The sequence below is a fragment of the Chitinophagales bacterium genome, assembly GCA_020635995.1.
Taxonomy (GTDB): domain Bacteria; phylum Bacteroidota; class Bacteroidia; order Chitinophagales; family UBA8649; genus JAFMKE01.
On record JACJYS010000002.1, the window covers coordinates 346,029 to 403,699 of the forward strand.

Here is a 57,671-nt window from a genome sequence, read left to right on the forward strand (position 1 = left end):
ATGAATGCCGCCATTGACCAACAATGTGAAAAATATATTAAGGAACATCAACTTGAAAAAGACGTAGAGAAAAAACTAAAAGAATTATATAATGATAAAGGTATTGCACGCCCTCAATATCAAGGCGATTTGCCGGAAGGCAATGACGGCTTAGGTTTAATGCTATTGGGAATAACGGGCGACCAAGTTTTGCCAAAAGACGTTTACAATAAAATTAAAGCCAAAACCTTAAACACCGTAAGAGGTACAGTACAAGCAGATATATTAAAAGAAGACCAAGCACAAAATACCTGTATTTTCTCTACAGAGTTTGCTTTGCGTTTAATGGGCGATGTGCAAGAATCTTTCATTAATCATAATGTACGCAATTTTTATTCGGTTTCTATTTCGGGTTATCATATAGCAGAGGCAGGAGCTAATCCTATAACGCAACTTGCTTTTACCTTGGCTAACGGCTTTACTTATGTAGAGTATTACTTAAGTAGAGGAATGGATATTAATGATTTTGGACCTAATTTATCTTTCTTTTTCTCAAATGGTATAGACCCCGAATATGCCGTTATAGGACGTGTGGCACGAAAAATATGGGCAAAAGCTATGGCTAAAAAATACGGAGCCAATGCCAGAGCTCAAATGCTGAAATACCACATACAAACCAGCGGACGCAGCCTGCACGCACAAGAAATAGACTTTAACGATATTCGTACTACCTTGCAGGCACTTTATGCCATTTACGATAATTGTAACAGCTTGCACACCAACGCCTATGACGAAGCCATAACCACACCTACCGAAGAAAGTGTGCGTAGAGCCATGGCTATACAGTTAATTATAAATAGAGAATTAGGCTTGGCTAAAAATGAAAACCCTTTGCAAGGTTCATTTATTATAGAAGAGCTAACCGATTTAGTAGAAGAAGCCGTTTTAGCAGAGTTTGACAGAATTACAGAGCGTGGCGGTGTGCTCGGTGCTATGGAAACCATGTATCAGCGTGGCAAGATACAGGAAGAAAGTTTGTATTACGAAACCTTAAAACATACAGGCGAATATCCAATAATTGGTGTAAATACTTTTTTAAGCAGCAAAGGTTCGCCAACTATTATTCCGGGGGAAGTAATACGAAGCACCGAAGAAGAAAAAGAATATCAAATAACCATGCTTAAAAATTTATATAAAGTAAATGAAAGCAAGGCTGTTAGTTTGCTAAACGACCTACAACAAACCGCCATAAAAAACGAAAATTTGTTTAATGAGTTGCTTGAAGTTTGTAAATACTGCTCCCTTGGGCAAATAACCAATGCTTTGTTTGAAGTGGGTGGGCAGTATAGAAGAAATATGTAGGGATTTTATAGACTTTTAGATATTGAGATGTTAGACCGCAAAATCTTAGCAACTCGTGTAGCGACTACTCGTGCCACGACTTGGAGTCGTGGCACGAGTCAATACCTACAAAACAGTGAAAAAGAGTGTATATTTGAACAACAGATAAACCACAATACATGCCAAAACTCAGTAAAGAAATAAAAGAACAAATAGATAAACTTAGCTGTAAGGACTTAAAAGACATTGTTGTTAAAACTGCCGCTAAAGAAAAATCTGTTTACGATTATCTTTTAATAAATTACTTAGACAAGGAATATGGCGAAAATGACTTGTTTGATGAAACAAAAAACGATTTAGAAGTTATTTTTAGAAAAAGATATAAAGGGTTTAGTCAAGAATTACAGTTGGCTAATATGCTGGCTGCGTGCATTAAAAGAATTAATGAGTTTTCAAAACATACTAAAAATAAAGTGTATGAAGCAGATTTGTTGCTCTTTGTTTTAGAAGTGCCATTTTCATTAACCACTAATTTATTAGGTACATGTTTTACCCAATATGATACAAAAGTGGCTATGATATTAAAACGGCTGATAAATGTAGTAGAAAAAAAATTGCATGAGGATTATAAGGTGGATTATAAAACTCCAATAAATGACTATCTAAAAATTTTACACAAAACATCCGATCATATTAATACCGTTTATAATTTGCCATTAGCTATTTAATAATAAGATTAAATACAAAAAACTATTACTCATTAGGGTTCGTTTCTTCCAATACTTTTCCGTGCTGTCAGAAGTTTCCTTCTGACATTATTAAACACAAAACATCAAAAATATTACTTACATTTGGTTTGTGAGACTTCAAGTCGTACCACGAGTTTCCACTCCCAAAACCACTTTTTAACAATTATTTTTAAATTTTTTGTTTAACACTATTGTCAAATTTAAAAAAGCGTTTTACATTTGCACAAAATTGTTTAACAATTATGTCAAACTTAAGCAAAGAACAAACAGAAGAGCATATAAAAGAGACCGCAAAAAACATCTTTTTTGTGCAGGGAAGGTTTAATGCTACTACACAGCAGATAGCCGAAGAAGCCGGAGTAAACAGAACGCTAATCAACTATTATTTTCGTTCAAGAAACAAATTGATAGAAATAATTTTTGAAGAAGCTGTTAGTTTAGAAAGAAATAAATCGCAGTCGCTTTTAAATAAAGGTTTGTCCTTTAAAGAGAATATTGCCCACTTTATAGAAGCTAATTTAGAGAGCAACTTAAAGTATCCTTATTTACAAACTTTTATTGTTTCGCAGCTTAATAAAAAAGAATTTACCTTTAAAAAAAGAGCCCACGACCAAAAAATAGCGGATTATTTCTATAAAATATACGAAGCAGAAATAAAAGCGGGCAACATTGAAAACATTGAAGCCAATCAATTTCTTTTTAATTTAATATCCCTGCTTTCTTTCCCCAATGCCGTGCGTCCTTTACTTAGAACTAATATGGGCATTTCAGAAAAAGAATACGACCGATTGATTTCGGAAAGAAAAGAAATTATACTCAACTTATTATTTAAAAAATAAAATGGAAATTATGAATATTAAACGTTTTGCTACTAAACGTATTTGGATTTTACTGGTAGCAATATTATTTACACTAAATGTCTCTTCAGTTAAGGCACAAGAAGTGATAACGCTACAAGAAGCCATAACGCAGGCCCTAAAAAATAAGGCTGATGCTCAAAAAGCTAAATTGGAGATTGACAGAGCTTCTGCAAGAGTTAATGAAGCCAAAGCAAGTGGTTTGCCACAAATAAATGTCAATCCTCAGGTAACGTACAATCCTTTAATTCAACAATCTGTTATTGATTTTAACGGACAGCAAACTGTTATTAAAATGGGACAACCTTGGACATCTAATGTAGCGGCTTCTTTACAGCAAACTATTTTTGACCAGCGTGTTTTTTCCGGCTTAAAAGCGGCTAAATCTTCTCGTGAGTTTTATATGATTAATGCTGAATTAACCAATGAACAAATTATAGAAAATGTAGCGTTAGCCTATTACAATGTTTTTGTACAAGAAGAAAACCTAAAAACAGCCAACGAAAGCTATATAAACATTGAAAAAATGAGAAATGTTATAAGTAGTTTGGTTGATAATGGCTTGGCAAAACCTATTGATTTAGATAGAACAAATGTGCAACTAAATAATGTGGCTGCCACACAGCAAACGCTAATAAATGCCGTAGAACTTACCAAAAATGCCTTAAAATTTTACATGGGTATTCCTATGGAAACAAACATTGTGCTGTATGACGAAAAAATAGAGCCTAATCCGCAATTAATTTTAGGTGAAATGGATGTAAATAACCGTTTGGAAATGAAAGTGTTAAACAAAAGAAAAGAGTTGTTGGAACTTAATAAAAAAGTTACCAAAGCATCTCTATATCCTTCAGCTTATTTGCAAGGAATTTATGGTTGGTACGGAACAGGAGAAAAATTCCCTTGGACTAACGGAAAAAACAACAGCGTTAATTGGAGTGATTTTGCCAATATTAGCTTAAACATTAACATTCCCATTTTTGCAGGAGGAGCCAACAGAGCCAGAATACAGCAAGCTAAATTAGATATTTTAAGTACCGATTTAGATATAAAAGACACAGGTCTTGCCTTAGAAATGGATTATAAAAATGCCGTTTCTAATCTTGAAAATGCTTTAATCAATCTTGAAAATATGGAAGAAAATGTGGCTTTAGCAGAAAAAGTGCAAAACAACACACAATCTAATTATCAATACGGATTGGCTAATCTTACTGATGTGCTTGATTCTGACAATGCCTTAACCCAAGCCAAGCAAAACTATGCCAATGCCCTTTTAAACTATAAGAGTTCAGAAATTAAACTTATAAAAGCTAAAGGCGAATTAAATCAACTAACAGAAACAACAAATTAATTAAATAAAAACAGCTAAAAAATTTAAAAATAAAAGAAGATGAAAAAGACATTAATATACCTTGTAATTGCAGCTATTGTTATTGGCTTAGGAGCTTGGAAAATTTCTGACAACAAAAAGAAACAAAATGCCGAAGTGGAAGAAGTAGGCAAGCAAATAGATAAAATTAACGTAAATATTGCTACGCTTAAAAGAGAAAATATCAATACAGATTATACTGCCAACGGGACGTTTATTCCTAAGCAAGAGCTTTCTTTTCCTTCGGAAATTATGGGAAGAGTAACCAAAGTTTTGGTAGATGAAGGTTCAAGCGTAAAAGTGGGTCAAGTGCTGGCGGTTATTAAAAAAGATGCCATTGAAGTAGATATGACACAGGCTCAAAACAATCTTCAAAATGCTATTGACAATAACCAACGTTTTGAAAACGCTTATTTATCGGGGGGAGTTACTAAGCAACAGTTAGATAACTCCAGACTACAACTAAAAAATGCCGAAGCGGCTGTTAAAGCACAAAGCATTAGAGTAAATGATACCGATGTAAAAGCCACCATTAGCGGTATTGTAAACAAAAGAATGATAGAGCCGGGTTCGGTAGTTTCTCCGGGTACGCCTTTGTTTGAAATTGTAAATATCAATTCGCTTAAACTTTCTGTTTTGGTAGATGAAAGCCAAGTGGGCAGAATAAGTCTTGGGCAAAATGTAGCCATTAATGTAAATGTACTACCGGACGAAAGCTACACAGGTAAAATAACATTTATAGCACCTAAAAGCGATGCTTCGCTAAATTTCCCTGTAGAAATAGAAATACCAAACAATGGAAAACTAAAAGCAGGTATGTATGGTACGGCTGTGTTTGAAACCAATCATGGTGCAGAAACCCAAAACATGCTTACCGCTCCTGCCACGGCATTTGTTAACGGTGTTAATTCCGGTCAGTTGTTTATAAATGATAATGGCGTAGCCAAACTTACCACTGTAGGTGTAGGAAAAGTTTATGGCGATAAAGTTCAAATTTTAAACGGATTAAAAGAAGGCGACCAAGTAATAACCAGCGGACAAATTAACTTAGATAACGGTTCAAAAATCAATATAATAAAGTAGTAAAACATGAAATTAGCAGAAATATCCATAAAAAGACCAACCTTAGTTATTGTACTTTTTACAATACTTTCTTTAGGTGGTTTGCTTAGTTATTCCTTAATGGGATACGAGCTTGTTCCAAAATTTGAAGTAAATGTAATTACTATTTCTACGGTATATCCGGGTGCTTCTCCCAGCGAGGTGGAAACATCTATAACCCGAAAAATAGAAGATGCGGTAGGTTCTTTAGAAAATGTAAAAAAAGTAGAGGCTTCTTCTTACGAAAATCTTTCTATCATAATGATTCAGTTAAATGACGGAGCCGATGTAGATTACTCACTCAACGATGCACAACGTAAAGTAAACGCCATTTTATCCGATTTGCCGGACGATGCCGATGTGCCTTCGCTTAATAAGTTTTCATTAGATGATATGCCTATTTTAACAATGAGTGTTACCAGCGAAGACCTAAACGATAAAGCCTTATACGATTTATTAGACAAAAAAATTCAGCCTATATTTTCGCGTGTTGCGGGTGTGGCTCAAATAGATATTGTAGGTGGACAAGAAAGAGAAATTCAAGTAAATATAGACGAGAAAAAACTGGAAGGTTACGGACTCTCTATTGGTCAAGTACAGCAAATGATTCTTTCTTCTAATCTTGATTTCCCTACGGGAAACATTAAAACAAGAACTACAAAATCTACTATCCGATTATCGGGAAAATATAAATCGGTAGAAGAATTAAACAACTTAATCATTAATACAGGTACGGGAGCACAAATTCGTTTATCGGATATAGCCGTAGTGTTAGATGCTCAAAAAGATGTAGAAAAATTGGCTCGGTACAACCAAGTGCCCACTATGTTGCTGCAAGTAAAAAAACAATCGGATGCCAATGCGGTGGCGGTATCGGAAAATGTAAGAGAAACCATTAAAGAAGTAGAAAAAAATTATGAGCAAGAGGGCTTAAAACTTTCTGTAGTAGATGACACCACCGATTTTACTTTAGAAGCAGCCAACCACGTTATTTTTGACTTGTTTTTGGCTATTATTTTAGTGGCATTGGTTATGTTATTATTCCTTCACAATGTAAGAAACGCTTTTATTGTTATGGTGTCTATTCCGGCATCACTTATTGCCACATTTATAGGTATGTATTTAATGGGTTACACCCTTAACTTAATGAGTTTATTGGCACTTTCATTGGTGGTAGGTATTTTAGTAGATGATGCCATTGTGGTATTAGAAAACATATATCGCCACATGGAAATGGGCAAAAGCAGAATAAGAGCCGCTTATGACGGAGCTTCGGAAATTGGATTTACCGTTATGTCTATTACCTTGGTAATTGTGGTAGTGTTTTTACCTATTGCTATGAGTAGTGGCATGGTTGCCAATATTTTAGGTCAATTCTGTGTTACGGTAGTTATAGCCACTTTAATTTCATTATTGGCTTCATTTACCATTATTCCTTGGTTGTCTTCTCGTTTTGGTAAATTAGAACATTTAACCGGCAAAAACTTTTTTGAAAAATTCATACTTGGGTTTGAAAGTTTAATAGAACGCTTTACGCATTGGGTTACAGCCATATTAGAGTGGTGTCTTAAAACACGCATCCGAAAAGTGGGAACAGTAGTAGTTACTTTTTTGGTGTTAATTTCTTCATTCATGTTAGTTGCCTATGGTTTTATTGGTGGTGAGTTTTTCCCTGCTATGGACAGAGGGCAGTTTTTAGTACAAATGGAACTACCTAAAGATGCCACTATAGAAAAAACAAACCAACTGACTTTAGATGTAGAAAAATGGCTAAGAGAAGATAAAGACGTAGTAGATATGATTACCATGGTGGGTCAGCAATCAACCGGTTTTGGTGGAGCACAATCTACGGCTTATCAATCGGAAATACAGGTTATTTTAACCGATAAATCGGAGCGAGAAGAAAGTACCGATATTAAAGCCGCAAGAATAAAAAGAGCTTTAGAAGAAAAATACACAGGGGTAAAATTTAAAACTGCACCAATGGGATTAATGGGAGCCGATAATGCACCTATTGAAATGGTGGTAACGGCTCAAGATAATGAAACGGCAAATAAAGAAGCTACCCGTATTATGGAATTGCTTAAAAATGTGCCGGGAGCTGTAGATGCAGAATTATCTACCGATGAAGGAAACCCCGAAGTGCGTGTTAATATAGACAGAGATAAAATGGCTACATTGGGTCTTACACTTGCCGGTGTGGGACAAACTATGCAAGTGGCTTTTAACGGAAATACCGATGGCAAATTTAGAACAGGCGAATATGAGTATGACATTAACATACGTTTTGCCGAAAATGACAGAAAAACAATAGATGATGTAAGAAACCTTATGTTTACCAATAACATGGGGCAGCAAGTACGTTTAAGTCAGTTTGCAGAAGTAGATATGAGTTCCGGACCAAGTTTACTGCAACGTAGAGATAAAACACCTTCTGTAAAAGTATTGGCTAAAGTAGTAGGGCGTCCTGTGGGCGATGTAGCCAATGAATGGACAGCCCAATTTATGGACAGCAAAGACAAACCTGCGGGCGTAAATTATATATGGGGTGGCGATATGGAAAACCAAGAAGAAGGATTTGGTACTTTGGGTATAGCCCTTATAGCCGCCATTGTATTGGTTTATCTAATTATGGTATCTCTTTACGATAGTTTTGTATATCCGTTTGTGGTATTGTTTTCTATTCCTTTAGCATTAATAGGCGTTATGCTTATACTGGCATTAACCAATAATTCCTTAAACATATTTACCATACTCGGTATGATAATGCTTATTGGTTTGGTGGCTAAAAACGCCATATTAATTGTAGATTTTGCCAATATGCGAAAAGCAGCAGGAGCCAGCACCCACGATGCTTTGATACAAGCCAATCATGCACGTCTTCGTCCTATATTAATGACCACCATAGCCATGGTATTTGGTATGTTGCCTATAGCCTTAGCCACAGGTTCGGCATCAGAGATGAACCAAGGTTTAGCGTGGGTAATCATAGGCGGACTTACCTCTTCATTATTCCTTACGCTTATTATAGTTCCGGTAGTATATTCTATTTTTGATTCACTTATATACCGTTTTGGCAAAGGAGAAACCATAGACTATGAAGCCGAAATGAAAGCCGAATACGACCATGTAGAGCTAAGCGAAGACGGCTACACACCTAAACACGTTTGATAAGAAAACAGTTTTTATAAAGCACTCATGCCACCACTCCAAGTGGTGGTACGAGTGTACACACCTGTACGTCATTACGATGAGTGCAGTGAAACGGAACGAAGAAGTAATCTTTTATTGGAATAAGATTGCCGCAAAAATTACTCCTTCGTAATAATTTTTTCGCAAAGACGACCCAATTTATTAAATTTCCAAAACAGCTATTCAGCTACTGCGTCTTAACGACTTTGCGAGAAAAAAAAGAAAAGAGTATCTCAAAATGCTTTAGTTGTAGTAGTTAGTATTTCCCTAAAAAACTTCACATTACATTGTGGATATATAGGCTTTTACAATCTAAATAAGCCTTTTATATTTGTATATTACTAAACGTATGGAAGAACAAGAAAGAGAAGAAAGTAAGCAAGGCGAAGTAATTAAGGTAGATGGTATGTATAAAGACTGGTTTTTAGACTATGCCAGTTACGTTATATTAGAACGTGCCGTGCCACTAATAGATGATGGTATGAAACCCGTGCAGCGTAGAATACTCCACGCCATGAAAGAAATGGACGATGGGCGGTTTCATAAAGTAGCTAACATTATAGGGCAAACCATGCAATATCATCCCCATGGAGATGCCGCCATAGGTGATGCCTTGGTAAAACTGGGACAAAAAAACCTACTAATAGACACACAAGGGAACTGGGGCGATGTAAGAACAGGAGATAGTGCTGCCGCACCACGATATATTGAAGCCCGATTAACAAAATTTGCCTTAGATGTACTTTTTAACAAAGAAACTACAGAATGGCAACTTTCTTACGATGGTAGAAAAAATGAACCCGTAGCACTTCCTGCTAAATTTCCTTTGCTACTTTCGCAAGGTGTAGAAGGTATAGCCGTAGGCTTAAGCACTAAAATTTTACCTCATAATTTCAACGAGCTTATAAAAGCTTCAATAGATATTTTAAAAGAGAAAAAAGTAAAAATTTATCCCGATTTTGATACGGGAGGATATATAGACGTAGCCGATTATAATGGCGGAGAAAGAGGTGGAAAAGTAAAAGTGCGTGCTAAAATAGAGTCGGCAGATAAAAAATCTTTAAGAATTACAGAAATTCCTTTTGGCACCACCACTTCTTCTTTAATTGATTCTATTTTAAAAGCCAATGATAAAGGCAAAATTAAAATAAAGAAAATTATAGATAACACGGCTAAAAATGTTGAAATAGACATAGAACTGCCACCCGGAGTTTCGCCAGATGTAACCATTGATGCTTTATATGCTTTTACACTATGCGAGCAAAGTATTTCCCCTAATGCTTGTGTTATTATAAATGATAAACCTCACTTTTTAACTGTAGAAGAAATTTTAAGAATTTCTACTCAAAATACTAAAGAACTTTTAAAACGTGAGTTAGAAATAAAGCAAGCTGCTCTTAATGAAAAATGGCATTTATCATCTCTTGAAAAAATATTTATAGAAAATAAAATATACCGAGATATTGAAGAAGCCGAAACGTGGGAGCAAGTAATGGAATTTATATACGCAGGCTTGTTTAAATACGTAAGTACGCCTTCTAAACCCAATAAAAATGCTATAGCTTTATACAGAGATATTACCGATGAAGATGTAGTAAAACTTACCGAAATTAAAATAAAACGTATTTCTAAATACGATGCTTTTAAAGCTGATGAATACATTAAAAGCTTAGAAGAAGAGCAAAAAGAAGTAGCACACCATTTGGCACATTTAACAGAGTATGCCATTGCTTATTTTGAAGAATTGTATAAAAAATATAGCAAAGGTCAGGAACGTAAAACAGAAATAAGAAATTTTGAAGACATAGCCATAACACAAGTGGCTGCCAATAACACAAAACTTTATGCTAATTATAAAGAAGGATTTATAGGTTCGGGGCTTAAAAAAGATGAATTTATAGCCGACTGTAGCGATATAGACGATATAATAGTATTTAGAAGAGATGGAGTAATGGTGGTTTCAAGAATAGAGGATAAAAAGTTTGTAGGCAAAGACATTATTTATGTATCGGTATGGAAAAAGAATGATGAAAGAATGACTTACCACATGATTTATGCCGACCTAAAAAGCGGTAAAAATTATGTAAAACGCTTTCCTGTTACCTCTATAACCAGAGATAAAGAATACCAACTTACAAAATCAGACAAAGCAAAAGTTATCTATTTTTCTGCCCACCCTAATAGCGAAGAAGAAAAAGTGCAAGTATCGTTAAGTGCTAATTCTAAAGCCAGAATTAAGAAATTTGACTACGATTTTGCAGATTTGGCCATAAAAGGAAGAAACGCCAATGGAAATGTTATTTCTAAATATCCAATTAGAAAAGTAGAACAAATAGGTATAGGCGAATCAACCCTTGGCGGCATAGAAATTTGGATAGATACATCTGTAGGTAGGCTAAATAAAGATGAAAGAGGGAAACTGCTGGGTAAGTTTAATACCGGAAACAAAATTTTAGTTATTTATACCAATGGCGAATACGAGCTAACAGATTTTGAGCTTACCAACCGCTACGAGATGAAAGACATAGCTTTAATAGAAAAATATAATGAAAACAAAGTTATATCGGTAGTATATTTTGATGGCGAAAATAAAGAACATTATGTAAAACGTTTTCAAATAGAAACTAAAACGGACAATCAAAAATTTGGTTTTATAAGCGAGCATAAAAAATCGGTAGTTGAATATGTAACTACTGCTAGCGGAAAAACAGTTTATTTTAAAGTATTAAAAGGAAAAAATAAAGAACGAGTAGAAGAACAAGTTTCGGTAGATGAATTTATAGATATAAAAGGATGGAAAGCACAAGGTAACAAACTGAGTGCTAACACAATAACAGGAAAAATACGAGAACTGGAAGAAGAAGAAAAGCCTGAAGTGGAAGAAGATATTTCTGAAGAAAAAACCGAGAATAAGCAAGAAGAACAAAAGGATGATAAAGACAAGTATAAGCCGGGAGATACTTTAGAATTTGATTTTTAAAAATAATTTAAAATAAATTGCGTACCTTTTCGCCATGTCTTTTTTAGAGTGGATAGGAATTTTAGCAATAGTATATACAGGCTTATGTGCTATTGTTTATTTCACTCAAGAATTTTTTTTATTTCATCCCGAAAAATTAGATTTAGATTTTAAATATCAATTTGAATATCCTTTTTACGAAATTTTTTTAGATGCCGATGACGGAGCTATTATAAATGGTTTGCATTTTAAACTACCTAAAGCCAAAGGGGTAATTTTTTACTTTAAAGGCAATACAAGAAGCATAAAAGGCTGGGGGAAATACGCAAGAGATTTTTTAAGCAAAGGCTATGATTTTTTTGTGATTGACTACAGAGGTTTTGGCAAAAGCACAGGAAAAAGAACGGAAGATAATATTAAAGCCGATACTCAAATTGCCTACAATTATTTAAAACGGTTTTATGTTGAAAAAGAAATAGTTATTTACGGTAGGAGTATAGGTTCCGGATTCGCGGCATATTTAGCTTCTCATAACAATCCTAAAACTTTGGTTTTAGATTCTCCATATTATAGTTTGTATAAATTGGCTAAAGGATACCTGCCTTTTTTGCCTATTGCATCTTTACTCAAATACCATATAAGAACAGATGTTTACATTAAAAATGTACAATGCCAAATTTTTATTATTCACGGAAGTGCCGATAGACTTATACCTTATAGTCATTCTATAAAATTAAGCCAACTAAACGATAAAGTGCAGTTAATTAAAATAACAGGAGGCAAGCACAATAACTTACCGGATTATGCCCAGTACCATCATACTATTTACGATATTTTAAACGATACCTTTATTTATACCAGCGTATTTGAAGAAATATATTAGGCAGGAATAGCTGATGCAAATTTTTAGCTCGCATCAATAGTATTTTGTTATACTGTATCTATAGTTTCTTTAAAAAAACCCTTAAAACTTATGTACAAACAAACCACTACGTAGCTTTGGTTCAAACCAAGTGCTTTTTGGTGGCATTACGTTTCCGCTGTCGGCTACTTTCATTAGTTGTTCCATAGTAACAGGCGGTATGGCAAAAGCTAATCTCATTTCTCCGCTATCTACTCTTTTTTCCAGTTCGGCTAAACCTCTTATTCCACCCACAAAATCTATGCGGTCATCGGTGCGTTGGTCTTCTATGCCTAATAAGGGATTGATAACATAATTACTTAAAATACTAATATCCAGTTTTTCTACGGGATCGTTGGTGCTGTATAAACTTTTATCGGCTATTAATCTATACCATTGTTTATCTATATACAAACCAAACTCTCCGGGAACAGAAGGTCTTACCTGCTCTTTTTCCGGTTTTACGGTAAAATTTGCCAATAAAGCCGTTAAAAACTCCTCTGTAGAAATATCTGGCAATAAATCTTTAACTACTCTGTTGTAGTCAATTATCATAAGCTGGTCGGCAGGAAACAAAACCGAAAGGAAGTAATTAAAATCTTCATGTCCAGTAAAACTTCCTTTTTCTTCTCTAAGTTTCTTGCCTACTTTAGCAGAAGCTGCCGAGCGGTGATGCCCATCTGCTACATAAGTATAAGGCACTTGCCCTTCAAAAATAGAAACTATCTGTTTTATAGTCATTTCATCATCTATTACCCACGTTCTATGCGATATACCGTCTGTACTGGTAAAATCGTTTTCAGTTTCATGCTTTTCTATCCAGTTATTAATCATTTCATCTAACTGTTTTATAGGTTTATAAGCTAAAAAAACAGGACCCAAATGAGCTTTAGCCGTGTACATGTGCTCTATTCTATCGTTTTCTTTTACAGGGCGGGTATATTCATGTTTTTTAATTACATCGTTAAAATAATCATCTATTGAACTACACGCCACCAAGCCATTTTGCACGTGCTTGCCCATTTGCTGCTGATAGATATACAACATTGGCTTTTCGTCTTGCTGCAACCATTTTTTTTCAATAAAAGCCTCTAAATTTTCCTTGCCTTTTTCGTAAACTTCCTTAGCGTAATGGTCTGTTTCTATAGGTAAATCTATCTCAGGCTTATTAATTCTTAAAAAAGAATATTCATTATCTTTAGCTAATGTTCTTGCTTCATCACTATTTAATACGTCATAAGGAAAAGATGCTAATTTATCTGCTATTCCTTTTTGTGGTCTGTACGCTTTAAATGGTTTTATTATTGCCATAATTTGTTTTATTTTAGCAAAGCTACTTAATTAAAAAGTAAACAGCTCAACTATTCTTATGAAAAAAATATTACTAACCGGACACACAGGATTTATAGGTAAAAATGTAAAAAAGCATTTAGGAAAAAAGCACGAAATAATAGGTTTAAGCAGAAATGCTACTAACAACCCAAAAGATATAATACTAAACTTAGCAACAGATTTTAATACCGAAAAAGCAATAAACAATAAAATAGATGCTATTATTCATTTGGCCGCACAAAGCAATGTAAATGAATGTGAAACAAACAAAACTGAAACACACCGTATAAATGTTGATGCTTCGGTAAAATTAGCAACTTATGCTTTTGCTAATAATATTCCTTTTGTTTTTGCATCAAGCGATCAAGTTTATTGTGGCACTAAGGCAATTTATACTGAAAATGAAATGGCTCAACCACTTAATGTTTATGGCAAACAAAAACTACAAGCCGAAAAAGAAATTTTATCTATTTACCCTAAAGCTGTCATCTTACGTTTTGCATTAGTAATAGGCGAAAATGGAGGATATGAAAAAGCTTTAGTAAATAATTTAAACGAAAAGAAAACACAAACACTATTTACAGACGAAATACGCAGTGTAATAGCGGTAGAAGATTTATGCCTTGCCGTAGAAAAAGCTTTGCAATGGAATGGCGGTATTTATAATTTAGGCGGAAACATAGCTTTAAGTAGATTTGAATTAGGTGTAGCTATTGCTCAAAAACATCATTTAGATGTTTCTCTGCTGAAAAAAGGATGGCAAAGCGATGTAAAAATGCTGGCTAAACGCCCAAAAAATGTAATTTTAAACTCTGATAAAGCTATAGAAAATGGTTTTGTAAATGCAACTTTTAAAACAAAATATCTTTTATGAAATTTCAAATATTACTGACGTTTAGTTTTTTAGCCTATTTAGTAAAAGCTCAAGAGATAAGCATAAAAACATATTTAGACAATGAAGTAAACGAAACTTCTGGATTACTTAACTTAAATGGGAAAATATACACCTTAAATGATTCCGGAGGGGAAGCAATAGTTTATGAATTAGATACCATAAATGGCTCTGTTTTAAGCAGAAAATATATAACCAATGCCACTAATATAGATTGGGAGGCATTAACAGCAGATAATAATTTTGTCTATATCGCAGATTTTGGAAACAATAATGGCTCACGTACAAATTTGAGAATATACAAAGTGTCTATTTCTAATTTTGTTCAAACAGACTCGTTAGTTGCCGACACCATACAGTTTTCTTATGAAAATCAAACCGATTTCACACCCTCTAATTCACACAATTTTGATGCGGAAGCTATAGTAGCTTTAGATGATTCACTTTATATTTTTACTAAAAACTGGGGCAATTTTAAAACTTATATTTATTCTTTATCTAAAAATGAAGGCATCAGTACCGCTTATTTAAAAGACAGTGTTTCCACTGAAGGGTTAACAACTGATGCCGTATATAATGAAGCTAAGCAACAAATGGTTTTGTTAGGATATTCCTTCCTTTGCATCTTAAATGAAGTAAACAGCACATTTGATTCTTTTAGCTCTTTTGAGATTGAAAATATTATACTTCCGCCCAACTCGTCTTTTCAAACTGAGGGAATTTGTAATAGTCAAAATGCTTATTTTATTTCGGCAGAGAGCTTTAATGGGAACACACAGGTGTTATACCAATATAAAAATACACCCACGGCTATTAACACTGTAGAAAATAAAAACATTAGCATATATCCTAATCCTGCAAATGGCTATATTAATATTGAACATACAGGAAAGGATTTATTATATAGTGAAGTATATAATATTGGTGGAGAAAAAATATTGACTACGGCAAAAACTCATTTAAGTTTAACCGGGCTTAGTAAAGGCACTTATTTAATAAAGATTTATACAAATAACGCTTTAATAAAAACGGAAAAATTTATTATAAAGTAAGCCTCAGCAAAATGCTGAGGCTTACTCATATTAGTATAGTTATGGGATAAACTACTAATATTGGTCAACTAAAAATTTAAGTAAATCAGTAGTGGTAACAATACCTACTAATTTTTTGCCGTCTAAAACAGGTAATGCATGAAAATGACTGTGGGCTAATATATTAGCTACATCTACAATTAAATCTTCCTGCTGTACGGTTTTTATATTTTTTGTCATAACTTGCTCTATAGTTAGTGCATCAAATATTGATAAATTTGATTTATCATCGGCTGACATATAGCTTATCTTATCAAAATCAGAATCGGTAAGCAATCCTATTATTTCATCTCCTTTTACTACGGGTACATGATTAATATTTTTTTCTTTAATTAAATTATAAACTTCTCTTAAAGAGTTTGTTACATTAACAGAAGTTACATTACTTGTCATAATTTTTGAAACGGGAGTTCTTTTTTTCATTTTTTATAGTTTTTGTTTATTTAATAGTATAAAGTTACTACCATTATTAGCTAATTCAGATGATTTTTAACTTAGTTTAGTATGATAATTGTCATAATACAAAAGAGGCTTCAACAATGTTGAAGCCTCTTTTGTTATTTATCTTTAGAAATAAGGTTTATTCTACAATAAATTTACCTTTCATAACACTATAATGACCAGGGAAACTACACATAAAATCGTAAGTTCCGGCTTCTGGAGCTTCAAAAGTAACTGTAGCACTTTCGCCACCACCTATAGTTTTGGTATGTGCTATTACATCTCCTACTCTATCTGCGGGTATATAATCATTATCTTTAGCTGTCATAGCCGCAGTAGCAAAATCTGCCATATCAACACCTTGTTTTAGTATTACCACATTGTGTCCCATAACATTAATAGCCATAGTACCAGTGTGGTGTAGTGTTAGTTCTACTGTAGAACCTGCCGGCACTCTCAACTCGTCCCTATCATATTTCATTTGGTCGTTTGAGTTAATTTCTATTTTAACAGTTTCAGCAGTAGCTTCTTCGGCCGCTGGTGTTTCTTCCACTACTACTTCTTCTGTAGTAGCTGTTTCTTCTGTAGCTGGAGCTTCGTTTCCTGAATTACAAGCTGTAAAAAAGAAACCAAAAGAAGCCGTAGCCAACAATAATAAATTTAATTTTTTCATGTCTTTTTGTTTTTAAGGTGCAAAGGTACTTGTTTATTTTTCAATTATACAAAGTTTTTTGTGATATAAATCGCACTTTACTCATACATTTGTACAATGCTTGTGCATGAAGAAGGAATAATACTCAATGCTTTAAAATTTAAAGAAAGTAGCTTAATTGTTAAAGTTTTTACGCCAAAATATGGGGTACTTACTTTCTTAGAAAAAGGAGTGCGTAGTGCTAAGGCTAAGGGAAAAGCCGGATGGTTTCAACCCGGAATTATACTACAGTTTATCATGAACTACCAAGAGCATAAAAGTATGCATTATTTTAGGGAGTATAAATTGGGCTATATTTATGAAAGCAATTTGTACGATATAAAAAAATCTTCTGTATTGCAGTTTGCTATAGAACTTTTAAGTAAGTGCTTGCACGACCACCAAGATGATGAACAACTATATGAAATGGTTAAAAAGCAATTAATAGCATTAGATAAAAACCCGTTTAATTCAAATTTTCATATAGAATTTGTAGTAGAACTAATGAAATTTTTGGGAGTTTATCCCAGTTGTAATTACTCAAAAAATGAAGCGTATTTCAACATGAAAGATGGTAGCTTTGAAAGCTACGAAAATAAAAATTATACCCTAAATAAAGAGGATTCATTGCTTTTAAGTCAAGTTTTAAGCAATAAAACAGCCTTAAAAAATGGCAAAGAACGAGCAAAAGTATTGGAAATTTTACTTCAATACTTACAATTTCATATTGAGAACTTTAAAGGTGTAAAAAGTTTAGATGTTTTAAAGGTAATATTGGGATAATTTGTTTTAAACAATTTTTTGAAAAACTATAAAAACAGGGTAGTACTGTTTATTTTCTGTGCTTGCAAGCCTCTTTTTTGCTAAGCGGTGCTAAATTAGTGGTATCTACAAAACGGTAAGTGGCATCGGTATCTGTTTTAGCATATTCTCTTAAAGCCCAGCCTATGGCTTTTTGAACAAAAAACTCTTTGCTGTCTTTAAAATGTGTACATATTTTAAAAAGTAAATCGGCATCTGTTTTGTCTTTATATTTTAACTGAAATAAGATACAACTTCTGTACAACCAAATATTGCTACTCGCTTTATACTCTTTCAGAAATTTCGGAATCATTTCAGGATAATTTAGTAGATAATTGCCCAATAAATTAGGAGCAATACTATCTACACTATCCCACCAAGAACGCGTTACTATTAAAGTAGAAATGTAATCTAAATCAATAATATTACTGTACTTTTTCTGGCATTTAATAGCCAAATCTATACCGCAGTAGTTCATTTCTCTTTTGGGGTGTTGCATCATTTTTAAAACAACAAATTTATATTCTTCAGCAGAAGGTAACTCGTAGTTTTTCATTACTTGCTTAAAAACATTTTTACGTACTGGCGACCGTACACCATAAAACTTAAAATTGTTTTTCATGTATTTTTCCATCGGCAATTTATCTGCTTCAACGGCTGTCTTATTTAACTCTCGGTTAAAAACTCTTAGTAATTTCATTTAGCAAAATTTATGACTATCCGTTATTACACCAATAATTTATGCTTTAAGAAGCATCTTGGAGCGTTTAAGTAATTTGAATTACAGTTTGTGGTCTTTCACTTTTGTCTTGATACAAAAGTAACAAAAAATCAAGACTGTAATCAAAAACACTAAAATGCTATAAAACAGACGAGGACAAATTAATGTATGCTCAACTTCATTTTTCCTAAAGTATTTTCACTTTTAGGAGCATACTAATTTGTCTGTTTACTGTTTTATAATTTCATTCATTTTGGATGTCTGTTTTACATCATTTCTTAACGTATTTTTGATTAAGGTCAGGTAAAAAGTGCACCTTAAGTTTGCAAGCGGGACACCCATTAACCGAAAACTCCGTAAAAAATTAAACTGTTTGAAGAACGGAGTGATGAGTTTTTAATTTTTAGGAGTTGAGGTTATAATGGGTCGCTGAAAACTTAGTGCGATTCTTTTGTAACTTTTCTTCTAAAGAAAAGTTAATGTAAAATACTTCATAGGTATCTTTACGAATTGTCGCAAAATTATAATTTTCGCTTTTAAATAAAGATATAGACGGGCTTATTGTCTATATTAATATCCACTTCACAGCTGTTTTTGGAAAGCCTTATAGCTTATTGTTAAATTTTGTATGGCGTAGCACTTAAATTAGCACTTTGTAATATGCTATAAAAGCATCAATTTAAAAAACAATATGTTAAAAATAGGCGTTTTAGGAGCAGGGCATTTGGGCAAAATTCATATTAGGCTAATTAAAGAAATAGAAACTTTAGAATTAGTTGGTTTTTACGACCCAAACGATACTAATGCCTTTAAAACTGAAGAAAAATACGAAGTAAAACGCTTTACCGATATTGAAGAACTTATAGCCGCCTGCGATGCTATTGATATAGTTACCACCACCATTTCTCATTTTGAATGTGCTAAAATGGCAATAAGAAAAGGGAAACATATTTTTATAGAAAAACCTATGACTTCTACTTTAGAAGAAGCATACAGCTTAGTAGAACTTATAAAAGAAGCAGGTATAAAAGCTCAAGTAGGACATGTAGAGCGTTTTAATCCGGCATTTTTAGCCGTAAAAAATTACGATTTTAATCCCATGTTTATAGAAACGCATCGCCTGGCTCAGTTTAACCCGCGGGGTACAGATGTTTCTGTTATTCATGATTTAATGATTCATGACATAGATATTATTTTAAAACTGGTAAAAACCAATGTAAAGAAAATACATGCCAGTGGCGTACCTATTATTAGCGATTCGCCAGATATAGCCAATGCCCGTATTGAATTTGATAATGGCTGCGTAGCCAATGTTACCGCCAGCCGATTATCTATAAAAAATATGAGAAAAACTCGGGTTTTTCAAAGAGATGCTTATGTTACCATAGATTTTTTAGAAAAGAAAACAGAGATTTTTAAACTATACAACGAGCAACCCAGCGAGCATAATACATTTGAGCTTGAAATGGCAAATAACAAAAAAAAATACATCCATTTTGACACGCCTAAAATAGAGCCTACAAACGCTATAAAAATGGAGTTGGAATACTTTGCACAAAGTATTTATCAAAATAAAATTCCGGAAGTTACCGCCATGGACGGATTAAAAGCCATGGAAGTTGCTTACGGAGTTTTAGATAAAATTCAACGCTTGAATATTATTTAGTTAAATTTGTCGTTTGTTAAGCAAAAGACTGTATGAAACAAACTATTTTTTACCTTTTTTTATTACTTGTTATTTTAAATTCTTGCGAGAAATCGCCTAATGGAGGTGTGCCCAGTTATGTACAGATAGATAGTGTTATTTTAAACACAAATGCTGCTCAAGGAAGCAATCAAAACGGCATTAACACACTTTGGATAGAAAGCGAAGGAGAAGAAATAGGCACTTTTGAATTTCCTACCATAGTGCCCGCTTTAGTACAGGGAAATAGAGAAATAATAATAAATGCCGGTGTTTATGTAAATGGCGATTATTTTAACAGAGAAATTTATCCGGCATATAAACCATATACAGCCAATGTTAATTTTAAACTGAAAGACACGCTTAAAATTACACCTCAATTTGAGTATTATGAAGATGTAGGTTTTATAATAAACGAAAATTTTGAATCGGGAAATATTTTTTCTACTTCCGATAGAACTGCCACCGGAGATACCAACAATATAGACGGTAGATGCTTGCATATACATCTTGATAATACAAATAGCTCGGTGTCTTTATTATCCAGCTCGTCTTATCAACTTCCCCCTTCTGGCAGAACGTATATAGAACTACAAACAAAATATACTAACGATTTTGCTATAGGTGTAAAAGCTGTAAATAATGGAGTTGTTTCACCAGAAACGTACATACAAATTTTTACCAACACTTCAGATTGGACATATTTATACCAAGATATTACTACCTTGCTTGTTAATTTGAATGCAGACGCTTATGTTTTCTTTATTCAGTCAAGCAAATATACAGATGTTAGTAGCTCAGATGTTTATATTGATAACTTTAAAGTATTAACGTTTTAATGTTTCAAAAAAACAAAAAATATGTTTTTCTTTTCCAATTTTTTGATTGGTTTGTAGCTATTTTAGTTTGGATATTGTTTTTTTCATTTAGAAAAAAATATGTAGAAAATTTTCCTTTAGATATCTATCAAATTTTAGGCGATGATAATTTTATTTATGCCATTATAATTTTGCCTATAATGTGGGTAATATGGTATGCTTTTACAGGGCAGTATCATAAAGTTTATAGGCAGTCAAGATTAAGAGTGGTTTATAAAACATTTTGGCAATCGTTAATAGGCGTATTAGCTATTTTTTTCGTTTTATTATTAGACGACCAAGTGGGAAACTACACAAAATACTATGCTACATTTTCATTTTTATTGGTAGCACAGTTTTTTTTCACTACAGTTTGTCGGCTTATTTTATTGACATTTATAAAGCATAAAATGGCTAAAGGAGAAATTTTAACTAATGCCGTAATTGTAGGAAGTAAATATAAAGCCAAGCAATTTTTTGACGATTTTAATAGAAACCCGTTGGTTTATGGCTACGATATTAAAGGTGTGGTAGGAATAAATGGAGGCGTTATAAATGCAGAAGGACTTCCTTTTTTAGGAAATTTAGCCTCTTTAGAAGAAATTTGCATAAAATACAATATAGAAGATGTAATAATAGCTGTAGAAACAAAAGAACATTTATTTATTAATAAAATTATAATTTCTTTGTCGTCTTTAGCTGTGTTTATTAGAATTATACCCGATTTGTACGATATTTTATCGGGTTCGGTAAATATGCGAGAAGTAATAGGTGCTCCGTTAATTGATATTTTCCCCGATGCGATGCCTTTATGGCAGCAAAACATAAAGCGACTGTTAGATGTTGTAATTTCTTCTGTAGCATTAATTATTTTATTTCCATTTTTTATAATAATAGCATTAACAATTAAGGTAACAGATAAAGGTTCTATATTTTATTCTCAGCTAAGAGTGGGCAAGGGTGGTGAAATGTTTAGGATGTATAAATTTAGATCTATGAAAGAAGATGCCGAGCCTAATGGTCCTGCACTTTCTGCCGATAATGATGAAAGAATAACACCTTTGGGCAAATTTATGCGTAAGTGGCGTATAGACGAGTTGCCACAGTTTTGGAATGTACTAAAAGGCGATATGAGTTTAATAGGACCACGCCCCGAAAGAAAATATTACATAGACTTAATGAGTGAAAAAGCTCCAGAAGTGAAACACCTACAGCGTGTAAGACCAGGACTTACATCTTTAGGAATGGTTAAATTTGGCTATGCTCAAAATGTAGATGAAATGATACAGCGTTTGAAATACGATATTATTTATATAGAAAAACGCTCTTTAGGCTTAGATTTTAAAATATTTCTTTACACCTTAATTACATTAATTAGAGGAAGAGGAAAGTAAATTTTGAGGTAGAATAAAAATAGATGTGTAGAAAACCTTGAAACACAAAAGAAAGAGGCTATAGTTATAAGAGGAAAGATTATAAAACTTTTAAAAATAGCATAATTTAGTAGCAATATTAATTTTCATTAACAAACAAATAGTTCTTTTTTCTTTTAGTTATTAGCCTTACCTTTGCACTTCAATTTTAAAAAAAGAATAAAATAATGGCAACAAACAGAACTTTTACAATGATTAAACCTGATGCTACCGCAGCAGGGCACGCAGGTGCAATTTTAGACCAAATACTTAAAGGTGGATTTAAAGTTGTAGCATTAAAATATACTAAATTGACTATAGATCAAGCTAAAGCTTTTTATGCAGTACATGCTGAGCGTCCCTTTTATGGCGAGTTGGTAGAATTTATGACAGAAGGTCCTATTTATGCAGCTATATTAGAAAAAAATAATGCCGTAGCAGATTTTAGAACTTTAATAGGTGCTACTAATCCGGCAGAAGCAGCAGAAGGAACTATACGTAAAAGATTTGCAGAAAATATAGGAAGAAATGCGGTTCATGGTAGCGACAGCGATGAAAACGCAGCCATAGAAGGTAATTTCTTTTTTAGTAACTTAGAGAGATTTTAATAACTATAAATTTTACAATTATGAAAAATATTAAATTTTTATTGGTATTTATGGCAATAGCCGTAGCACTAACATCATGCAAAAAAATAGCTACAGTAGAAGTAGTTAACCAAAACAACTGCGATTATAACTTTTTTCAGGGTAGCAGTTCAAGTGGAGAGTATTTAGGTATAGTGAATGCCAACAGCACAAAATCTTTTGAAATAGAATTAGAAAAAGGCTTGTTTAGTGATTTAATAGAAAATGCCGGAGATTTTTATGCAGAACCTAACAGCTGTTTCGGATATTCAGATGAATATTTTTATGTAGAGCTAAAAAAGAAAAAAACTTCTACTATTTTAATAGATTAAAACTCTTTACTTTCCGATAAAAAATACCATTGTAAAATCCAAAATAGTTTAAACTATTTTGGGTTAGCAATTGGTATTAAGCAGGAATAGTAAATTTTATAGTAGTACCGTTGCTTTCTTGGTTTTTATCTACCCATATTTCCCCACCATGATTTTCAATTATCTTTTTGCAAATAGCTAACCCCATGCCGCTATTATTAGTATTGCCTAATTTTTTAAACATTTTGAATACTTCTTCATTTTTGCTTTCTTCTATTCCTATTCCGTTATCGCTAACTTCTATTAAATAGTTGTTTTTCTGCTTGCTACTATCTATTTTTATTTTAGGCTTTTCTACTGTGTTTTGAATTGAATTAGTAATTAAATTTTCAAAAACTGTAATCATTTGCTTTTTATTGCACTTAGCCACCGGCAGTTTAGATACAACAGCTATTTCGGCTTTGTTGTCTTCAAATATGTTTTTCAACCGCAATTTTACATTGTCTATTATTTGAGCTAAGTCTATTTCTTCATAAGAAAATTGTTCTTCATCAAGCTGAGAGTATTGAATAATACCGTCTAACATTTTATTCATATTGTTTATGCCTGTATTAATGAATTTTATATACTGCATACTCTCTTCATCAAATTTTTCGGCATGTTTTTTCTGTAAAAGTTCAGAAAAGCCACTTATGCTTCTCATTGGCTCTTTAAAATCATGCGAAAGAATATAGGCAAAACGCTCTAACTTATTATTTTTTTCAAGATACTCCTCAAGTTTATTGTTTTTTTCTACGAGTTTATTGTTACTCTCTTCTAAAGCTTTTTTGGTTTCAAAATATTCTGTTTCATTTTTTACAATTACTATTGCTTTTTCTTTATCTATAGGCGAGCAACTGTTGTTTAAGCGAAAAACTTTCCCATTTAGCTCTCTATCTATATAAAACTGAACGGTTTCTTGTTTACTAATAGCGTTTCTTAATTTTTCTAACACAATAGCGGCTTCTTTTTCAGGCAAAACATCTGTTACATGTTTTCCTACTATATCCATATTAGGTCTGTAATCTGTTGTGTTATTTCCTTTAAATACGTTCAAATAAAAGCCTTCTGTATTTACTACCAACACTATTTCCGGTATGGCATTTATTAACGCATTTTTGTATTCATAGGCTGTTTTATAAAATTTTCTTTGTCCTACCTCTGCGGTTATATCGTTGGTAAAAGTAATTATTTGCGTAGGATTGCCTTCGGCATCTCTCTTAAATACCTTTTTGCATACATTTAGCCAATACGATTTACTTTCTATGGCAGAAAAATAATTAACATCGGCATCTATTTTTTCTTCTCCATTAAGTTTAAGTGCTTTGATTTTTAACTCTTGTATGCTGGGGTTGCTACTTTCTTCTAAATCAAAAGTGTTCCACTCATCTTCATAGTAACCCAAATATTTCCTATGCTTAAAGTTTGAATAAGTTATTCTTTTTTCAATTAAATCATACACATAAATATAGCTTGAACTACTATCTAAAATTTGCTGGCTTGTAGTTTCATAAGCATGATTTGTAGTTTGTATTTCTACATTTCTTTTTTGGCTCTGAATTTTAGCAAAAGATACCGCAGGCGTGTTTTCTTTATCGCTATTTTTACTTTTAAGAATATTACTTTCTAACTCATATACAGACCCCGTATTATTTTTTAAGGTAAATGAAAACACTTCCTTTTTTAACTCTACATTTTTAGAAACTTTAAATTGTTCTTCATCTACAGTTATAGATTTATCTTCAATAGCATTAATGAAATCTATTAATCTTTCCTCTGTTTTTGCTTTTTCATCTATAATTTCCTGTACACTTGGTAAGGTATAAACGCTTTGGCAGTTTAAATAAAGGTATTTCTTGTTTCGGGGTAAAAGTTTTAAGTATTCAGTGTCATGATGATAAAAGCTAACTTCGTTAAAAAGGTGGTTAACGTTATTTTGTACTAAATAAAAGCCTCTTAGGTTTGTTTTGTTTACATTAAAATCTTGATGAATGATATACGTGCTTATACTGTTATCAGAAAGATAAGTTTTAACTTTTGACGAGATATTTATATCAAAAGTTTTAAAGAAATTTAGACCAACAAACTCATTATCATTGATTTTTAAATCATAATAATCCTCCACATCAATAATTACATTATTGTTGTCTAAATAAAAAGTACACACACACTTACACACACAAAATGGTTTACCTAATTATTAAAACTACTTAAAAAGTTATACGAACTTTTATGCTGTATAGTTACAACTTTTTTTTCAAAAATTTATAGAATATTTTGTTAAAATCTAATACAATTCAAATTTTAATAAACGTGTTTCTATTTTGCCGTTAAACAGCTTTATTTTTTGGCTTGTTTTTAAGCCTATGTGTTTTCTGGCTTCTACATTTCCGGAAATTATCCAAGCCGTCCAACCTTCAAAATTTTGTTTTAAATGATTGCCTATTTCTTTGTATAATTGTATGATGTCATCACTTTTTATTCTTTCGTCATAAGGCGGATTTAAAACCACAACTCCTTGATTTTCTTTAGGTTTATATTTAAAAAAATCTCCTTGCTCTAAATGATGAATAGGCATAAATCCGGCTCGCACCATATTTTCTTTTGCTATTTGAAATGTTTTATGGTCTATTTCTATTCCTTTCACATTTGGATATTCATTCAATATTGCTTTATTGGCATCGGCATATACTTTTTTCCATAATTTTTCATCAAAATTGGGCCAATTCATAAAACCAAAATCTGCTCTATCAATTCCCACAGGCTTGTTAGTTGCTTTAAATAAAGCTTCTATAACCAAAGTCCCAGAGCCTGTCATGCCATCAAAAAATGGCATTTTCCCGTCCCACTCCGATAAAGCAATAACGCCTGCTGCCAGCACTTCGTTTAAAGGAGCCTGCCCGCCTTCTAATTTATATCCTCTTTTAAATAAACTGTCGCCCGAAGCATCTATTGCTAATTGAATATCATTCTCTCTTATGTTTAATGAGAAAATAAAATTTGGCTTTCTCACATCTACATTTGGGCGTTTGTTGTCTTGCTTTCTAAAAAAATCGCAGATAGCATCTTTTACTCTTAATGCTGCATATTTTGAGTGCTTAAAAACCGAAGAATGTACAATGGAATCAATTTTAAAAGTGTCATCTACACTCATAAATTTTGACCAATCAAACTCGTAGCATTTTCTGTACAAATCATCTTCATTTTGGGCAGAAAAAGTATAAAATGGCTGTATTATTCTTAAACTTAATGCACTGTATAAATGTATTTTGTACAATGTTTCATCATCACATTCTAATGAAATAGCTCTGTTTAATACCTGAACATTTGAGGCGCCTAAATTGGCTAATTCTTTAGCACATACTTCTTCTAAACCAAATAATGTTTTGGCAATATATTGTTTCATAATTGTGGCAAAGATAACTATTTATCTATCCACTTTACTTTGTCTTGTATGGGTGTTATTCTACGCCCGGGTTTTATTTCTTCGTTAGGAACACCTAAGTATAAAAATCCTAAAACATCATCTTCTGCTTCAAATCCCAAATAGTTTTTCATTTCATCAGTAAAAGTCATTCCCCCACTATGAATATATGCGGCATATCCCATAGCACTAGCTGCTAATTGCATATTTTGTACTGCCATAGCTGTAGCTTCTATTTCTTCTATTTTAGGTATGTGAGCATTTGCACCTCTTTTATTTATAATGGCTATAATATGCGAAGTGCTTTTTGCTCTTTCTATTAATCCGTTGTATTTAACTTGTTTAAACTTATCGGCAGGAGCATTATTTTTATACATATCGGCATGAGCTTTACTTATAGTGTGTTTTCCCTCATCTGTAAAAACTACAAAACGCCAAGGTTCTGTATATCCATGGGTTGGAGCCCAGTTAGCACATTCTAATATTGTCCAAACATCAGCATCGGGTATTTTTTCATTACTGCATTGCTCTGGTTTAATGGTTCTTCTTTCTTTAATGTTTTGGATAACTGTTTGTGCTTTATTCATCTTATTATTTTTTTAAACTCAACACTTATTCGGCAAAAAAGGTTTACTATTACTATTTTTACACAAAATAATTTTTTATGAAAGCAGCAGTATTAACCAAATTTGGCAAAGCAGAAGAAGCTTTTGAAATACGTGAAGTAGAAATGCCTACTATTAAAAGCAATGAAGTTTTAATAAAAGTAGAAGGATTTGGCTTAAATTTTGCCGATATAATGGCACGGCAAGGCAATTATCAAGATTGTCCTCCTTTGCCGGCTATTTTAGGTTATGATGTGGTAGGCGAAGTAGTGGAAACAGGAAAAGATGTTAGTAATGTAAAAAAAGGCGACCGAGTAACCTCCATGACTCGTTTTGGTGGTTATGCAGAATATGCAGTTACAGATTATAGAGCTTGTGCCAAAATAGCTAATGATTATCCCTTAGGAAAAGCCACCGCCTTAACTACCCAGTACTGCACAGCAGATTATTGTTTTAACCAAATGATGAATTTATTTGAAGGCGATAAAGTGCTTATTCACGCTGCGGCAGGAGGTGTAGGTACGGCATTAGTGCAAATGGCGGCAAACAGAGGCTGTGAAATATTTGCAACAGCAGGCTCGGAAGAAAAAATGGAATATTTAAAAAATATGGGTGTACAGCATCCTATTAATTACAGAAAAAATGATTTTGATGTAGAAGTAGCAAAAATTTTAGGCGATGAAAAACTTGATGCTATTTTTGACCCTATTGGTGGCAGTAATGCCAAAAAAGGATATAAATTATTAGCTTCGGGTGGTAGAATATTATTATTTGGAGCTTCTTCTATGACGGGCACGTCTATTTTTGGGAAAATTGGTGTAGGATTAGGTTTTGGATTTTATCATCCTGTACAGTTTATGCTAAAAAGCCAAGCCATGATAGGCGTAAATATGCTTCGCATAGCAGATAATAGACCTTTTACCTTAAAAAGAAGTTTAGATAATGTAGTAAGAGATGTAGAAAAAGAAATTTTAAATCCTACCGTAGCAAAAATATTTTCTATAAATCAATTGGCAGAAGCACACAATTATTTAGAAAGTAGAAAAAGTATAGGAAAAGTAAGTGTTTCATGGAATTGATTTGTTTTTAATAACTTTACACAAAATTTTACAGTATGAAAAAAATATATACTTCAATTGTAATTTCATTATTTTCAATAATTCTCTTTGGTCAAAGCAACCAATATATTCACTTTGACGGGCAAAATGACTATATTTCTGTAGAAAATGGAGCACAATATATAAATGGGCTTAGTGCTTTTTCTATGACGGGCTGGTTTTATGCAGATAAGCTACAGTACGGAGCCGGCATGATGGGCATTAGAGGAGAAGGCAATGGAAGTGGACAAATTTATTTGCTTCAGTTGGGAAACGGAGGTTTAGAATGCCGAATTAATACAAGTGGTGGATTATTTCAAGTGGTAGGTGCAGATAGCACCGTAATAGCTGAGCAATGGCAACATTATGCTTTTGTATATGACGGCAGCACTTTTAAAGTATATATTGATGGCAATTTATTGGGTTCTACCAATGCCAGCGGAGTATTTCAATCTACTGACAAACCTTTTGGAATAGGTAAAAGTTTAATTTCGGGATTTAATTTTGTTTATCCCGGCAGAGCAGATGAAGTAACACTTTGGTCTAAAGCCTTAACTCTATCAGACATTACTTATATGATTAGCAATGAACCAGTAGGAAACGAAACAGGATTAGAGCTATATTTTAAATGCAACCAAGGTTATCCATTTGGCAATAATACTTCTATTACTCATCTTAAAAATGAAATAGGAAATGGAGCAAGAGATGGACTAATAAACAATATGGCTATGCAAGATAGCACTTCAAATTTTGGAGGCACATTAGAGCCTTATGTTCAAGCTATTAGTTTTCCTCAGTTAGCCAATAAAGAGGTAAATGATGCTCCTTTTGCTTTAAATGCTGTTACCACTTCCGGTCTTCCGGTTTCTTATTCTATAATTTCGGGGCCGGCTACTGTTTCGGGCAATACTTTAACTTTAACAGGTACTTCGGGTACTGTGGTTGTAGAAGCCAATCAAGCGGGTAACGGTTCTTTCTTTGCTGCCGAGCCTGTCCAATCTTCTTTTGAAGCGATTGATGCTTCAACGGTTTTTGCTTCAGTAGATATCAGAAATCCTTTAAGTGGTTATGTTTATGCCCGAACTTTGTCGCCTATTGAGTTAGCCGCTGTAATAGATATTTCTTACTCAGATATATTAAGTGTAGGAGATGTGAAATTTGAAGTTAATGGCGAAAACGTTGGAGTGAAATATTGGGATAACTTACATTACACAGGCTGGTGGACACCTCCGGCTTATGGCACGTACACTTTTGATGTAATAGCTAAAAATAACTATGGAGCCAGCTATACTGAATCTGTAACTTTTGAAGTAGTAAATCCTAATGCCGATATTAATATAGATGCTTTTAATAGTATTTTAATAAATGCAGGTGTTGGTCCACAAGAAGCAGAAGCTACACTCCCTTGCTATGTGGGTGCTTTTGATAGCATTATAGGATTATTAGATGTGGCTTGTACGCCCCAAGGTTGCGATGAATGGGATTTTCTGGCTAATGTAGAAGCACAAGGACATAATGGTGAGTGGTATCAAATAATAAGATACATAACTCCTTATGGCGTGCCCTGCAACCATCAAATAGATTTAACCGATTTTATGTCTTTACTACAAGGAAAAGTAAAATTTAGGGTAAATTATTCTACACAAGGTCTTGGTTTCCAGTATTCTTTAAATCTTGATTATAAAGAAGGAACTCCCGATTATGTGTATAGCAAAATAGATAAATTGTGGAACGACACCTACAATTTTGGCGATTATGCCGATTTGCAACCTTGTGAAACTTATAATTTTGATTATGATGCCAATACCTTAGCTTCAAAACTAAAATTAATTTCTACTGGGCATGGGTGGGATGTAAATTATAATACGGGAAATGCGGCAGAATTTCATGAAGATACACATCATATTTGGGTTAATGGAAATGAAACTTTTTCGCAACATAACTGGTATGACTGTAATCCAAATCCTGATAATTGTAGCCCTCAAAACGGAACTTGGTATTACGACCGTGCTGGCTGGTGCCCAGGGGCTATAGCACAATGGTTTGATTATAATATGACACCGTTTATAAACTCATCTCCTGTGCAGCTCAACTATATTTTTGATGAAAATTATATAGATTTATGCCATCCTAACCACCCTGATTGTGTTACCGGAGTAACCTGCAATAACTGCGACCAAGGTTTTAATCCGCATTTAATTGTGTCTTCTTATGTTATTTCTAAAAGCAATACGCCTTTTAATACAGATACAACTTATACTAATATTGCAGAAGTAATAGAAAATCCTATCAAATTTGATGTTTATCCCAATCCAAATTTTGGAAAATTTTATGTTGATGTTAATAATAGTGTTAAAAATTATACTATTGCAATATATGATGTAATGGGAAAAGCTATTTTAGAAACCCAAAAAATAAATGACACAAAGACTTTAATAGATATTAGCGGAACAGCTAAAGGTGTGTATATGGTACAAGTTAGAACTGAGCAGTATAGCCTTACTCACAAAATAATAGTAGAAAAATAGATTTTTCTATTATTTGTCTTTCAGTTGGAGTTTATTCCAAATTTCCGGAAGCATACGCATAGTAGCCATTTCTTTCCATTTTTTGCGTGCTTCTATGGCCGGAGAGCCATAGTAAATTTTGCCACCTTCTAAATTTTTATCTACATTAGAGGAAGCTAAAAGTACCGCTCCTTTTCCTATGGTAACATCTTTAGAAATACCCACTTTACCATAAAGAATAACATCATCTTCTATTATAGATTTCCCTGCTATGGCAACTTGAGCACACAATAAGCAATTTTTGCCTACCACCACTCCGTGTGCTATGTGCACTTGACTATCTATTTTAGTTCCTCTTCCAATTATGGTATTGCCCGAAACGCCACTATCTATAGTACATGAAGAACCTATTTCTACATTATCTTCTATTATTGTTCTGCCAATAGTGTGCATTTTTTCATATTCCTTGCCTTTTTTATGTAAGTAAAAAGCATCGCTACCTACGGTAGTATTAGAATGTATAATAACATTATTGCCTATTTCTGTATAATTATAAATAGTTACATTAGGATGAATAATACAATTCTTTCCTATTTTAACATGTTTGCCTACAAAAACATTAGGCTGTATTATGGTATCTTCTCCTATTTGTGCCGTAGAAGAAACACTTGACGAAGAACGCAAAAAAGGTCGGGCGTTTAACGCCAAAGTGTTGTATAGTTCAAAAGGATTTTCTATAACTAAAAGTGCTTTCCCTTTTGGGCAATCTACTTCTTTATTTATGATAATAACTTTAGCTATGCTGTTAATTACTTTATTGTAGTATTTGGGGTGGTCAACAAAAGTAATGCTATCATTTTCCAACTTATGAATTTCATTAATGCTACCTATTACGGCATTTTCATTTCCAATAAGTTTAATACGGTATTTTGTAGCTATTTCTTTAGCAGTAGTCGTTTTTGTTAGTTTCAATTTAATTATAACTTTTTTAACTATTAATTGCCAGCCAAGCCATTAAACCGATGCTGTGCTGCAAGGCATCATCATCTACATTAAAATGGCTGGTGTGTAAACCAAACGTTGTTTTTTTGTTTTCATTGCCTGTGCCTACTCTGTAAAAACAAGATGGCACTTTTTGACTGTAATACCCAAAATCTTCTGCTCCCATACGTTGTGGTATATCTATCACGTTTTCTTTGCCTAAATAATTGTTGGCTTCAAAAATTAGTTTATGGGTAAATTCTTCATTGTTTTCTACGCAAGGATAACCTACCACTATATTTACATCACAAGAAGCACCACTGGCTTTAGCTGTATTTTGGGCTATCTCTTTTATCCATTTATGAGCTTCAAAACGAAGTGTTTCGTTCATAGCACGTAGTGTACCTTCTATTTTTACTTCATCGGGCAGTACATTGGTAGCTCCTTTACCTTCTATTTTTCCAAAAGAGAGTACTATCGTGTCAAAAGGATTGGTTTTTCGGCTAACTACTTGCTGCAAATTAACTATTATTTGGCTTGCTGTTAGTACGCTGTCTATGGTTTCGTGTGGACGAGCAGCGTGTCCGCCTTTTCCTTTAATGGTCATATAAATTTCATCGGCAGAAGCCATAAATTTTCCGGCTTTAAAACCAAATGTCCCCGTTTTTAGCTCGGGAGAAACATGTTGACCTATTATGTAATCTACTTTAGGATTTTCTAAAACTCCTTCGGCTATCATGGCAGGTGCTCCACTTGGTATTTTTTCTTCAGAAGGCTGAAAAATTATTTTAAATGTTCCTTCAAATTCACTTTTTAGTTCATTTAAAATTAAAGCTGTTCCCAATAAACTGGAAGTATGAAAATCATGCCCACAAGCGTGCATAATGCCTTCATTTTTAGATTTGTAGGCAAAGGAGTTTTGCTCTATTATGGGCAAAGCATCTATATCTCCTCTTAAAGCTATACATTTTTTGTCAGCATTTGTCCCTTTTATTAATGCCACCACGCCCGTTTTAGCCATTGTGCTAAAAGAAATATGATGGTTTTTTAAAACTTGCTGAATAAATTTTGAGGTTTCAAATTCTTGAAAAGACAATTCTGGTGTTGCATGTAAATGCTGTCGCCATTTAACCACATCTTGGTGGTATTTTTTAGCTAAGTCTTTTATTTTTTTAGCTAAAGGCATTGTTTACTTTATTTTAATTTCATCTCGCACCACAAAAGCAGATTGAAATTCGCCTATTATTTCATCCATGTATTTGTAGGCTTCTAATCGGGTTTTAAAATCGCCTATTCTTAGCTTGTAGTAAGGTTGATCATACACAATATATGCTTTCACATTAGAATGTTTTTGATAAAGTTCGGTTTTTTTAGTGTAAACTTCATCTCTATTTGAGCTATTTATCAGCTGTATTCTGTAGCCGCTGTCTTTATCTCTATGTTCATTTTTATCTAAATGAGCTTCTAACATAAATGCCAAATCAAAATCTGCATCTATTTGCACTTTATCGTTTAAGTGATAAGAATATTGTGCTTTTACGACAAAAATAAAAATGATGAGAATAAATGTTCCAACTACTTTTTTCATAATTTTATATTAAGTTTAAACTACTGCTTGCTCCCAGCCTGTCTGCACCTGCTTCTACTAATGCTTCTGCTTGTTCTTTAGTTTTAATTCCTCCTGAAGCTTTAAGTTTTATGTGCTCAGGCAAATTTTTTCTTAAAAGTTCTATATCCTCTACTTTAGCTCCACTTGAAGCAAATCCTGTAGATGTTTTAACAAAATCTACACCAATTTTTGCACAAATTTCGCATGCTTTTAGTTTTTCATCTTGGGTTAATAAAGCTGTTTCTATAATTACCTTCACTTTTTTACTTCTTAAATGTGCTAAGGTTGTTATAGTTTGTATGTCATTTTCTACATAGCTGTAATCTTTATTTTTTAAAGCAGCTATGTTTATTACCATATCTATTTCATCTGCTCCTTCATCTATGGCTTTGCGTGTTTCCTCTACTTTGGCTGGCGTAGTAGAATATCCCAAAGGGAAACCAACTACTGTAACTACCAAACAATCAGATTTTTCTAACAAAGTAGTTGCTTTTTTTACAAAATAAGGAGGCACGCACACTCCGGCAAAATTATTTTCTTTAGCTTCTTGGCAAATCCTCTCTACATCTTCATTGCCGGTATCTGCTTTTAGTACCGTATGTTCTATTTTACTTACTATATCCATTTATAGTTGTTTTTAAGGTTCTATTTTTATTATTGCCCGTGGCACTGTTTATATTTTTTCCCACTTCCACATGGACAAGGGTCATTTCTACCCACTTTTGGCTCTGTTCTTACTGGCTCGGCTTTTCTTTGTTCTCTTTCTTGGTTTTCCTCATCGTCAGAACGGGAAGTTTTCATTTTATCTAAATTAGTTCTTTCCACCGCCTGATTTGTTTTTACATTTTCGGCTTTTTGCTCCGGCAAAGAACCTTTAAATAAAAACTGTACTACATCTCTATTTATTTCAGATGCCAAACCTTTAAACAATTCAAAAGCTTCTAATTTATATATTAATAACGGATCTTTTTGCTCTAAAGATGCATTTTGTACTTCCTTTTTCAAATCGTCCATTTGGCGTAAGTGGTGTTTCCACGCTTCATCTATCATGGCTAAAGAAACACTTTTTTCAAATTCTACTATTAGCTGTTTTCCTTTGTTTTTAATATTTTTTTCTAAAGGAACTAATACATTTAGCTGTTTTTTGCCATCGGTAAATGGCACTACTATGTTTTTAACGGTTTCGCCTCTATTTTTATGTATTTGCTCAAATATAGGAAGTGTATTTTTGGCTATTCGTTCTGTTTTTTCTTTGTAAACCTTACGAGCTTCTATATAAAGCATTTTAGCTACTTCATTTTGGCTCTTTTTTAAGAAATCTTCTCTACTTATTTGAGTATCTAAAGAAAAGAAGATGATAGCATTTAATTTAAAATTGTCATAATCTTCTTGTGGTCTGTTTAGTGCTACTATTTCTTCGCATAAATTATAGATAGCATCCATAATATCTAAGGACAATCTATCGCCAAACAAAGCATTTTTTCTTCTTTTGTAGATTACTTCACGTTGCATATTCATTACATCATCGTATTCAAGCAAACGTTTTCTTATACCAAAGTTGTTTTCTTCTACTTTCTTTTGGGCGGTTTCTACGTTTTTAGTAATCATAGAGTGCTGAATTACTTCGCCTTCTTTAAAACCTAATCTATCCATCCATTTAGCCATATTTTCCGAGCCAAATAAACGCATTAGTTTATCTTCTAAAGAAATGAAAAACTGCGAAGAGCCCGGGTCTCCTTGACGACCGGCACGACCACGCAACTGGCGGTCAATTCGTCTTGAATCGTGGCGTTCTGAACCCACTATTGCTAAACCTCCTGCGGCTACTACTTCTGGCGAAAGCTTAATATCCGTTCCCCTTCCTGCCATGTTGGTAGCTATGGTAACAGCTCCTGCTCTACCTGCTTCTGCCACTATATCTGCTTCTCGCTGATGCTGTTTAGCATTTAAAACTTGATGTTTTATACCTTTCATTTGTAGCAAACGGCTTATTAACTCAGAAACTTCTACACTTGTAGTACCCACTAACACAGGGCGTCCTTGCTCTGTAAGTTTTTGAATTTCATCGGCAATACCGTTAAATTTCTCTCTGGTAGTTCTGTATATTAAGTCATTTTGGTCATCACGCTGTATAGGTTTATTGGTAGGAATAACCACCACGTCTAATTTATATATATCCCAAAACTCTTGACTTTCTGTTTCGGCAGTACCTGTCATTCCACTTAGTTTGTGGTACATTCTAAAAAAGTTTTGAAGTGTAATAGTAGCCATAGTTTGAGATGCTGCTTCTACTTTTACATTTTCTTTGCTTTCTATAGCTTGGTGCAAACCGTCTGAATATCTACGACCATCCATTATACGCCCCGTATTTTCATCTACTATTTTCACTTTGCCGTCCATTACCACATATTCTACATCTTTTTCAAAAAGTGTATATGCTTTTAGCAACTGCTGAATAGTGTGTAACCTTTCTGTTTTAATGGCATAATCTTGCATGAGCTGTTCTTTAAGCTCCATTTTTTCTTCATCATTTTTATCAGATTTTTCAATATCTGCTATTTTGCCACCTACATCGGGTACTACAAAGAAATTTTTATCTTCTCCTCCAGAAGTTATTAGCTCTATACCTTGCTCTTTAAGTTCTACAGAGTTTTGTTTTTCTTCTATTACAAACAATAAGTCTTCATCTACTATTGGCATTTCCTTGTTTTGGTCTTGCATATAGTGATTTTCTGTTTTTTGCAAGATTTGTTTTACACCTTGCTCACTCAAAAACTTAATTAACGGCTTGTTTTTAGGCAGTGCACGGTAGGCTTGCAATAAAGCAAAACCGCCATCGCCCGGCTTGTAGCCTGTATTTCCGGCTTTTATTAGTTTTTTTGCGTCATTTAAGTATTGCGTAGCTTTATTTCTTTGAGCTTCCACTAATTTTGATATTCTTGGTTTTAATTCATAAAACTGCTCTTCATCGTTGGTATCTACTTGTCCGCTAATAATTAAAGGTGTACGAGCATCATCTATTAAAACAGAGTCCACCTCATCTATCATGGCATAGTGTAGTTTTCGCTGCACTAACTCACTTGCATTTCGCAACATATTATCTCTTAAATAATCAAAACCAAATTCGTTATTGGTTCCATAAGTAATATCTGCTTTGTAAGCGGCTATTCTTTCTTCAGAGTGAGGTCTGTATCTGTCTATACAATCTACTTTTATACCCAAAAAGTTAAAAATAGGGGCATTCCACTCGCAGTCCCTTGTAGCTAAGTAGTTGTTTACCGTAATAATATGTACGCCCAAACCCGGCAGTGCATTTAAGTACGCAGGAAGCGTAGAAACTAAAGTTTTACCTTCCCCTGTTTGCATTTCTGCTATTTTACCTTGGTGTAGTACAATTCCGCCTATCAACTGTACATCATAATGCACCATATTCCATGTAACTTGAGCTCCGGCTGCCATCCACGAATTTTTGTATGTAGCATTATTGCCCTCTATAGTTACAAAATCTGACGAAGCGGCTAAATCTCTATCCATATCTGTAGCGGCAGATACCATTTCAGTATTTTGAGAAAATCTTCTTGCTGTTTCTTTGACTACGGCAAATGCTTGAGGTAAAATTTGCTCTAATATTTCTTCTACTTTTTGGTCTTTTTCTAATTTTAGCTCGTCAATTTTGTCAAAAATTTCTTCTTTTTCTTCTACAGGCATTTCTAAGTTCTCAGAAACTTGCTGTTCTAAAGATTCTATTTTATCGTCTATCTCTTTAGTGTAAGCGTTTATTTTATCTCTAAAAACCTTGGTTTTGCCACGCAATTCATCATTGCTAACGTTCTTTAGCTTTTCAAATTCGCTATTTATTTCATCTACAATAGGCTGTATTGCCTTAATGTCTTTTTCGTGTTTGTTGCCAAAGATTTTACCAAAAACCTTTTCTACAAAATTTGCCATAAACTGTTTTTCTATTTAAGATGTACAAAAGTACGAGATAATATTAAAATCAAACTCAATATTCTGTCTTTCAAATAACATTCCATTAATATTAATCGGAAATAATGTCATAAACCTTATATTTTTGCAAAAAATAACACAAATGAACATTCTTATAATTGGCTCAGGAGGGAGAGAACATACTTTTGCTTGGAAACTTAAACAAAGTCCTTTAACTAACAATTTATATGTAGCTCCGGGCAATGGGGGTACTAAAAAAATAGCTACTAATATAAATATTGATGTTTGCGATTTTGAAACTCAAAAGAAATTTTGCTTAGAAAACAACATTGACATAGTTGTAGTAGGACCAGAAGTGCCATTAGTGGAAGGTATTTACGATTATTTTAAAAATGATGAAGCTTCAAAGCATATTAATGTAATAGGTCCTTCAAAAAAAGGTGCACAACTTGAAGGAAGTAAAAGTTTTGCTAAATATTTTATGCAAAGACACCATATTCCTACTGCGGCATTTAATGAGTTTACTTCAGATAATTTAGCACAAGGTTTTTTGTTTATAGAGCAAAATAAAGCTCCGTTTGTACTTAAAGCAGACGGGCTGGCAGCAGGAAAAGGTGTGGTTATAACTGAGGATAAAATGGAAGCTAAAGCTACGCTTATAGAAATGATAACCGCGGCAAAATTTGGCGAAGCCGGCAGTAAAGTAATTATAGAAGAATTTTTAAAAGGGATAGAATTTTCTGTTTTTGTACTTACAGATGGCGAAAATTATGTAATACTTCCCGAAGCAAAAGACTATAAACGCATAGGCGAAGGCGACAAAGGCTTAAACACGGGCGGAATGGGAGCAGTTTCTCCGGTGCCGTTTGTTACAGATGAATTAATGCAAAAGGTAATACAAAAAGTAGTAGAACCTACCGTAAAAGGTTTAAAAGAAGAAAATATTACCTACAAAGGTTTTATTTATGTAGGGTTAATTTTAGTAGAAAATGAGCCTTATGTAATAGAATACAACTGCCGTATGGGCGACCCGGAAACGGAAATAGTACTACCAAGATTGGAAAACGATTTAGTAGAACTGTTTAATGCCGTAAAACACCGAAATTTAGATAAAGTAGAAATAAAACACAGCAAAAAACATGGAGCTACGGTTATTTTGGCATCGGGTGGCTATCCGGAAAGTTATGAAAAAGGAAAAGAAATAAGTTTACCTAAGGCTAAAGAAGATGTAATGGTTTTTCATGCCGGCACAAAGGAACAAAATGGCAAACTGCTGACCAATGGCGGACGCGTAATAGCCGTAAGTGCTTTAGGAGAATCTTTAAAAAACGCTTTAAGCAAAGCGAATGCTGTAGCTAATGAAATTGAATTTGATAAAAAATACTATAGAAAAGATATAGGCTGGGAGTTTTGAGGAAAAAATGGATATTCAAACTATAAAGATAGATTTGATAAGGTTTTTTTAAGTATATAAATTATTTATCTTGTTAAATAAACATAATCTCTAAGTACAGTTTTTAAAAAAACACTACTACTTTTACTGCCCTGCGGAGTTTTTACATCCATAGTTTTAGCCACATAGGCACTTAATGAGTTTAGTGCTTTCATGTGCGTTTCGTTTGGAAATTTTTGGTATCTATCTAAAGTTTCTTTAACTACCAACATTTGCTCTTCAGAAAAATTTTTAGCCATATTAAAAGAAACATCATAATCCTTTATGTTTATCATTTTTAAAACATCATTGAGCTTATAACTCTGTGGATTTTGTACTTGTATAACAACCGTATTAGCTATAATATCGCCCAGCCGCTGACTTTTGTTTGTAGATAATACAGCAACTACAGCCACAATGCCGCTTGAAAAAGTAATATCAACCAAACGAAACATCCACCGGGTTAAATAGTCTATAAATTCCGGTCTTTCGCCATTAGTTTTTATTACTCTTATGCCCAATGCTCTTTTACCTAAACTCTGTCCATTCATAAAATATTCAAACAGTAAATGGTAAAACATAATTATAGGCAGTATAATTAAATAAACATATAGTTCGCTAAAATCACTATTTCTTGGGAAAAAAGATACTAATATTAAAACCAAGATGTAATAAATAACCCCAATAGCAAAACTATCAATAATAAAAGCTAAAATACGCTGCATTACTCCAGCTAAACTATAACTAATAGCTACCTGCTGAGCAGTTTCTACATCTATTGACTTCATTCATTAAACTTTAAAAATATATTTCTATTTCTGTCAAAAATACACTTTTTTTTAAGATATTTAAGCTCGCAAAACGATGAAGGAAACTAAATTTGTAAATCAGAATAAGGAAAAATGGCAAGAGTTTGAAAAACTAAGCCAAAGCAAAACAAAGAACCCCGATAGGCTTAGCGAGTTGTATGTGCAGATAACCGATGATTTATCTTATGCTAAAACTTACTACAAAAACCGAATGGTAAGAGCTTATTTGAATAATTTATCGCAAAAAGTTTATTTAAGTATTTACAAAACTAAAAAATCCCCTTTTAAAAATCTTTGGAATTTTTGGCAAGAAGAATTGCCTTACATTATTTACCAATGTAGAAAAGAGTTGTTGCTTTCTTTAGCTGTTTTTTTAATAGCAGCAGGTATTGGAGCATTTTCGGTATTGCAAGATGCTAATTATGCGGAAATAGTAACCAGCCCCAGTTATGTAGAAATGACTAAAGAAAACATAAAAAATGGCGACCCCATGTATGTTTACAAAGATGAAGACCCTTTGCCCATGTTTTTGCGTATAGCGTGGAACAACATAAGAGTATCTTTCAATGTATTTGTAATGGGCGTGCTGGCTGGTGTAGGCACTATTTTTATGCTGATACTCAATGGCACTATGTTGGGTGGTTTCCAATTTTTCTTTTACGATAAAGGTGTGTTTTGGGAGTCGGTAATAACAGTGTGGCAACACGGCACCATAGAAATACTTTGTATAATAATAGCCGGAGGTGCAGGCTTAGTATTGGGCAGAGGATTAATAGCTCCCGGGGCATATCCACGCTTACAGTCTTTTCAAATGGCTGCCCGAAAAGGATTGCTCATTATGCTTTCCATTATTCCACTCATAATAATTGCAGCTTTTATTGAAGGCTATATTACCCGATTAACCGATGCCAATATTTTTTATAGAATAGGTTTAATTATTTTGTCCTTAACTTTTATGATAGGATACTATGTTTATTACCCGTTTAAAAAATATAAACAAGGTTTTAGCCAAGAAGTAAAAGCAGAAAAAACCATAGAAAGTAAAGATTTAAGCATCAACTACAAAAAAATTAAAACAGCCGTAGAATCTTTTGCCGATAGTTTTTCATTATATGCTGCTAATTTTGGCAAGTTTGTAGGTGTGTCATTGTTCTTTGCCGGCATTTATGGCTTCATTTATTTGTTTTTCTTTAAAGAAGAAACTTTATACATTGATGTTTATGATTTTGGCAAAGTAGAAAATGTGTTTTTTGCACTAATGGAAGTTATTTTTTCAAGTTTTAATGATATTTTCAGCATGCCTCATTCTATTCCTTTTTTTAGTGCCAATACCATTTTGCTTGCCACACTTATAGGATTGAGCACTCGTTTAGTAATAAAAAATGCTCAACCATTATTAACCATAAAACCACACCGAATTATACTTAGCAGTTTAATAATAAGTTTACTTATAAATGTCATATTTTTAGTAAGCAAAGGCATAGGATATTGGACTTTTTTGTGTCTAATTCCATTTTTAGCTTATTTGAATATAGCTACGAACATAAATAAAAACTTCATGCAAGGAGTACAGCAAGGCTTTAGCTTACTGTTTGTCAATTTTATGAGTACAGTGGGTTTGTTTTTTCTTTTACTACTCATTACCACATTGGTTTCTTTAATGAATATAAGTATTATATCGCTGTGGATGGTAGATTTTATAAGTCAAAACTTTTTAATGGATGGCGAGCAATACACTAAGTTTTATACTTTTATTTCAGGATTTATTGGCGTAGGCACTTTTGCTATGATTTACCCAATTTTTTATTTAGCATTTGGCATACAGTTTTTAAGCAATGCCGAAAAACAAAATGCCACACATTTACAAGACAAAATAAATGCCCTGTTTCTTGAGTAAGATTTTTAAAAATATGGTGTTAATGGTAGTTTTTACTACTTTAATTCTGTCTGTTTTTAGCCAAAAAAATGAAGACATAAAACGGTACGATAAAGAATACTACGAAAAAGTTACAAAAGGAGTTGACTACACCGAAAACATAAAAGAAAGAGAAATTAAAGAACCAAAAATTCCAAATATCAATATGCCAAATTTAGGCAACTGGACTGTAGTGGGCGAGCTTTTAAAAGTTATAGCCATTATAACTTTAGTGCTTGTTTTGGCTTATTTTATTTATACAATTTTTGAAGAAAACTACGGAGGTGCTAATAAGGCAATTAAGAAGTATAAAAACGTTTTAATAGAAAACTTAGAGCAGCACATACATGAAGTAGATTTACACCAATTTTTAGCAGAAGCTTTAAAAAACAATGATTTTAAACTGGCGGTAAGAATTTATTATCTAATAATAATAAAACAACTAAGCGATTCAAAATTAATAAACTGGAAAAAACAAAAAACCAATGGCGAATATGTTTCTGAATTATTTGGCAGTAATTATTTCCCCGATTTTAAAGATAGCACCCTCATTTTTGAACGAATATGGTATGGCGATATAGAAATAGATAAACAACGCTACGAAAATGTAGCCGGTAAGTACAAACAGTTTTTAAACAAACTACCTAAAACTATTAACAGTGAAGCAAAGTAAAAATACAAGAACTACACTGATAGTAATAGGCGTTTTGGTGCTTTTATATGGAGCGTTTATGCTTTATCAAAAGCAATTTAGGTCAAAATATACCTGGTACACAAACTATGTTTATGACAATAAGCAACCTTATGGAGCACATATTTTATATCAACTTTTAAAAAATTACAGCAACGAAAACCTAACGCTTATAGATGAACAAAATCTTAGAGATTTTTTAAACGAGCACGATACCGTAACCAACGCCAACTATTTTGTAATAGGAAAACACTGCAATTATAATGAAGATGATATAGTTAACCTTAAACAATTTGTAAGAAGAGGAAATACTGCTTTTATAGCCTTAGAAGAATTGTCGTACGATTTGTTGTATTCTGCTGTTTCAGAATGTGCTATAGTAGAGTATGAAAACTATTATAGCCCAAGTGGCAGATTAAGCGTTAGGTTTAACGATACTTTGTCCAAAAATTATGTTTTTAAATATAAATACAACGATAAGCCAAGTAGTTATTATTGGAAATATTTTGAAACAGAACAATGTAGTATTGATGAAATAATACCATTGAGTACAATTAATAAAAGAAAATCAAATTTTATAAAAATAAACTACGGTAGAGGCAAGTTTTTGGTTCATGCAAACCCTGAATTGTTTACTAATTTATTTTTAATAAAGCCCATTTATGCCGACCATTCTGAAATGGTTTTTGCTAACCTAAGTGATGGTCCTATTTATTGGGATAGAAACAGCAAACTATGGAGTATAAGTGGAAATAATTATACCAATGGCAATGAAGGCAACACACCTTTTGATTATATTTTACGCCAGCCGGCTTTAAAATGGGCGTATTATTTAATGTGGAGTTTAGTTATTCTTTTTGTACTTTTTAATCTTTGGCGAAAACAAAAAGCCGTGCCCGTAAAATTTCCAAAGAAAAACACTACATTAGAATTTGTACACTCAATAGGCGAACTGTATTTTAAAAATAAAAACAACAAAAAACTGGCTATACAAAAAATGAATTTGTTTGTAAAAAAAGCCCGTAACAGATACAATATATCAGAAAACAATGAAGAGAGATTTATTAGTTTGTTAGCTAAAAAATCGGATGTAGAAAAACAAAAAATAGAGCAAATTTTTAAATTTTACCACATTATAGAAAAGCAAAACGAAAACATAAGCGATGAAGATTTAATTAAATTTTATTCACTTTTACAAAACTTTAATAAAACTGCTAAATAAAAAATATGGAAGAACAACAAGAAAACCAAAATGCACAGCATGAACAAGATTCTTTTATGGAAAATAAGCTTGACGTTAGTTTAGTGCAAAACACCACTTACGCCATAAAACAAGAAATAGGAAAAGTGGTAGTAGGGCAAAATAAAATGTTAGATTTATTAATTATTGCACTGCTAACCAACGGACACGTACTAATAGAAGGCGTACCGGGAATAGCTAAAACATTAACGGCAAAATTATTGGCAAAAGTTATAGATTTAGATTTTTCTCGTATTCAGTTTACACCAGATTTAATGCCTACAGATGTATTAGGAACATCGGTTTTTAACTTAAAAAACTCCGATTTTACATTTAACAAAGGACCTATTTTTTCTAATTTAATACTGATAGATGAAATAAATAGAGCTCCCGCCAAAACACAAGCAGCTTTATTTGAAGTAATGGAAGAAAAACAAGCCACCATTGACGGAACAACCTATCCTATGGCTTTGCCGTTTTTTGTTATGGCTACTCAAAACCCTATAGAACAAGAAGGAACATATAAGCTACCAGAAGCACAGCTTGACCGTTTTTTATTCAGAATAAAAATAGACTATCCAAGTGTGGAAGAAGAAGTGCAAATTTTAAACCGATTTAAAAGCAGTTTTGACCACACAAAAACTATAAATGTAGATAAAAAAGTAAGTGCTAAAGACATACAAAACTGCCTTGAAACAATAGAGCAAGTACACATAAAAGATGAACTAATTAAATACATCGCTGAAATTATAGACAACACCAGAAACAATGGCGATTTAACTTTAGGAGCATCGCCAAGAGCCTCTTTGGCTATACTAAAATGTGCTAAAGCACAAGCGGCTATAAACGGCAGAGATTTTGTAACACCAGATGACATTCAGGCAGTAGCTTTTCCTGTGCTTAACCACAGAATTATTTTAAACCCGGATAAAGAAATAGAAGGCACAAAAGAAGAAGAAATAATACAAGAAATTATTGAAAAAATAGAAGTGCCACGTTAAAATTGAAAGTACTTAATTACATAGCATCATTTTTAAAAAATACTTGGTTTACAAAGCGTTTCTTTGCTTTAGGAGCAGTAGTAGTTCTGCTTTTCGCACTGGGTTTTGTTTGGGCATTTCTTTTTTTTATAGCTAAAATTGTCTTGCTTATTTTATTGGCTACTACATTGGTAGATGTTTTTGTTTTATACAAAAATAAAAAGGCTTTTGAAGCAGAACGAATTTCACAAAAACTGCTAAGTAATGGAGATGAAAATCCCATAAAAATCAGGCTAAAAAACTTAACATCTATATTTTTTGATGTAGTTATTTATGACGAATTGCCCGAACAACTACAGCAAAGAGGATTAAAATTTGAACTATCCTTTAAGGCAGAAGAATTTAAAGAACTTAAATATACTATTCTGCCCAAAGAAAGAGGTGTGTATAGTTTTGGCTGTTTAAATGTATTTTTTTCAAGTAAAATAAACTTAGTGCAACGCAGGCAGCTAATTAATTTAGCCGAAGATAAAAAGGTATATCCGAGCATTATACAAATGAAGAAGTTTAGCTTAAAAGCATTAGAAAAAACATCTCAAATGTATGGTATGCGTAAGCTGAGAAAAATAGGGCAAAGTTTTGAGTTTGAACAAATTAGGCAATATGTAAAAGGCGATGATATACGCAAGATAAACTGGAAAGCTACCAGCAAGATGAACGAACTTATGGTTAATCAATATACCGAAGAGCGTTCTCAATCGGTGTACTGCATTATAGATAAAAGTCGGAATATGAAATTGCCTTTTTATGGCTTAACACTGTTTGATTATGCTATAAACAGCAGTTTAGTTTTGGCTAATATTTCATTGCAAAAACACGATAAAGCCGGGTTAATTACTTTTTCCGATAAAATGGACACCATTGTGCCTGCCGGAAATAAAACAGGGCAGCTAACAAAGATTTTAGAAAATTTATATCAGCAAAACGAAAACTTATTAGAGTCTAACTACGAGCTTTTATATGCTTATACTAAGAAAATAATTCCTAATAGAAGCTTGTTGTTTTTGTTTACCAATTTTGAGAGCCAGTATAATTTAGATAGAAATATAAATGTGTTAAGAAAACTGAGCAAAACTCATGTTTTAGTGGTTATATTTTTTGAAAACACAGAATTATCACATTATTTGCAGCAAGATGCAGAAAAACTAATGGATATATATCAACACACTATAGGCGAAAAAATACAGTATGAAAAAATAGGATTAATACAAAAGTTACGGCAGTTTGGCATACAAACTATTTATACTAAACCAGAAGATTTAACGGTAAGTAGCATTAATAAATATTTAGAAATAAAGGCTAAGGGATTGGTGTAGCTTACCGTTAAATTAATATATTTTCCCCTCTTTCAATAACTCTATAGTATTCCTTAATTTTTCATCATTAGGATTTTGTTGTAGAAGTCTTTCAAAAGTTTCAATGGCTTTATCTTTTTTCCCGGATTTTCTATACGTATTACCCAGCAAAATGTAGCTTGTTTTATCATTAAATCTTTCTATAGCTTTTTCCATAGTGGCGGTAGCTTCATCTACTTTTCCTAAATTAAACAAACACCGCCCTTTATATTCATAAGCATCTTTTAATTCGGGATTTTCTAATGGTTTTTTATTTATATCGTAGTTATTAATAACGGCATCAAAATCAACAATAGCGTCTGCATATTTTTTTCTTTCGTAATGAATTAAACCCAAGTAATAAAAATGTATCCATTCTTCGGGTTTAAGCTCGGTAGCCTTTTTTAAATAAGGATAAGCATTATTGGGGTCGGCTTGCAAAATATAATATACAGCAAGGTCGGAGTAAGGACCATAAAATTCAGGAAATATTTCAATAGATTTTTTGTAATGTTCAACCGCTAAAGCATTAACAGAATCTTTGTTTTCAACTAAATTATATTTCACTAAGTTTCTCAATTCTACAGCATATTGTGCATTGATAGCCGCGTTGTTTGGAGCATAAGGCAATGTTCTTAACGAAAGATCGTAATTGCTTTTCCAAGCTTTATTTCTATTATATACTTTGTAAGAAAAATAAACAAAAAGAGGAGCTAAGCAAACAGCTAATATAATTTTAATGTTTTTTTGGTCTTTTATAAAAGAGCTAAATAGCTTAAAAACACCAACAACCATTAAAACACAAAAACCCATAGAAGGCAAAAACAAAAATCTTTCTGCCAAAGTATCGGGCATTAGCCGCACAATGTTTGTATAAATAGAAATAGTTAAAAAATACCAAACCAGCGACCAAAACAATAAGTAATATTTCTTTTTGTAAAAGAAGTAAAGCAAATATAATAGTGCAAGATGCACAATAATAGAAAGATAAACTTCCCAGTTTTTCCATGTTGCAAATTTTATTTGCCATGCACCATGCTGGTGTACTAAGTGAACAGGAAAAATTAATTTTTGAAGATAGATTAACTGTATTTTTAAAATAGTTGCCGATTTTGTAGCTAAATCTGGTGCAGAAACTAATATATTATGATAGGGTTGGTTTTCAAAAACACGTTTTGTAGGGTCAGTGTTTACTTCATTTGTGCTGTTTTCATTTGTGGTTTTATGGGCTGTAAATATGTATTCAAAATCATTATTGTAATTTGATTTATGAATATGATACTCAAAAATTGTAAGCGTAGCTAAAAAAACTAAAAACAGCCAATGCAGTTTATACTTTCTCTTTAACAGTAAAAAAAGAGGGAGAAAAAGCACTACTAACGTAGTTACTTGAGGAAAATTTTTAGTAACAATTATCCACCCCAAGCTTATAATTATAGGAAGAACTGAAATAGGAAGAAGAATTTTCCAATTTAATTTTTCATCATTTTTATAATACGCAAGTATAACAAATATGCATATTAAAAACACAATGGCAATGTATGTTTTTGAAAGAAACATTAAAATACTTCCACCTATTACAAAAGCTAAAAAGAAAATATTTTTAAAATTAAAGTACTCTTTACTTAAAGAAAATAAGGTGTAAAAAATATAGAAAGGAATTAAAAATTTGTTGCCAATATAATACAAATAAGCACCTACTATAAGGGTAATAATTATTAAAACTTTAGGTGAAAAATTCTTTTTAGCATACAGCAATAATAATAACAATAATGGAAAATGAAATAAATCAAGCCACCAAGTAGTGTATTTAGTTAGGACTAAAAGAAATAAAAAACAAGTAATAGTTAAAACTTGATTTATTATAGTGATATTTTTTTCAAAGTATTGACTTATTGTATTAAAACGATTGTTACTTCTCAAAAATAAATACAATAAAATAGGTGCAACTGTTAAGGCAGATAATTTAGAAAGTAAAGCAAAAGCAAATAGCAATAATGCTACTATTAGATATTTAGTAGCTTTTTTATCGGCAAAATATAAACTCCATAAAACAAAAATAGCACTTAACAGTTCATCGCTACTTTTATTATTGGCTACTACCTCAGAATGTACCGGCAATAAAACAAAATATAAGCCTATAAATAGCAACAACCAATTATCTAAATTGGGAAAAAAATGCTTTAACACAAATAAAAATGAAAAACAACACAGAGCATATAACAAAACTGTTCCTACATGAAAAGGCAAGGGATTATCAGGAAAAAACTGCCACAAGGTAGCAAAATAAGTTTGCGGTACGGGTCTATATGTTGGTCGGTCTTGTATATAGTTTTCGGTAGTCCAAATTTCTTTTAATCCATCAAAACCTTTACTGGTTACTGAATTTAATGTTATTACTATTTGGTCGTCCCAAACAAACTCATGTTTTAAAGTATTGGCATACAATACAAACGCCACTAAAGCTACAATAATATATATCCACTTTAATTTCACTTGTTTAAACGGTTTAATATGTTCCAAATTTTTAGTTTAATGCTGTCAAGGAGTGTCAAGTTAGCATTTTTATATAAGTTGCCTAAATCTGATTTATATTTTTTTAATGCTGTTATATAATTTTTAAAAATTGGACTTTCTTTATCAATCATTTGAAGCGAATAATCATTAAAATGATAAAAAATTAAAGAGAAAGTATTCGCTATTAAAATTTTGCCATTAACTATATCTATCTTATTAATTTCGCTATTCCAGCCTGCCACATTGCAGCCTTTATGCCTAACTATATGTGTGTTTTCTTCAATTATGGGAAATAAATCTAAATATTTTTGGTCGTCAAACAAACCTCTAAAATAATTTTTTTCACAACGATACAAACAAGCTTTTGCCCACCATTCCAACACCTTTTCAGCATTTTGATTAACGCCCACAAACCCCGCATTATAAAGTCCTACTCTAAAATTTGCTTCTAACCAATTTTGCTCTTTTTCGGGGTTGTACTTATAATGATGTGGCGTTAATAATACCGTATGCGTTTTTAACAACTTAAATAAAAATTTAAAATCATTAAAAAAGAAAATGTCGTTATCTACATAAATTACTTGCTGTTTTTGTTTTAATAAATGCAATAAAAATATAGATTTTAAACTCCAACGAAGTTTGTCCTTATGGTTTTTATATTTTTTAATCAGTTTCAAGCCTGTTTCATTGTCAATATCTCGCAAAAAACTAAAAGAAACATTTTTGGGTGCATTTGTTTTATCTACAGTATCAGCATCTACTATTAAAACAGAAAGATGTGCATCATAAGCCTGCAAACTATCTGCTAAGGCATAGCATTTATACAAGTGGGAGTGCGTTGTTATGGTACAAAACTGAAAAAGCAATATTGCAATATTTTAAATAACTGTAAATATAGCAAAGCTAAGTATTAAAAAAGAAGCACAATATTACTTTTAATTTTTAAATAAATTATCTTTGGCTACGTAAATGGTTGTTTTAGGAATTTCAGCTTATTATCATGATAGTGCGGCAGTTATTTTAGAGAATGGAATAATAAAAGCTGCTGTTCAAGAAGAACGCTTTACCCGATTAAAGCACGATAAAGCATTTCCTAAAAATGCAATTATTGCTTGCTTAAATATTACACATTTACATATTAACCAAATTGACGCTATTGTTTTTTACGATAAACCTTTCCTGAAATTTGAACGCTTATTACAAACCTATATGGAAGAAGCTCCAAAAGGATGGTGGCAGTTTGTAAGAGCCATTCCAGCTTGGCTTAAAGAAAAACTTTTTATAAAAGACCAACTAAAAAAGGAACTCAAAGAAATAGGAGATATAAATTGGGAAAAAACAAAATTGCATTTTTCTAAACATCATTTATCTCATGCGGCAAGTGCTTTTTTCCCTTCTCCGTTTCAAAAAGCAGCTATTTTAACAGTAGATGGCGTTGGGGAATGGGCTACAGCTTCTATTGCCTTAGGCAAAGACAATAATATTACAACCTTAAAAGAAATTCATTTTCCCCATTCTTTAGGTTTATTATATTCTGCTTTTACCTACTTTTTAGGATTTAAAGTTAATAGTGGAGAGTACAAAGTAATGGGTTTAGCTCCCTACGGCAATAGAGAAAGTGATTTAGTAAAACAATACACCCACAAAATAAAAACACATCTTATAGAAATATATGATGATGGTTCTTTTAAGCTTAATCAAGAGTATTTTGCTTATGCCACATCTTTTAAAATGATAAACGAAAGCAAGTTTGAGCAACTTTTTGGATTAAAAACCAGAAAAGAAGAAAGCACGCTTACAAAAGAACACTATTCTTTAGCGGCAGCACTTCAAATAGTTACAGAGGAAGTAATTATAAAAATGGCTAAAGAAGCTAAAAATATTACTAAAGCAGAAAATTTATGCTTGTCGGGAGGTGTGGCTTTAAACTGTGTAGCTAATGGCGTTTTAGAGGAATTAAATTTTTATGAAAACATATTTATTCAGCCGGCAGCAGGAGATGCAGGAGGTGCATTAGGTGCCGCTTTAGCTTATTATTATATGGCTGCTAAAAATGAAAGAAAAATTATTTTTCCCGATGCTATGAGTTATGCTTATTTAGGTGCTTCTTTTTCAAATACTGAAATAGAAAGAGCTTTGGCTAATAATAATTTAATGTGGAATTTGTTTGACGATGAGGGTTTAATAGAATTTACAAAAAATAGTTTGCTACAAAATAAAGTAGTGGGTTGGTTTCAGGGAAAAATGGAATACGGACCAAGAGCTTTGGGAAACAGAAGTATTTTAGGTAATCCTTTGCATGCTGAAACACAATCTAAGTTAAATTTAAAAGTAAAAAAACGAGAGAGTTTCAGACCTTTTGCACCCATAATGTTAAAAGAAGAATTTCAAAAGTATTTTGGTAAAAATTACGATTCGCCATACATGCTTATGGTGCATAAAATATTAAAAGAATACCGAAAAGATTTTGAAATAAACTCAGATAATTTAACCGATTTAATTAATAAAGAGCGGTCAGAAATTCCTGCAATAACGCATGTAGATTACTCTGCCAGAATACAAACAGTAACAGCAGAATCTAACAAAAAGATATTTGATTTACTAACGGCTTTTAAAAAAGAAACAGGCATAGGTGTTTTAGTAAATACCAGTTTTAATGTGCGTAGCGAACCCGTTGTTTGCACACCACAAGATGCCATAAATTGTTTTTTAAATACAGATATTGATATTTTGGTTTTAGGAAATTATGTAGTAGAAAAAGCTTAGCTTATATTTTACTGAACTCTTACAAACTTAAAATATCCCATGTTTGCCACCGTGTCTTGACCTTCAGATAGTGGACCTGTACTAATAAAATTTATAGATGCTACGGGTGTAGTGGCAGTATCTGTAGCGGCAAAGGTATTTCCACTATCTGTACCAGCATCATAAGCGGCTACGTTGCTTATTACCTCATCATACCACATACCGTCAGCAGCATCGTACAGAGCCGTTTGGGTAGCCACAAACCAATCGGGGCTGGGAGCCACCATGCTCACAGCTGTTATGGTATGGTATCCTTCTCTTACACCTATTTGCACTTTATTGCTATTACCGGGGCTATTAAAAGTATTTCCTACCGCTTTATCTACTGCTATTGAGCCGTTAAGCCACTGAGTTATTTCATTTTCTAACTTGTTAGTAGCTCCTGTTTCTGCCATTTCTTTTATACCCTCACTTGCATTTAACCCTACTGTAAATAATTGAGCTCCTGTTAAATGAGAAACAGCTACAAATGGAGAAAAATGTGCATTTGCAGGAAAATCTGTAGGGTGAGTATTGGCACTCCACGTACTAATAAACTCCACTTCATACACTACAGAAAATAAATCTGTTTTTTCTTTTTTACATGAAGTAAGCAAGACAATAAACAGTATAAAAAAAATGTTTTTTTTCATAAAGTTAAAACGTGCTTTATACAATATTGTTGTCATTGTCTGTTTTGTTATTTGGATGAAATGGAGAAACCAATTGATGTTTTATTATAGCTTTTCTGCTTAATCTGATACTAATAATTAAACCTAAAAAGGAGAAAAACATAAAAGCGGGATAGTTTTCTTGAAACAAGAAAAAATCATAAATACCATGTAATACGGTGGCAATAATTAAGCCTCTTAGTTTGTATTGCCATGCTTTATCTTTATGCATCCATGCCAAGCCAAAATAGTAGCCCATCATTACACCAAAACTGGCATGTGCCGGTACAGCCGTAAACATACGTAAAAGAGCCACATGAAAACCGCCCTGATAAACATAAATTATATTTTCTAAGGCAGCAAAACCTAAACTTACCATTACGCCATATACTATACCGTCAAAAGGTTCATTAAACTCTTTTTGCCTATAGGCATAAAATTTTAGCACAACCCACTTTACAAATTCTTCCGTTAGTGCTACTATCAAAAACGCATGAATAATAGTTGTAGGAATATGCATTCGGTTTTCGGGGAAATAGCTTCCTAAAGAAAACTCAATAATGGCGGCAGGAAAGGTGCTTAAAGCTCCCAATATAAAACTGATAAACAAGTGTTTAAGTGGCTCTCTATCATATTTGTCTTTTAAGTAAATATAACTTGCTATAAAAACAACAGGAGCAAGAGCTAATCCAAGTAAAACCATTAAAAAAATTTAAGCTAAGATAATAAGAGTTTTTTTATTCTGCTGAATATTAATATTTTAATCTTATACCAATTGTCAACACAAAATAGTCTAATCTATTTGGTGTTTTACAATGGTAAATGCCGATAGAGCAATATATTTAGTACAATAAGGTACAACCTAAATTGGACTATTATATATTCCTAATCGGTATTAGAAACTATTTCTGACATAAATTCCTTTCTATTGTGTTGTAATAACTTTTTCAAATCTGAAAATTTATTGAAATTATACTGAATTTTATGAATACAAAAAAATGATATACTTCCTATCGTCAGATGACGAACTAACAGTTGTACGTCTTTGCGAAAAAATTATGACGGAGGAGTAATTTTTGTGGCAATCTCAATCAAGTAAAAAGATTACTCTCACTATTCAAGGTGTTATCACCTTGAAGGGTGAGGTTGTAGCGAGATGCTGCGAATAGAAATTGCTTTTCCTAAAAACAATGCAGGCAGAGATATAATGATGGATGCCCCAAATGTAGTTGATGAAGCTCAGCTTGATGAGTTGGGGTTGAAATTGAAAACTAAATAGATAGTTTATAGTGCAACTGCCTTATATAGGTAAAAGTAAAAAGTTGTTACTTTTGAAATGTAAAAAGTACAACTATGAAAATTATTAAACTTACTTTCCTTTCAGTAGCACTAATGCTGGTTATTTCTTCTTGCTCAAAAGATAAAGATGATAACAATGATAATGATGGACAATTTGCAAAATATCAAGAATATGATTGTCCTGCTAATCCTCAGTTTTGTGAAGTAAATTCTACAATAATAGATGCTGATGATTTTTATGCAGAAATAACAACAGTTAATGGAGTAGAAGTGCTTCATATTTTTGTAGATGAAGTAGATATAAAAGTAGATTATAATGGTGTAGAAACTTATAATGCCTCAAATTCTAATTTAGATGTTAGATATTGCTATAATGATGGGGCTTTAAACCCTTGCTACAGAATACATTCAAATAAACCATATACTGGTGGTAATTTAGAATTGCTAAACAATGAAAATGGATATATGGAAGGCAATTTTAGATATATTATTGCTTATATTGATCCTTTATCAAATTCTACATCTTATATAGGTAGAGATTATGGTTCTTTTAAAATAAAATTGAGGTAAGTATTTAATACTTACTATTTCAAATATTCTTTCTCAAGAATAACCAATTCTGATTCTGTATGTTTTATTAATGTATTAATCTTAGCTATGTATTTCAGAAATAAATTCTTCTCTATTATCTCGCAAATTATAAAATATTTCTTGCCTATTCCCCACTACAAAATTTTTGCATTTTCATTATCCGAAACATAAGCATAAAAGGAATTTATTTTCTCTATTTCATCATTATAAAAATCTTGTTTAGTATATCCTTCTATTTCTTTTTCTAAGTTTTCTTTAAACAATAGTTTAAACTGCTCATCTACAATTAAAAAAGTAAAATACACATACTTAGGACAACGGTAAGATTTTTCACTGATAAAATCTAATAAAAATTCATTTTCTTCTAATTCACTAAAAAACTCTTCTGTGTTTTTAATTTGTTGAAATTCTTCTTCAGTTGCTTCATCAAAAAAATATGAATTTGAAACTTCGTTAAACAAAATAACCTCCGTACCATTTTTAAAAACAACTTGATAATAAACCCTTTCGTAAAATTGATTCCAGTTGTCTTCTATTCTAAAATTTAAAATCTCATTATAGCTTTCTATTTCTCTATTTCCATACTTACTTAGCATTTTTTGCTCGTTCTTGTTTCAAATATTCCGTCATTTTTTGCTTAGTGCCTGTTTTGCCTGCTGAACGTTTAAGTCGCTCTTTTATAGATAGATTTTCTATGTACGGTTCATAATTACTATTATAAGCAGATTGAGGATTAATATGAATGGTATCGCTACCGGAAAAAGAAATTTTACTGAATATTGCCGGTATAAAATCTACAAAAGATGCCATGGGCTTGCCATAATAAGCTATCTGTAAATTTTGCCCAGGGTCGGTAGCTACTGCCAGGTTTTCAAAACCCATTTCTCTTCCCATTTTATAAGAATAATACAGATTTTCTACCCCGTGTTTGGCTTCGCTTTCTGTATAAATATGGTTAGAATCTACTCCCAGTTTAATGGCATATAACCGCATTATTTTACTTTCGTAATATGGCGTATAAACCGAAGAACCCGAATAAATAATATTTTTAGTTAGCCCTTGCTTATATAAATAAACACTCCAAAGCACTCGCATTTTCATAATGGAATCCCAGCCTTCTGCTTCATTATATGGAATACCCGGCACTATTATGGCATCAAAAGGGCTATGGTTTTTGGCGTAGTTAAACTGCTTATTGGGAATTATATACACCGAAACACACGATGAAAATGCAACGAACAAAAAAATAAACAGCAATGAATATTTAAACCATTTTTTTATCATAATAGTTAAAGCAATATTTGTAAATAGTAATGGTTTAATTAGCGTTTTCGCTCATAAATTTAATACGCACTATTTGTATTTCTTCTAAGTCAATATCTTCTCCTTCAAATTCTTCTAATGCGGTACTTAAATCGTCTGTTTCACTTTCTTTAAAATAATCATATATCTCTTCTGCAAGGTCTTCGTCTAATGCTTCTTCTACGGCATAAGAAATATTTAATTTAGTGCCTGAATTAACAATAGTTTCTATTTCGTCTAATAATTCTTGGCGATTAAGGTTTAAACTTTTAGCTAAATCTTTAAGTGGCAATTTTTTATCTATTGCTTGTATTATTTTTATTTTATCGCTTGATTTATTTGCCATTGTTCGCATTACAAAATCATCGGGGCGTTCTATTTCATTTTCTTGCACGTACTTTTTTATAGCTTCAGAAAATTTTTGCCCATATCGCATGGCTTTACCTTTACTTACTCCTTGAATATTGGCAAATTCTTCTATACTTATAGGATATAAAAGTGCCATATCTTCTAAAGAAGCATCTTGAAAAATAACATAAGGCGGCAAATTATGCTCATTTGCTACTTTTTTACGCAAATCTTTCAAAATTTTAAGCAACACTTCGTCAAGTACGGCTTCTCCTCCGCTTCCGGCACTAACTACCGTTTCAGAATCGGCTTTATAATCATGATTTTTTGTAAAACTAAAAGATGTTGGGTTTTCTATAAACTCTCGCCCTTTGTCTTTTAGCATTATTACGCCATATTGTTCTATATCTTTCCATATATAACCGGCTATTAATGCCTGACGAATGATACCTTGCGTAAACTGGTCGTCTTGCCCCTTAAAAGCACCATATTGTGGTAGTTTTTCATGCCCGTACTCCATTATCTCATTAGATTTTACACCTTTAAAAAACTTCATAAGATATTGAATATCAAAGTTTTCTCTAGTATCTCTAATGCCTTCAAGTATAATTTTTAATTCTTTTTTAACCTCTATTTTCTCTTTAGGGTTTTTGCAGTTATCACAGTATCCACAGTTTTCTTCTTCGTATTGCTCGCCAAAGTAATGTAAAATAAATTTTCTTCTACAAACCGAAGATTCTATAAAAGCTAAAGTTTCATCTATCAACTGCATATTTCGTTCGCGTTCTGCTACGGGTTTATCTTTAAAAAGATGTTCTAATTTGGTAACATCTTTATAGTTGTAGTAGCATATACAGTCGCCCCCAAGTCCATCTCTTCCTGCTCTTCCTGTTTCTTGATAGTAATTTTCTAAACTTTTAGGCAAATCATAATGAATTACAAAACGAATATCCGGCTTATCTATTCCCATACCAAAGGCAATGGTGGCAACTACTACATTAATCCGCTCCATTAAAAAATCATCTTGAGTGGTTGTTCTTATTTTACCATCTAAACCAGCGTGATAAGGCTTAGCACTTATTCCGTTTACATTTAGCATTTCAGCTATTTTTTCAGTAGATTTTCTATTTATAGTATAAATAATACCGCTTTTGTTGGGTTTGTTTCTTATAAATCCTACTATATTTTTTAAGGTTGCTTCGTCATTCTTTTTAGGACGAATTTCATAATACAACTTTTCTCTATTAAAAGAGTCTATAAATATACTGGGCTCTTCTAATTTTAATGTTTTCAAAATATCGGACTGTACTTTGGGTGTAGCCGTAGCAGTAAGGGCAATAATAGGAATATTATCTCCTATTATTTCTATCATATCTCTAATATTTCTGTATTCCGGTCTAAAATCGTGTCCCCATTCCGATATACAATGTGCTTCATCTACTGCTACAAAAGAAACGGTAATGCTTTTAAAAAACTCTAAAGTTTCTTCTTTTGTAAGTGTTTCGGGAGCAATGTATAGCATTTTGGTTTTACCCGATTCTACATCACTTAATACTTGTATTTTTTCAGATTTATTTAATGAAGAATTAAAAAAATGAGCTATGGTGTCATCGCTGGCATAGCCACGTATTAAATCCACTTGGTTTTTCATTAATGCTATTAGCGGAGAAATAACTAAAGCTGTTCCTTCACTAACCAAAGCAGGTAGCTGATAGCACAACGATTTTCCACCACCGGTAGGCATTATTACTACGGTATCGTTTCCTTCTAAAAGGCTTGTTATTATTTCTTCTTGACGTCCTTTAAAACTATCAAATCCAAAATTGTTTTTTAAAGCATCTTTAAGGTTTGTTCTAAGAGTTTCTGGCATAAGTATATCTATATCTGTTTTTTTCGCTTACTTAAAGATACTACAAAATTGGGTATTTTTAGAAATTTTTAAAAAAAATAGCACTTTTAAGTTTGTACCTTTGCTTTTACAACCTTACTCAATATATGAATATTAACAATAACACTTATGTGGCTATTATGGCAGGGGGAATTGGTAGTCGGTTTTGGCCTTATAGTAGAATAGATAAACCCAAGCAATTTTTAGATGTTTTAAATACAGGACAATCTCTTTTGCAACTTACTTTTGAAAGATTTAGCAAACTATGCCCTTTAGAAAATATTTATATAGTT

Annotated in this window: 47 protein-coding genes (2 of these 47 cut by a window edge); 27 read left to right on the plus strand and 20 right to left on the minus strand. The window is 32.6% G+C overall.

Going from position 1 to position 57,671, the window contains the following annotated elements:
- The 8 genes from H6578_05505 to H6578_05540 form a co-directional block, all read left to right on the plus strand.
- A protein-coding gene (locus H6578_05505) for a DUF559 domain-containing protein (GenBank protein ID MCB9226607.1) crosses the window boundary here: on the plus strand, positions 1 to 1,341 show its 3' end. Its footprint begins 2,523 nt before the window's first position; 1,341 of the gene's 3,864 nt are visible here — the last part of the coding sequence; its start codon lies off the left edge, out of view; its stop codon occupies positions 1,339 to 1,341.
- Positions 1,342 to 1,499: 158 nt separating this feature from the next.
- Positions 1,500 to 2,048 carry a hypothetical protein gene (locus tag H6578_05510; GenBank protein ID MCB9226608.1) on the plus strand — a complete coding sequence of 183 codons (549 nt, stop codon included), beginning with the start codon at positions 1,500 to 1,502 and terminating at the stop codon, positions 2,046 to 2,048.
- 263 nt (positions 2,049 to 2,311) lie between these two features.
- Entirely contained in the window at positions 2,312 to 2,908 is a 597-nt protein-coding gene (locus H6578_05515; GenBank protein MCB9226609.1) for a TetR/AcrR family transcriptional regulator, read from the plus strand.
- 10 nt (positions 2,909 to 2,918) lie between these two features.
- Positions 2,919 to 4,277, plus strand: coding sequence for a TolC family protein (locus H6578_05520; GenBank protein MCB9226610.1), 1,359 nt, complete (start codon positions 2,919 to 2,921; stop codon positions 4,275 to 4,277).
- A 39-nt stretch (positions 4,278 to 4,316) separates the two neighbouring features.
- Positions 4,317 to 5,378, plus strand: coding sequence for an efflux RND transporter periplasmic adaptor subunit (locus tag H6578_05525; GenBank protein MCB9226611.1), 1,062 nt, complete (start codon positions 4,317 to 4,319; stop codon positions 5,376 to 5,378).
- Between the two features lie 6 nt (positions 5,379 to 5,384).
- A complete protein-coding gene (locus H6578_05530) occupies positions 5,385 to 8,567 on the plus strand; it encodes an efflux RND transporter permease subunit (protein ID MCB9226612.1) in 3,183 nt (1,060 codons plus the stop codon).
- Between the two features lie 370 nt (positions 8,568 to 8,937).
- Complete coding sequence (locus tag H6578_05535; protein ID MCB9226613.1) at positions 8,938 to 11,568, plus strand: DNA gyrase/topoisomerase IV subunit A; 2,631 nt, start codon at positions 8,938 to 8,940, stop codon at positions 11,566 to 11,568.
- Between the two features lie 34 nt (positions 11,569 to 11,602).
- Entirely contained in the window at positions 11,603 to 12,430 is an 828-nt protein-coding gene (locus tag H6578_05540; GenBank protein ID MCB9226614.1) for an alpha/beta hydrolase, read from the plus strand.
- A gap of 81 nt (positions 12,431 to 12,511) precedes the next feature.
- Here H6578_05540 and H6578_05545 read toward each other — a convergent pair whose 3' ends face one another.
- Complete coding sequence (locus H6578_05545) at positions 12,512 to 13,759, minus strand: DUF1015 domain-containing protein (GenBank protein MCB9226615.1); 1,248 nt, start codon at positions 13,757 to 13,759, stop codon at positions 12,512 to 12,514.
- Positions 13,760 to 13,817: 58 nt separating this feature from the next.
- Between H6578_05545 and H6578_05550 the strand changes: the two genes are divergently transcribed.
- Entirely contained in the window at positions 13,818 to 14,654 is an 837-nt protein-coding gene (locus tag H6578_05550) for a sugar nucleotide-binding protein (protein ID MCB9226616.1), read from the plus strand.
- Complete coding sequence (locus H6578_05555) at positions 14,651 to 15,724, plus strand: T9SS type A sorting domain-containing protein (protein MCB9226617.1); 1,074 nt, start codon at positions 14,651 to 14,653, stop codon at positions 15,722 to 15,724. Before H6578_05550 ends, H6578_05555 begins: the two co-directional genes overlap by 4 nt.
- Before the next feature lie 54 nt (positions 15,725 to 15,778).
- On the opposite strand, the gene H6578_05560 is transcribed toward H6578_05555, so the two are convergent.
- Both H6578_05560 and azu read right to left on the minus strand, forming a co-directional pair.
- Entirely contained in the window at positions 15,779 to 16,186 is a 408-nt protein-coding gene (locus tag H6578_05560) for a CBS domain-containing protein (protein MCB9226618.1), read from the minus strand.
- A gap of 157 nt (positions 16,187 to 16,343) precedes the next feature.
- The gene (azu, locus tag H6578_05565; protein MCB9226619.1) at positions 16,344 to 16,877 is read right to left on the minus strand and encodes an azurin; all 534 of its coding nucleotides are present in this window, start codon (positions 16,875 to 16,877) and stop codon (positions 16,344 to 16,346) included.
- A 96-nt stretch (positions 16,878 to 16,973) separates the two neighbouring features.
- On the opposite strand from azu, the gene recO reads away from it, so the two are divergent.
- Positions 16,974 to 17,678: a DNA repair protein RecO gene (gene recO / locus H6578_05570; protein ID MCB9226620.1), complete on the plus strand. Its 705-nt coding sequence runs from the start codon at positions 16,974 to 16,976 to the stop codon at positions 17,676 to 17,678.
- Between the two features lie 49 nt (positions 17,679 to 17,727).
- Here the strand turns inward: recO and H6578_05575 are convergent, their stop codons facing one another.
- Positions 17,728 to 18,396: a DNA alkylation repair protein gene (locus tag H6578_05575; protein ID MCB9226621.1), complete on the minus strand. Its 669-nt coding sequence runs from the start codon at positions 18,394 to 18,396 to the stop codon at positions 17,728 to 17,730.
- Between the two features lie 712 nt (positions 18,397 to 19,108).
- Between H6578_05575 and H6578_05580 the strand changes: the two genes are divergently transcribed.
- The 5 genes from H6578_05580 to H6578_05600 all read left to right on the plus strand — a co-directional run bounded on the left by H6578_05580 (position 19,109) and on the right by H6578_05600 (position 23,328).
- Positions 19,109 to 20,083, plus strand: a complete 975-nt coding sequence (locus tag H6578_05580) for a Gfo/Idh/MocA family oxidoreductase (GenBank protein MCB9226622.1) — start codon at positions 19,109 to 19,111, stop codon at positions 20,081 to 20,083.
- 32 nt (positions 20,084 to 20,115) lie between these two features.
- Positions 20,116 to 20,940 carry a hypothetical protein gene (locus tag H6578_05585; protein MCB9226623.1) on the plus strand — a complete coding sequence of 275 codons (825 nt, stop codon included), beginning with the start codon at positions 20,116 to 20,118 and terminating at the stop codon, positions 20,938 to 20,940.
- Positions 20,940 to 22,352, plus strand: a complete 1,413-nt coding sequence (locus H6578_05590; GenBank protein MCB9226624.1) for a sugar transferase — start codon at positions 20,940 to 20,942, stop codon at positions 22,350 to 22,352. Before H6578_05585 ends, H6578_05590 begins: the two co-directional genes overlap by 1 nt.
- Before the next feature lie 206 nt (positions 22,353 to 22,558).
- Positions 22,559 to 22,978 (plus strand): nucleoside-diphosphate kinase, encoded by a 420-nt coding sequence (locus H6578_05595; protein ID MCB9226625.1) that lies wholly within the window; start codon positions 22,559 to 22,561, stop codon positions 22,976 to 22,978.
- A gap of 20 nt (positions 22,979 to 22,998) precedes the next feature.
- Entirely contained in the window at positions 22,999 to 23,328 is a 330-nt protein-coding gene (locus H6578_05600) for a hypothetical protein (GenBank protein ID MCB9226626.1), read from the plus strand.
- A 76-nt stretch (positions 23,329 to 23,404) separates the two neighbouring features.
- On the opposite strand, the gene H6578_05605 is transcribed toward H6578_05600, so the two are convergent.
- The 3 genes from H6578_05605 to H6578_05615 form a co-directional block, all read right to left on the minus strand.
- Complete coding sequence (locus H6578_05605; protein ID MCB9226627.1) at positions 23,405 to 25,525, minus strand: hypothetical protein; 2,121 nt, start codon at positions 25,523 to 25,525, stop codon at positions 23,405 to 23,407.
- Between the two features lie 108 nt (positions 25,526 to 25,633).
- The gene (locus H6578_05610) at positions 25,634 to 26,752 is read right to left on the minus strand and encodes a hypothetical protein (protein ID MCB9226628.1); all 1,119 of its coding nucleotides are present in this window, start codon (positions 26,750 to 26,752) and stop codon (positions 25,634 to 25,636) included.
- Between the two features lie 17 nt (positions 26,753 to 26,769).
- Entirely contained in the window at positions 26,770 to 27,357 is a 588-nt protein-coding gene (locus tag H6578_05615; protein MCB9226629.1) for a nitroreductase, read from the minus strand.
- Between the two features lie 77 nt (positions 27,358 to 27,434).
- On the opposite strand from H6578_05615, the gene H6578_05620 reads away from it, so the two are divergent.
- On the plus strand, positions 27,435 to 28,454 hold the full coding sequence (locus H6578_05620; protein MCB9226630.1) for a zinc-binding dehydrogenase: 1,020 nt from the start codon (positions 27,435 to 27,437) through the stop codon (positions 28,452 to 28,454).
- Positions 28,455 to 28,489: 35 nt separating this feature from the next.
- Positions 28,490 to 31,000: a T9SS type A sorting domain-containing protein gene (locus tag H6578_05625; GenBank protein ID MCB9226631.1), complete on the plus strand. Its 2,511-nt coding sequence runs from the start codon at positions 28,490 to 28,492 to the stop codon at positions 30,998 to 31,000.
- A gap of 9 nt (positions 31,001 to 31,009) precedes the next feature.
- Here the strand turns inward: H6578_05625 and H6578_05630 are convergent, their stop codons facing one another.
- From H6578_05630 to secA, 5 genes are read right to left on the minus strand one after another with little or no spacing between them, the layout of a single operon-like run.
- A complete protein-coding gene (locus H6578_05630) occupies positions 31,010 to 31,951 on the minus strand; it encodes a UDP-3-O-(3-hydroxymyristoyl)glucosamine N-acyltransferase (GenBank protein ID MCB9226632.1) in 942 nt (313 codons plus the stop codon).
- 16 nt (positions 31,952 to 31,967) lie between these two features.
- Positions 31,968 to 33,146 (minus strand): amidohydrolase, encoded by a 1,179-nt coding sequence (locus tag H6578_05635; GenBank protein ID MCB9226633.1) that lies wholly within the window; start codon positions 33,144 to 33,146, stop codon positions 31,968 to 31,970.
- Positions 33,147 to 33,149: 3 nt separating this feature from the next.
- A complete protein-coding gene (locus tag H6578_05640) occupies positions 33,150 to 33,548 on the minus strand; it encodes an SPOR domain-containing protein (GenBank protein MCB9226634.1) in 399 nt (132 codons plus the stop codon).
- Between the two features lie 4 nt (positions 33,549 to 33,552).
- Positions 33,553 to 34,194, minus strand: a complete 642-nt coding sequence (gene deoC / locus H6578_05645; GenBank protein ID MCB9226635.1) for a deoxyribose-phosphate aldolase — start codon at positions 34,192 to 34,194, stop codon at positions 33,553 to 33,555.
- A 29-nt stretch (positions 34,195 to 34,223) separates the two neighbouring features.
- Positions 34,224 to 37,517 carry a preprotein translocase subunit SecA gene (gene secA, locus H6578_05650; GenBank protein MCB9226636.1) on the minus strand — a complete coding sequence of 1,098 codons (3,294 nt, stop codon included), beginning with the start codon at positions 37,515 to 37,517 and terminating at the stop codon, positions 34,224 to 34,226.
- 142 nt (positions 37,518 to 37,659) lie between these two features.
- Here secA and purD point away from each other — a divergent pair, with 142 nt between their 5' ends.
- Complete coding sequence (gene purD, locus H6578_05655; GenBank protein ID MCB9226637.1) at positions 37,660 to 38,931, plus strand: phosphoribosylamine--glycine ligase; 1,272 nt, start codon at positions 37,660 to 37,662, stop codon at positions 38,929 to 38,931.
- Positions 38,932 to 38,996: 65 nt separating this feature from the next.
- On the opposite strand, the gene H6578_05660 is transcribed toward purD, so the two are convergent.
- The gene (locus H6578_05660; GenBank protein ID MCB9226638.1) at positions 38,997 to 39,737 is read right to left on the minus strand and encodes an RDD family protein; all 741 of its coding nucleotides are present in this window, start codon (positions 39,735 to 39,737) and stop codon (positions 38,997 to 38,999) included.
- Positions 39,738 to 39,813: 76 nt separating this feature from the next.
- Between H6578_05660 and H6578_05665 the strand changes: the two genes are divergently transcribed.
- Genes H6578_05665 through H6578_05685 form a run of 5 tightly spaced genes read left to right on the plus strand, consistent with a single transcriptional unit; the run spans position 39,814 to position 45,960 of the window.
- The gene (locus tag H6578_05665; protein MCB9226639.1) at positions 39,814 to 41,655 is read left to right on the plus strand and encodes a stage II sporulation protein M; all 1,842 of its coding nucleotides are present in this window, start codon (positions 39,814 to 39,816) and stop codon (positions 41,653 to 41,655) included.
- A complete protein-coding gene (locus H6578_05670) occupies positions 41,648 to 42,346 on the plus strand; it encodes a hypothetical protein (GenBank protein ID MCB9226640.1) in 699 nt (232 codons plus the stop codon). Before H6578_05665 ends, H6578_05670 begins: the two co-directional genes overlap by 8 nt.
- Complete coding sequence (locus tag H6578_05675) at positions 42,333 to 43,586, plus strand: DUF4350 domain-containing protein (protein MCB9226641.1); 1,254 nt, start codon at positions 42,333 to 42,335, stop codon at positions 43,584 to 43,586. The genes H6578_05670 and H6578_05675 overlap by 14 nt, the downstream gene beginning before the upstream one ends.
- Before the next feature lie 5 nt (positions 43,587 to 43,591).
- The gene (locus tag H6578_05680) at positions 43,592 to 44,605 is read left to right on the plus strand and encodes a MoxR family ATPase (GenBank protein ID MCB9226642.1); all 1,014 of its coding nucleotides are present in this window, start codon (positions 43,592 to 43,594) and stop codon (positions 44,603 to 44,605) included.
- A gap of 2 nt (positions 44,606 to 44,607) precedes the next feature.
- Positions 44,608 to 45,960, plus strand: a complete 1,353-nt coding sequence (locus tag H6578_05685; protein MCB9226643.1) for a DUF58 domain-containing protein — start codon at positions 44,608 to 44,610, stop codon at positions 45,958 to 45,960.
- 12 nt (positions 45,961 to 45,972) lie between these two features.
- On the opposite strand, the gene H6578_05690 is transcribed toward H6578_05685, so the two are convergent.
- Both H6578_05690 and H6578_05695 read right to left on the minus strand, forming a co-directional pair.
- Complete coding sequence (locus tag H6578_05690) at positions 45,973 to 48,474, minus strand: tetratricopeptide repeat protein (protein MCB9226644.1); 2,502 nt, start codon at positions 48,472 to 48,474, stop codon at positions 45,973 to 45,975.
- The gene (locus H6578_05695; protein ID MCB9226645.1) at positions 48,471 to 49,322 is read right to left on the minus strand and encodes a hypothetical protein; all 852 of its coding nucleotides are present in this window, start codon (positions 49,320 to 49,322) and stop codon (positions 48,471 to 48,473) included. Before H6578_05695 ends, H6578_05690 begins: the two co-directional genes overlap by 4 nt.
- Before the next feature lie 142 nt (positions 49,323 to 49,464).
- Between H6578_05695 and H6578_05700 the strand changes: the two genes are divergently transcribed.
- Positions 49,465 to 51,261, plus strand: a complete 1,797-nt coding sequence (locus H6578_05700) for a hypothetical protein (protein ID MCB9226646.1) — start codon at positions 49,465 to 49,467, stop codon at positions 51,259 to 51,261.
- A gap of 8 nt (positions 51,262 to 51,269) precedes the next feature.
- On the opposite strand, the gene H6578_05705 is transcribed toward H6578_05700, so the two are convergent.
- Positions 51,270 to 51,932 carry a spondin domain-containing protein gene (locus H6578_05705; GenBank protein ID MCB9226647.1) on the minus strand — a complete coding sequence of 221 codons (663 nt, stop codon included), beginning with the start codon at positions 51,930 to 51,932 and terminating at the stop codon, positions 51,270 to 51,272.
- Positions 51,933 to 51,948: 16 nt separating this feature from the next.
- Positions 51,949 to 52,653 (minus strand): PrsW family intramembrane metalloprotease, encoded by a 705-nt coding sequence (locus tag H6578_05710; GenBank protein ID MCB9226648.1) that lies wholly within the window; start codon positions 52,651 to 52,653, stop codon positions 51,949 to 51,951.
- A gap of 650 nt (positions 52,654 to 53,303) precedes the next feature.
- Here H6578_05710 and H6578_05715 point away from each other — a divergent pair.
- Positions 53,304 to 53,819, plus strand: a complete 516-nt coding sequence (locus H6578_05715; GenBank protein MCB9226649.1) for a hypothetical protein — start codon at positions 53,304 to 53,306, stop codon at positions 53,817 to 53,819.
- A gap of 155 nt (positions 53,820 to 53,974) precedes the next feature.
- Here H6578_05715 and H6578_05720 read toward each other — a convergent pair whose 3' ends face one another.
- From H6578_05720 to recQ, 3 genes are read right to left on the minus strand one after another with little or no spacing between them, the layout of a single operon-like run.
- On the minus strand, positions 53,975 to 54,436 hold the full coding sequence (locus H6578_05720; protein ID MCB9226650.1) for a hypothetical protein: 462 nt from the start codon (positions 54,434 to 54,436) through the stop codon (positions 53,975 to 53,977).
- The gene (locus H6578_05725) at positions 54,426 to 55,124 is read right to left on the minus strand and encodes a YdcF family protein (GenBank protein ID MCB9226651.1); all 699 of its coding nucleotides are present in this window, start codon (positions 55,122 to 55,124) and stop codon (positions 54,426 to 54,428) included. Before H6578_05725 ends, H6578_05720 begins: the two co-directional genes overlap by 11 nt.
- A gap of 34 nt (positions 55,125 to 55,158) precedes the next feature.
- A complete protein-coding gene (gene recQ / locus H6578_05730) occupies positions 55,159 to 57,360 on the minus strand; it encodes a DNA helicase RecQ (protein MCB9226652.1) in 2,202 nt (733 codons plus the stop codon).
- Positions 57,361 to 57,491: 131 nt separating this feature from the next.
- On the opposite strand from recQ, the gene H6578_05735 reads away from it, so the two are divergent.
- Positions 57,492 to 57,671, plus strand: partial view of a mannose-1-phosphate guanylyltransferase gene (locus tag H6578_05735; protein ID MCB9226653.1) — the start only. Its footprint extends 900 nt past the window's final position; the window shows 180 of its 1,080 coding nt (coding positions 1-180); it begins with the start codon at positions 57,492 to 57,494; its stop codon lies beyond the right edge, outside the window.

Bases quoted from the DNA above. Each gene is read 5' to 3' on its own strand.
- recO (MCB9226620.1), top strand. From the start codon at position 16,974: ATGCTTGTGCATGAAGAAGGAATAATACTCAATGCTTTAAAATTTAAA.
- H6578_05525 (MCB9226611.1), top strand. From the start codon at position 4,317: ATGAAAAAGACATTAATATACCTTGTAATTGCAGCTATTGTTATTGGC.
- azu (MCB9226619.1), bottom strand. From the start codon at position 16,877: ATGAAAAAATTAAATTTATTATTGTTGGCTACGGCTTCTTTTGGTTTC.
- deoC (MCB9226635.1), bottom strand. From the start codon at position 34,194: ATGGATATAGTAAGTAAAATAGAACATACGGTACTAAAAGCAGATACC.
- recQ (MCB9226652.1), bottom strand. From the start codon at position 57,360: ATGCCAGAAACTCTTAGAACAAACCTTAAAGATGCTTTAAAAAACAAT.
- H6578_05620 (MCB9226630.1), top strand. From the start codon at position 27,435: ATGAAAGCAGCAGTATTAACCAAATTTGGCAAAGCAGAAGAAGCTTTT.
- H6578_05680 (MCB9226642.1), top strand. From the start codon at position 43,592: ATGGAAGAACAACAAGAAAACCAAAATGCACAGCATGAACAAGATTCT.
- H6578_05515 (MCB9226609.1), top strand. From the start codon at position 2,312: ATGTCAAACTTAAGCAAAGAACAAACAGAAGAGCATATAAAAGAGACC.
- H6578_05720 (MCB9226650.1), bottom strand. From the start codon at position 54,436: ATGCTAAGTAAGTATGGAAATAGAGAAATAGAAAGCTATAATGAGATT.
- H6578_05585 (MCB9226623.1), top strand. From the start codon at position 20,116: ATGAAACAAACTATTTTTTACCTTTTTTTATTACTTGTTATTTTAAAT.
- purD (MCB9226637.1), top strand. From the start codon at position 37,660: ATGAACATTCTTATAATTGGCTCAGGAGGGAGAGAACATACTTTTGCT.
- H6578_05520 (MCB9226610.1), top strand. From the start codon at position 2,919: ATGAATATTAAACGTTTTGCTACTAAACGTATTTGGATTTTACTGGTA.
- H6578_05560 (MCB9226618.1), bottom strand. From the start codon at position 16,186: ATGAAAAAAAGAACTCCCGTTTCAAAAATTATGACAAGTAATGTAACT.
- H6578_05590 (MCB9226624.1), top strand. From the start codon at position 20,940: ATGTTTCAAAAAAACAAAAAATATGTTTTTCTTTTCCAATTTTTTGAT.
- H6578_05595 (MCB9226625.1), top strand. From the start codon at position 22,559: ATGGCAACAAACAGAACTTTTACAATGATTAAACCTGATGCTACCGCA.
- H6578_05725 (MCB9226651.1), bottom strand. From the start codon at position 55,124: ATGATAAAAAAATGGTTTAAATATTCATTGCTGTTTATTTTTTTGTTC.
- H6578_05625 (MCB9226631.1), top strand. From the start codon at position 28,490: ATGAAAAAAATATATACTTCAATTGTAATTTCATTATTTTCAATAATT.
- H6578_05535 (MCB9226613.1), top strand. From the start codon at position 8,938: ATGGAAGAACAAGAAAGAGAAGAAAGTAAGCAAGGCGAAGTAATTAAG.
- H6578_05715 (MCB9226649.1), top strand. From the start codon at position 53,304: ATGAAAATTATTAAACTTACTTTCCTTTCAGTAGCACTAATGCTGGTT.
- H6578_05660 (MCB9226638.1), bottom strand. From the start codon at position 39,737: ATGAAGTCAATAGATGTAGAAACTGCTCAGCAGGTAGCTATTAGTTAT.
- H6578_05510 (MCB9226608.1), top strand. From the start codon at position 1,500: ATGCCAAAACTCAGTAAAGAAATAAAAGAACAAATAGATAAACTTAGC.
- H6578_05710 (MCB9226648.1), bottom strand. From the start codon at position 52,653: ATGGTTTTACTTGGATTAGCTCTTGCTCCTGTTGTTTTTATAGCAAGT.
- H6578_05615 (MCB9226629.1), bottom strand. From the start codon at position 27,357: ATGAATAAAGCACAAACAGTTATCCAAAACATTAAAGAAAGAAGAACC.
- H6578_05580 (MCB9226622.1), top strand. From the start codon at position 19,109: ATGTTAAAAATAGGCGTTTTAGGAGCAGGGCATTTGGGCAAAATTCAT.
- H6578_05700 (MCB9226646.1), top strand. From the start codon at position 49,465: ATGGTTGTTTTAGGAATTTCAGCTTATTATCATGATAGTGCGGCAGTT.
- H6578_05635 (MCB9226633.1), bottom strand. From the start codon at position 33,146: ATGCCTTTAGCTAAAAAAATAAAAGACTTAGCTAAAAAATACCACCAA.
- H6578_05610 (MCB9226628.1), bottom strand. From the start codon at position 26,752: ATGAAACAATATATTGCCAAAACATTATTTGGTTTAGAAGAAGTATGT.
- H6578_05705 (MCB9226647.1), bottom strand. From the start codon at position 51,932: ATGAAAAAAAACATTTTTTTTATACTGTTTATTGTCTTGCTTACTTCA.
- H6578_05575 (MCB9226621.1), bottom strand. From the start codon at position 18,396: ATGAAATTACTAAGAGTTTTTAACCGAGAGTTAAATAAGACAGCCGTT.
- H6578_05640 (MCB9226634.1), bottom strand. From the start codon at position 33,548: ATGAAAAAAGTAGTTGGAACATTTATTCTCATCATTTTTATTTTTGTC.
- H6578_05540 (MCB9226614.1), top strand. From the start codon at position 11,603: ATGTCTTTTTTAGAGTGGATAGGAATTTTAGCAATAGTATATACAGGC.
- H6578_05550 (MCB9226616.1), top strand. From the start codon at position 13,818: ATGAAAAAAATATTACTAACCGGACACACAGGATTTATAGGTAAAAAT.
- H6578_05545 (MCB9226615.1), bottom strand. From the start codon at position 13,759: ATGGCAATAATAAAACCATTTAAAGCGTACAGACCACAAAAAGGAATA.
- secA (MCB9226636.1), bottom strand. From the start codon at position 37,517: ATGGCAAATTTTGTAGAAAAGGTTTTTGGTAAAATCTTTGGCAACAAA.
- H6578_05555 (MCB9226617.1), top strand. From the start codon at position 14,651: ATGAAATTTCAAATATTACTGACGTTTAGTTTTTTAGCCTATTTAGTA.
- H6578_05600 (MCB9226626.1), top strand. From the start codon at position 22,999: ATGAAAAATATTAAATTTTTATTGGTATTTATGGCAATAGCCGTAGCA.
- H6578_05530 (MCB9226612.1), top strand. From the start codon at position 5,385: ATGAAATTAGCAGAAATATCCATAAAAAGACCAACCTTAGTTATTGTA.
- H6578_05665 (MCB9226639.1), top strand. From the start codon at position 39,814: ATGAAGGAAACTAAATTTGTAAATCAGAATAAGGAAAAATGGCAAGAG.